The organism is Winogradskyella luteola (assembly GCF_019203985.1).
Lineage (GTDB): Bacteria > Bacteroidota > Bacteroidia > Flavobacteriales > Flavobacteriaceae > Winogradskyella > Winogradskyella luteola.
Window position 1 is genome coordinate 115,344 of the sequence record NZ_JAGSPD010000008.1, and the last position, 57,671, is coordinate 173,014.

Here is a 57,671-nt window from a genome sequence, read left to right on the forward strand (position 1 = left end):
GTGGGCAGTTTTTTTTAGTGAGTGCTACCAAATGGACTTTTAAGATTTATTATAAAAACCAGATTGAATCTGCTCATTTATTCCATTTTGAAACTTGGTAACACTAAATCGTTGATGTATAGAATAACTTCCAGTTTCTCCTTTTTTATTAACAGCTATATAACCAACCTGAAAGTCTTCATAGTTCTTTTTAGGTTTGTCTACAATTCTACCAATAGCCTCTTCGCAAGCCTCTTGAGGGGATTTGCCTTGTCGCATTAGCTCTACAATGAGAAAACTACCTACACTTTTAACGACTTCTTCACCCAAACCTGTTGCCGCCGCTGCACCAATTTCATTATCTACAAATAATCCCGCGCCAATAATTGGCGAGTCTCCAACGCGTCCCCCAATTTTATAGGCTAAACCACTCGTGGTACAAGCACCAGAAAGATCACCGTTTTTATCAATAGCCAACATGGCAATAGTATCATGATTTTCTATGTTGATAATGGGTTTGTATTTGGCTCCAATTTTCCATTCTTCCCAAGCTTTTTTCGAAGCATCTGTCAATAAATCTTCTGGCTCAAAACCTTTTGAAACAGCAAATTTTTTGGCACCTTTGCCTGCTAGCATTACATGTGGTGTGTCTTCCATAACTTTTCTCGCTACCGAAACGGCATGTGTTATATTTTGAAGATAGACTACCGAACCACAATTGCCGTGTTTATCCATAATGCAAGCATCAAGAGTAACATTGCCATCTCTGTCTGGTAAGCCGCCTTTACCAACGGATTGCCCTTTTTCGTCAGCTTCTTCAATATTACAGCCTTGCTCAACAGCATCTAAAACATTTCCGCCAGCTTGCAGTACTTCCATAGCTTTAGCCGTGGCTTCTTTGACATGCCATGTTGCAATAACTAAAGGTAAGGTGGTTTTAGGCTTATCTTTAGAGGGTAGTGTTCCTTCGGGTTCTTTAGAAGTTTTGTCAGTACAACCCATTAAGGAATTACCAAGAGTTATACCAGCTCCTGTTAGTGCTGTGTTTTTAATAAATTTTCTACGATTCATGTATTCTGAATTTATTTCAGGATATATTAAATGTCAACCCTAAAGGTTATTAGCATAGTTAATTTAATAGTCAACTCCCTGTTTGTCTAATACTGTTTTTGTTCTAAAGGCATAAAACAATAAATAGGAAAAACAAGCCACAGCCATCCAATAAGACGATTGGATTGTAAATACATCCGCCAATTTCCCTTGTACAGGTGGAATAATGGCACCGCCCAAAATCATCATAATTAAAAATGCAGAGCCTTGAGAGGTGTATTTGCCGAGTCCTGCAATACTCAATGTAAAAATACATGGCCACATGATAGAACAAAATAAACCTCCAGACAAAAATGCAAATAAGGCTAAATTACCTGTGGTAAATAAACCAATCAACATCGCTATAATACCGAAAAAACTAAATATTTTAAGTGTTTTAACAGGTCTGTCCTTGGCTAAAAAGAATCCGACTATTTGAACAGCGATACAAATGGCGAAGAATACTATCTCGTTTGTTGTGAAACTACTTTTAAAAGAGTTTGCAAGTATAATTACACCAAAAGCAATATAAGGAACAATGATAAGTAGAACTTTTTTTAAGCCTTTACTTGGGTTAAAAACTGTAACAGCTCCAACCCATCGGCCAATCATCAATCCTCCCCAATAAAGAGAAATGTATTTTCCAATTTCTGAATCGTTAAGTACAGGTAGTCCGATGGCATTTAAGTTAGTGTTACCGACAGCTTGTTTTAAAAGCTCGCCAAGATTACTGCCTATAGTAACTTCTACACCAACGTACATAAAGATCGCCAACATACCCAAAACGAGTTGTGGATACTTCATGGCTCCCCAACCCTCAGGTTTTTTTGAAGCACTAGAATTGGCAATAAAAACTGCAGCGACTACTGCAAAAAGTGCAACAAATAATACGATTAATCTTGTGTGCTCTAAATCTTCAGTTGCAGTTGTGTTTCTAGAATATGTATTGAAAATATAGCCAAAACAACCCACAATGATAAGGGTTAGAATAATTAATAAGTTACGCGCTTTGTTTGCAGGTTCAAAAGCAGTATCAGATTTTAAAGCAGGTAATTTTTTTGAAAAATGAAATAATGCAGCTGCCACTAAAAATAAAGCACCTACTCCAAGATAAAGTCCTTGTACAGTAACTAAAGTAATTTCGTTGTTAGAAATCATAGCAGCCAATTCGTCGGTACTCCAGGTTGCAGAGCCAAAAATGACCAGACTTACAACAATTGGGCCTATAGTAGTACCGAACGAGTTAATTCCTCCAGCCAAGTTTAAACGATGAGAACCCGTTTTGGGATCACCAAGTGCAATGGCAAATGGATTTGCTGCGGTTTGTTGCAAAGAGAACCCTAGCCCAACAATAAATAAGGCAATAAGTACAAAATAGAATACTCCTGTTTGTCCTTGTTCTGCGCCAGCAGTTGCCGGATACATGACGAACGCACCAATGGCAGACAATAACAACCCATAAACAATACCATTTTTGTAGCCCCAATTATTGAGTATATCTTTTTTAATAGAACCAGACAATATAAAAAGTAGCAAAGCTCCAATATAGTATGCTCCATAAAACGCAAAATCTACCAATTGAGATTGGAATTGATCGATATTGAAATAGGTTTTACAAAAAGGAATAAAGACACCATTGGATGCCGCGATAAATCCCCAAAAAAAGAACACTGTTACTAATGTTGCTAATGCTGATTTGTTGTTTTGGTTGCTCATATCTATTCTTGTTAGTTAATTTTTTATTTAATTGAAATTTCATCTGCAAAAATCCAGCTACGGCCATCCATGGGATAACCCAAATGCCATTCTGGAAGTTCCCCTAGTTTTTTGGCAATAATTTTCACGTATTTATATTCTGTCATTGGGATTTTAAATTCTACAGTTTTAATTTCTATGTCACTGTTTTTTTCTATAGCATTGATTTTTTGCGATGGCAATGCTTTATAAGTTTTATCATCTTTTGAAACCAAACATCGAACTTCGGTAGGATAAAAAATCCATGCCCCTTGGTCTCTCAGAAAATTTACCGAGATTGTATTAATTGCTTTTTGGCGACCCAAATCAACAGTGGCAATTAAGTCCGTATTCCAGTAGCCTTGCCAACTACCAGTTCTGTAATTTTTGGTACTTCTTATACCATCAATAAGCGCATCATTTCCTCCTGCAGAATACTGATTAGCATATTCACTTTGTAGAGTAATGTTGAGGTTTGGGTCAATTTTAAAGAAAGGTGTTGTTAGCACTGGACTTTTCAGATCTTCTTTTTCGGAATATAATTTCACTTTAGCATCCTCAGTGACAACGAATGGGTTTTCATACAATTGAAAATTGCTATCATCTAAAGCGTAGAAAATTTTCGCATGGTTTTCAGAAGTATTTAAAACCACTCTAGTAGAATCTCTAAAGGTAATATCCCCATTTTCAATATAAGGTGACGGCAAAATAATATGGTCTGTAATTTCTGTCATTGGTTCGTTACCTTTTCTACTTCCCCAAACCGCAGGATTATCAGTCATTGAGAATTCTAGAGTCCCGCCATTAATAACATCCTCGTGCTTTAAATATGTAACCTCTAAATCTTTTCCATTTAGCTTCACATATTCTACATAAATATTAGCCTCGCTCAAGTTGTTGGCAACAATAGTGAACTTCTTTCCGTTTTCTAGATGAATGGTAACTTTATCAAAAAGGGGTGCGCCTATAATATATTCATTGCTTCCAGGAGTAACCGAATAAAAGCCCATTGAACTTAACACATACCAAGCACTCATTTGTCCACAGTCTTCATTGCCAGAGATTCCGTCTGGTTCATTTTTATACAGTTCAGTTAAAATTTGATGAACTTTCTCCTGTGTTTTATGAGGCTTGTTTACAAAATTGTAGAGATAAGCCATGTGATGACTAGGCTCATTACCGTGTGCATATTGTCCAATTAAACCCGTAATATCCGATTGATTACGTCCAGATGTTTCAGATTTAGCGTTGAACAACTCATCGAGTTGTACCTCTAATTTATCTTTTCCGCCAAGTAGATTTATAAATCCCGAAATATCCTGAGGTACATAAAAGCTGTATTGCCAAGCATTTGCTTCGGTATAATTAAAGTTCACTTCATAAGGGTTGAAAGGTGCAAACCATGTATTTCTAAAACGACCTCGCATAAACTTGGTTTCTGGGTCGAATACATTTTTATAATACTGCGCACGTTGAATATAGGTCTTGTAATCCTCATCTTTGCCCATAGCTTTTGCCATTTGGGCAATCGTCCAATCATCGTAAGCATATTCTAAGGTTTTGGAAACAGATTCACTTTCTTCATCCACAGGAATAAATCCGTATTTTTTATAAGCTTTTAACCCAAATTTATTTAGTGTCGCGGAATGCTTCATGGCTTCAAAAGCCTTTTCGGTATCATAATCTTTAATACCTTTTAAGTAGGCATCAGCTATAACAGGAACAGCATGATAACCAATCATACAATCCGTGTAATTACCTGCTAGGTCCCACATTGGCATAATGCCACCTTCATCATATTTAGCTAAAAATGTGTTGATGAAATCATTGGTTTTTTCTTGCTCAATTATAGTGTATAATGGATGAGCTGCTCTGTAAGTATCCCAAAGTGAAAATACTGTGTAATAATCGAACTCTTGTGTTTGATGAATTTCTAAGTCCATGCCTCTATAACGACCGTCAACGTCTTGATAACGGTTAGGGGCAATCATAGTATGATATAATGCTGTGTAAAAATTGGTTTTCTTGTCTAAATCATCACTTTCAATGACAATTTTTTCAAGTTGTTTTTCCCAATAATTTTGAGCTTCTGTCTTAACTTCATTAAAAGTTTTGGTGCCAATCTCTGCCGTCATATTATCTTTTGCACCTTTTTCATCAACGGCTGAAATGCCTGTTTTCACTAAAAGGGGTTCATTATTGGGATTATTAAAAGTTACAATGGCTTTTTTACTTTCAAATTTATAATTCTTTGAAATTGCTGTGCCATCTCCATCGTCATAAACGATAGCTTTTATTGGGTGTGAAAACTTTATGTGGTAAAACAAACGTTGATCTTTTGCCCAAGCTTCAGAATATCTAAATCCATTTATTTCGTAGTCATTGAGTTTGTTTATTTTGCAATCGAGTAGTTTGTCTCGATGTTGCAGATCGATTACCAAGTATTGGTTTTCGGAGTTTGGGTATTGGTATTTATGTACGCCGCTACGTAAAGACACAGTTAATTCCACATCGATGTTTGTGGAATCTAAATGAACCTTATAATAACCTGGTTCTGCAACTTCATTTTCGTGGCTGAAATGTGCTCTATAGCCTTTTTTTCCATCTGCCCCGTTATTGAAAATCGGCGTATTGGTTGGCATCAATAGCACATCTCCATAATCGCTAATGCCAGTACCACTTAAGTGTGTATGCGAAAAGCCATAAATGTATTCGTCTAGATAGTGATAACCAGAACAACCATCCCAACCTTTTAAGCGTGTATCTGGGCTTAATTGCATCATTCCAAATGGCAAGGTTGCACCTGGATAAGTATGGCCATGACCACCAGTACCAATAAACGTATTGACGTAGTTTATTAACGGTTGATCTTTTTGAGCTTCAGGAATTGCTGGGGAATTATTACAGCTTAAAAATAAGCTTAGAATAATTATAGTAACGGTTGGTTTGAGCTTCATCAAAAAGATTACTGATTTTAAACGTCTAATATACTAAATCAATAATCATATCCGATAAACATTATTTCAATAGCATTAACAAATTAATAAGATACTTTTTATTATCGTTCACTAAATTTGTTTTTTAAACATTTTGCATGATGCGTTGGATTATTTTTATAATTGTTTATTTGCTGTTTACGATTTATAGTTTTCAAGCTATAAAAACAATAACTAAACAAAGCTGGGTACATTACCTATTTATAGCGATTGCTGTAGTTGTTATAGGTAACTTTATATTTCAGTTTACAACATCTTCCGAAGGTCGTGTTTTAAGCCCGGCAAAAAGCTATGCGTTTGGTTTTCTATTAGCTTTCATGTCCTTAGCTTTAGTTTTGGTGCCAATTCTTTTAGGTGAAGACATAATAAGAGGTGCGTTAGGATTGTATGATAAATTGGTCACTAAAGAAACGTTCTATTTACCATCTCGAAGAAAGTTTGTAAGCCAGATTGCACTTGGTCTAGCGGCTATTCCTTTTACATCATTACTCTATGGTATGTATAGAGGTAAATACAGATTTAGAGTATTAAACTACACATTGCATTTTGAAGATTTGCCAGATGCCTTTGACGGATACAGGCTAACCCAAATAAGTGATATTCATTCGGGAAGTTTCGACAATAAAGAGAAAATTGAATATGCTGTTGATTTAATAAACGAGCAACAATCTGATACAATATTATTTACAGGAGACATGGTAAATAATAAAGCTTCTGAGATGATTCCCTGGAAAGATACTTTTGGTCGACTTAAAGCCAAAGATGGTAAGTTTTCGGTTTTGGGAAATCATGATTATGGGGATTATGTAGATTGGCCAACAAAAGAAGAAAAATCAAAGAATTTAGAGGATTTAAAGACCATTCAAAAAGACATAGGCTTTGATTTGTTATTAAATGAGCATCGCTATCTAGAAAAGGATGGTCAAAGAATTGCTATTGTTGGTGTAGAAAATTGGGGGAAAGGTGGTTTTAAAAAAGCAGGTGACCTAAAAAAGGCATCATCTCAAATAGAGCCTAACGATTTTAAAATACTTATGAGCCACGATCCAAGTCATTGGGATGCTGAGGTTGTTAATGATGATTACCATTATCACTTAACCTTGAGTGGGCATACACATGGTATGCAATTCGGAATTGAAATTCCGGGTTGGATAAAGTGGAGTCCTGTAAAATGGCGTTACAAACAATGGGCAGGGATTTACGAAGCACTAGGTCAATACATCAATGTTAATAGGGGATTTGGATATTTAGGCTATCCTGGTCGTGTAGGTATCTGGCCAGAAATCACAGTGATAGAGCTTAAAAAAGGTAAAAAAGAAGCATAATTGCTAACAATTGTTTATTTTTATCTTGCTGATAACAAACAGACTAGATTTACTAACAAAAATTCATGTAGGTCTAAGAAATACATTTGACTAAAACTATTAACGTATGTCAAAATTTGGGGAATTAATAGATGTCGATATTCCGGTACTATTAGACTTCTATACAGAATGGAATGATCAGTCCACAGCCATGCATCCTGTGCTTAGAGATGTTGCTGCCGTACTTGGCGATAAAGCTAAGATCATAAAAATAGATGTGGATAAAAACAAGGAGTTAGCAGAAGCCCTTCGGGTTAAAGGATTACCAACCTTGATTATCTATAAAAATGGTGAAATGAAATGGCGTCATAGTGGTGAGCAAGATGCCAATACTTTAATAGGTGTTATCCAAGAGTATATTTAGTATAGAGCTTTAAATTGAAAACCTCTTTCACTGTAATAATCCAAAACCTTCGGAAGTACATATTTTAAATTTCGGGAGGCCTTAACACTGTCATGAAACACAACAATACTGCCTTCTTTTGAGGCTGAAATAACATTGTTATAGCTAGCTTCTTCAGACACAGATTTGTCCCAGTCGTAAGATAGCACATCCCACATTACTATTTTGTAGTCTTGTTTTTGAAGTTGTTTGGCTTGTTTTGTTTTAAACTTACCGTATGGGGGTCTGAAAATTTTTGGATTGCTAATTTCAGATTCAGACTTTAAAATTTTCCGCTCATATTTATTTATGTAAGTCTCAATCAATTCATTTGTGAATTCAATTTCGGTTATGTAAGCACTGCTTTTGGTTTTCCACCCTTTTGAATGCCAATATGTATGATTTCCAACTGAGTGGCCGTTTTTAAGAATTTCCCAAAAAACCCTAGGGTTTTCTTTAATGTTCTTACCAATACAAAAGAAGGTGGCTTTTGCTTTGTAAGATTTTAAGGTTTGAAGTACCCAATTTGTAATTTCGGGAGTTGGACCATCATCAAAAGTTAGATACAGTTCTTTATTATCGGTATCTATATTCCAGATAAAATTTGGAAATAGTGTCTTTACAAATCCAGGTGTTTTTGCTGGAATGATCTGCATGATTTTTTAGTCTTCTTCAGGTGCTATGGAATCTTGTAAGGAGTCGTTTAAAATAGCATTGATATCTAAATCTTCTGGTATTATGTCTTCCTCTTCCGAAGGTCCCATCAATTTATCTAATAAACTTAGGTAGCTATTAAATTTCTTGGTTTCTTCCAGAGCAAAATCTTTATCATTATAAACCACTAAAATATCCACTAAAGCTCTATAGCGTTGAATGTCTAAGTAGATGTCTTCTATTAAGCGCATCTGGTCATCCTCATCCAATCCACCAAAATACATAATATTTTCTTGGTATATTTTAGCTACATCTTTATAAAGTGCGCGTCCTTTTTCTTTATTGCCAATTTCATAATAAGCACTTATATAAGGTTCTAAAAGTGAATGGAAACCAAATTTATCAACTGGCATTTTCTCCATTGCTAAATCAGCAATTTCTTCAGCTTTCTCTAACTTTTCCTCATTGATGAGTGTTTCAATTAAGCGTGCTAAATTACCTCTGTAGGTAATACCGTTTCTTCGGGTTTCTATATCGTGGTATATATCTTCTCCACTACCTCCCCAATTCCATTCTTTTACCATATCGTACATTAAGTCCGCATCAACACGTCCCATATCGTATGGATTGGCTCTATCTACAGGTGTTTTTATTGGTACAAGTTTATAGCACATGCCATCTAGCTGTAGATAGTCTTTAAGCCAAATGTAATCGTCTGCTCCAAAGGCGCCACCAGTAAAATAAATTGGGCGTTCCCAATTGTTATTGGCTATAATATCTAGCATTAACAAGCGGTTTTTATAGATATAACTCCCCTCAATTTCTGCATAGAGCTTATCTTCAATCTTATCTGCATCCTTTGGTTTCACAATTCCGTTTTTTAATACAACATCTTTGTTAACAGGAATACTGATATGTCTAGTTGGAAAATAATTAGTGTTCAAGATATGACTTGGGTATTGTCTTGGGTCTTCTCCTTGCCGCTCTACTACATACTTAAACTTTGTACTTGGTTTATCACTAGAAACAAAGTCCATAAAGTCTTTTATTGGTAAAGTGTCTTTGGTTATTTCTCGCCTTATAATAACATCTCTGGTTCCGCCTCTGTATTGATTATGTGTTAATTGTGAAGGAATTGGATCACTTTCGTAAGCTTTACGTTTCATTTGGTCGATGTACCAATCTGTTTGAAACAAACTGGTATTGACTACACGAACATCTTTACGTACCCCCTCAATTTCCTGAAGATACCAAAGTGGGAACGAATCGTTATCTCCAATAGTAAATAGAATAGCGTTTGGATCACAAGATTCTAAATATTTACGTGCCATAGCATTGGCAGTATATTTTCCTGAGCGATCATGGTCGTCCCAATTATTTGCAGCCAAGATACCAGGAACAATTACAATACAGGTTAAAGTAATTACAGGGGCTAAAAATTTGGATTTCAGACTGGATTTCAACAAATCATAAATCGCATAAACACCAAAACCAATCCAAATGGCGAACACATAGAACGAGCCTACAACAGAGTAATCACGTTCTCGTGGTTCAAAAGGTCTTACATTAGTGTAAAATTGAATGGCAATCCCTGTTAGTAAAAAGAATACCAACAATACCCAAAAGCGCTTAGCGTCTGTATACATTAAGAAGAAAAATCCAACTAAACCTAGCAATAATGGGAGGAAATAATAAGTGTTTCTGGCTTTGTTTTCCAAAACTTCGGTTGGTAAATTGTCTTGCGATACTCCAAGATGTAATTCGTCAATAGGCTTAATTCCAGAAATCCAATTACCGTTAAAATCATCATACTTTCCTTGTATATCATTTTGTCGGCCTGTAAAATTCCACATAAAATAACGCCAATACATGTAACCAAACTGATACTGAAACATATAGGCAAGATTATCGATAAAAGATGGTTTTTCAATAGTTAAATATTGCTGGCCATAACGTCTTAAAAATTGGTCATAACCTTCATAATCGATTTCTCCATTGGCAACCCGCTGTCTAAAATCATTAACCACTTTATCGAATCGCCTTTTTTCCTGTACAGAATACTGACCTGCCTCTTCTTCCGAAAGACCATAACTCAAAGCTTCATTGTAGGCACGGGTTTGTAGGTTTGGATCGACTTTAAAATCAATCAAGCCCGTAAACATCATATAATTTTCGGCATGTTCACTGCTCCACATTCTAGGTAATATTGCAGCATGGTCATGATTGTAGTTTTGCTTACTGCCTTCCCAGTCATTAATAATAACGTATTCACCTAATTCTTCATCGCGTTCGTAATTCTTTTTATCGTCGACAAAAGGCTCATCTTTATCTGCACCAGAGTAAATTTCGGTAAATTGTGGGCCATAGAACAAATGCGTTTCAGGATATTGCTCTAGGTTGTAATATGCCAAAAGCTCTCGGGCATCAGAAGGATCATTTTCATTAATAATCACTTGTGCATTGGCACGTATGGGTAGCATCATCCAAGAGGAAAATCCTATGAAAATAAACATGAGACAAAGTACTAAGGTGTTTGCATGGATCATTTGTTTTTTTCTGGTGTAATTCAATCCAAAATAGAACAAAGCAATGACCATTAAACCTGTGATGATTGTACCTGAATTAAATGGTAGACCTATAGAATTGACAAAAAACACTTCGAGATTACCAAAAAGTTTTAAGGTAGTTGGCAATAATAATTTGAATATAAAAAGCAAGATTGCTGCAGAAGCCAAATTTGCAATAATGAAATTCTGTATTGTTATGGTTTTGTAATTTTTAAAGTAATAGATAAGACCAATTGCAGGAATGGTCAATAAACCCATAAAGTGGACACCAAAAGACAAACCAATAACAAAAGCGATAAGTATAAGCCAACGGTTACCTCTAGGTTTGTGCATGTCTTGTTCCCAACGTAACGCAAGATAAAACATCACAGCCATAATTAAGGTGGCCATGGCATATACCTCGGTTTCTACTGCATTAAACCAAAACGAATCCGTAAACGTAAAAGCTAAACTGCCAACTAAAGCACTGCCCAATATGGCTATGCCTTTATTTTTACTTGAGTCAGTTTTATATTTAACAAGCTTTACTAATAATATGCTGATAGTCCAAAACATAAAAAGTATAGTAAATGCACTGGCAACAGCACTCATCATATTTATTATCATCCCTATTTGGGAAGGCTCAAGAGCAAATATGGAGAAAAAAGCTCCTAACATTTGAAACAGTGGTGCTCCAGGTGGATGTCCAACCTGTAATTTTGATGAGGTTAAAATGTATTCGCCAGCATCCCAAAAGCTTACTGTAGGTTCTATGGTTAGAGCATATACTGCAAATGCTACGGCAAACACAAACCAAGCTAATATGTTATTCCACCTTTTAAAGTTAAAATCTGTCATGAAAATCACTTCTATTTAATGCAGGCGAATTTACTAATTATTATAGTAATGCCTACGTTTTTAAGTTAACGTTAAGTAATTTCAATTATTTTTTAGCATTTTTTTTGCCTAAGACAAACTTTGTCTTAAATTTGCATCCTCATTTTGAGAGATTGGCCTATGGTGTAACTGGCAACACGTCTGGTTTTGGTCCAGAAGAGTCTAGGTTCGAGCCCTAGTAGGCCAACAAAAAGCCCTAATCGAATTCGATTAGGGCTTTTTATATTTCATAAAGAATATTTTATATCTTAAAAGTAATCACAGGTCGTTTAGCATGATTGACTAAATCTTCACTAATGCTACTATTAAAGAAGTGTGCGATACCTTGCCTGCCGTGAGTACTAATACCAATTAGATCTGCATCAATCTCTTCAGAAAAGTTTAGTATACCTTCTTCTACACTTGTGTCATTATGTACGTTTATAGTATAATTTTTAAAGGTTTGTCCTGAGATAAAATCATTGATTCTGGCTCTAGAATTGTATGTGGTAATAAAATTATTAGCTGTATTTACTAAGAGTAAATGTATTTTGGCACCTAATAGTTCTGCAAGCTTAGCCGCTTGTTCGTATGTTTTTTTATTATCGTTTTTAAAGTCCGAAGCAAAAACAAAGTTTCTGATATTAAAACTTGCATGATGATTTTTAATAACCAAAACAGGCACATCAGATGTTCTAACAACTTTTTCTGCATTAGAGCCCACAAACATTTCCTTGAGACCAGAAGCCCCATGAGAGCCCATAACAATTAAATCAATATCTAATTCCTTACAAGATTTCTTTATTTCATTAAAAGTGATGTCTGCTTTCACGGTTTCATGGACAGTTATACCTTCTAAAAAATCACTTTCCATGAGATCTTCAAATTTCTTATGTGCTAACTTCATAAAGAACAGGGTCTCAGGAATGTCGCTACGTACGGAACCAGGATCGATTTGCTGCATGGGAATCTCCATCATGTGTAGCAAATAAATCTCTGCATTATGCTTTTTTGCTAGCATTGCAGCTACTTTTAATGCGTTTTCTGCTTGCTCTGAAAAATCTGTAGGGACTAGTATTCTATTCATTATATTTTTGATTTGTGTTAGTCTCATAAAATTATGAAAATAATTCCACTTTACGAAGCTTTGAAAAATCAATATAAATGTTGTATATTTGCAACGTTATTTACGGAAATGAATACGCGAGAGGACGAAAAGTCCTCTCTTTTTATATTTAAAAATGTTCAAGAAAACAGTAGAGGATTTATTGAAAAATGCATTAGATGAAAGACAAGACTTGTTCTTGATAGATTTTAATGTTTCTGGAGATAATGCCATTAAAGTTGTGATTGATGGTGATAATGGAGTGCTAGTTGAAGATTGTATGTATATCAGCAGAGCCATTGAACACAATATAGATAGAGACGAGCACGATTTTTCTTTAGAGGTTTTATCATCTGGTGCAACAACACCTTTGGTTTTGCCAAGACAGTATAAAAAGCATATTGGTAGAAACCTAGAAGTAAAAACTAATAGTGGCGAAAACCTTGAGGGTCAACTCGCTGCAACAGATGAAGAAGGGGTAGTTTTAAAATGGAAAGCTAGAGAGCCAAAACCAGTAGGAAAAGGAAAAGTAACAGTAACTAAAGAGGCCAATGTGGCCTTTAAAGATATTAAAGAAGCAAAAGTTAAAATAAAATTTTAATTCATATCAATTATGGAAAATGTAGCGTTAATTGAGTCATTTTCAGAATTTAAGGACGATAAGTTAATAGATAGAGTTACGCTGATGGCGATTCTTGAAGATGTATTGCGTAATGCGTTAAAGAAGAAATATGGTGACGATGATAATTTTGATATTATTATAAATCCAGATAAAGGGGATTTAGAAATCTGGAGAAACCGTATTGTGGTTGCAGATGGTGAAGTTGAAGAACCTAACCAGGAAATCGCATTATCAGAAGCGCAAAAAATAGAGCCAGATTTTGAAGTTGGTGAAGACGTTGCAGAAGAAGTCAAACTCGTCGATTTAGGAAGACGATCTATTTTAGCATTAAGACAGAACTTAATTTCTAAAATCCATGAGCACGATAACACAAATATATATAAGCATTTTAAGGAATTAGAAGGAGAAATATATACTGCAGAAGTACATCATATACGCCACAGAGCAATTATTTTATTAGATGATGATGGTAATGAGATCATTCTTCCAAAGGACAGACAAATTCCTTCAGACTTTTTTAGAAAAGGAGAAAATGTAAGAGGTATTATTGAAAGTGTAGAATTAAAAGGAAGCAAGCCAGCAATCATTATGTCTAGAACATCACCATTGTTTTTAGAGAAGTTGTTTGAGCAAGAAATTCCAGAGGTCTTTGACGGTTTAATTACAGTTAAAAAAGTGGTTCGCATTCCTGGTGAAAAAGCTAAAGTTGCTGTAGATTCTTATGATGATAGAATTGACCCAGTTGGGGCTTGTGTCGGTATGAAAGGATCTCGTATTCATGGTATTGTACGCGAATTGGGTAATGAAAATATCGATGTAATCAACTATACAAACAATGTACAGCTTTTTGTAACCAGAGCATTAAGTCCTGCACGTGTAACATCATTAAAATTAGATGAAGAAAACATGCGTGCTGAGGTATTGTTAAAACCAGAGGAAGTTTCAAAAGCCATTGGTAGAGGTGGCCATAACATCCGCTTAGCTGGTCAGTTAACGGGTTATGAAATAGACGTATTTAGAGAAGGTGCTGAAGAAGATGTAGAATTAAAAGAATTCTCTGATGAAATTGACGCATGGATTATTGACGAATTTAGCAAAGCAGGTTTAGATACCGCAAAAAGTATTTTAGAGCAAGACGTTAACGATTTAGTAAAACGTACAGATTTAGAAGAAGAAACAATATTAGAGGTCATTAGAATTCTAAAAGAAGAATTTGAAGACTAAATAGCAGTTTAACTTTAAAACTTTAAAATAATGAATTCATTTAAACGAGTTCAATAAAAAGTTAGATTGATATAAAACAGATTTAAGTATATTACAGGCAATTTATGGCTCAAATTAGAATTAATAAAGTATTAAGGGAATTAAATATCTCATTAGATCGTGCTGTAGACTTTTTAGAGTCAAAAGGTATCGAGATTGAGAAAAGCCCTAATACAAAAATTTCGCAAGAGGTTTATGACACGCTTTCTGATGAATTTCAGACGGATGCAACTAAGCGTGAAAAAGCCCAAGAAGTGAGTGAAGCAAAGCTCAAGGAAAAAGAAGAGCTTCGTGAAAAGCGCGAACGCGAAATTGAAGAAAAAGAAAAGAAAGAAGCCGCTAAAGAAGCTGTAGTTAAGGCTAAGGCAGAACTCGATGGGCCAAAGCAAGTTGGTAAAATAGATTTAGATAAAAAGCCAAAGGCTAAAGAAGAAGAGAAGAAGAAAGAAGAAGAAAAGCCAGAAGCTAAAAAGACGGTTGCCAAAACAGATAAACCAGTTGAAAAGCCAAAAGAGAAGCAAGAGAAGCCCAAAAAAGAAGTTAAGAAAGTTGTAGAGACCAGAAAAGAAAAACTCGAAAAAGAAGATGGGTCTGGTGCACCAGCAGAAGAAACTTTAAAAACGCAATACAAAAAACTTTCTGGACCTACGGCTACAGGGAAGAAGATAGACCTCTCAAAATTCGAGAAACCAAAAAAGAAAAAGGAAGAAAAATCAACTTCTAATGATGGTAATAAGCGCAAAAGACGCCGAATTAGTAAAGGAGGAAATGATCGTGGTGGTAAACCTAATTTCGACAATAGAAGAGGAGGAGGAAAAGGAAGAGGAAATTCGAGACCAAAAGCGGTTAAGGAAGAACCAAGCGAGGAAGAAGTACAAAAGCAAATTCGTGAGACTTTAGAAAAACTCCAAGGAAAATCCAGTAAAGGAAAAGGAGCCAAATACCGTAGAGAAAAAAGAGATCAGCACCGTCAGCAGACAGAAATTGATCAAGAAATAGCAGCAGCAGAAAGTAAAACCCTTAAGGTTACCGAATTTGTAACGGTAAGTGAAGTGGCTACAATGATGGATGTTGGTGTTACCGAAATCATTTCAGCATGTATGTCTTTGGGCATGATGGTAACCATGAACCAACGATTAGACGCAGAAACACTTTCTATTGTTGCGGAAGAATTTGGTTATTCAGTAGAATTTGTAACGGCAGATATTGAAGAATCCATTGAAGAGGTAGAGGATGATCCTAAAGATTTAAAACCTCGCGCACCAATTGTAACGGTAATGGGCCACGTTGACCATGGTAAGACATCGCTCTTGGATTACATTCGTGAAGAAAATGTAATTGCTGGGGAATCGGGTGGAATTACACAACATATCGGAGCTTATGGCGTACAGTTAGAAGGTGGACAAAAAATAGCATTTTTAGACACACCGGGTCACGAAGCTTTTACAGCGATGCGTGCTCGTGGTGCCCAAGTCACAGATATTGCGATTATTGTTGTAGCAGCAGATGATGCGATAATGCCACAAACCAAAGAAGCGATTTCGCATGCACAAGCTGCTGGAGTTCCTATTGTCTTCGCTATTAACAAAATTGATAAACCAGATGCTAATCCAGAAAAAGTAAAAGAAGGTTTGGCAGGCATGAATTTATTGGTTGAAGATTGGGGAGGAAAAATTCAGTCGCATGATATTTCGGCCAAATTCGGAACAGGAGTCAAAGAATTACTTGAAAAAGTTTTACTTGAAGCAGAACTGTTAGAATTAAAAGCAAATCCTTCAAAACCAGCTGTTGGAACTGTTGTTGAAGCTTACTTAGATAAAGGTAGAGGTTATGTATCTACAATCTTAGTACAAGCAGGTACTTTAAGAGTGGGAGACTATGTTTTAGCAGGAAAAAATAGTGGTAAGGTAAAAGCAATGCATGATGAGCGTGGTCATGATATTGAAGAAGCTGGCCCGTCAACACCAGTATCGATCTTAGGATTGGACGGTGCGCCACAAGCAGGTGATAAGTTTAATGTATTTGAAGACGAGCGTGAAGCAAAGCAAATTGCAGCAAAACGTACGCAATTGCAACGAGAGCAATCAGTAAGAACGCAAAAACGTTTAACCTACGAAGAAATTGGTCGTCGTATTGCGCTAGGTACATTTAAGGAATTAAACATTATCCTAAAAGGGGATGTTGATGGTTCGGTTGAAGCATTAACGGATTCATTCCAAAAATTATCTACTGAAGAGATTGAGGTAAATATTATACATAAGGGTGTTGGCGCGATTACTGAAAGTGATGTGTTATTAGCAACGGCCTCTGATGCAATTATTGTCGGATTTAATGTAAGGCCTGTCGGTAATGCCAGATCTATTGCAGATAAGGAAGAAATCGATATCCGTACATACTCAATTATCTACGCAGCCATTAATGATCTTAAGGATGCAATGGAAGGTATGTTGTCACCAGAAGTTAAGGAAGAAGTTACCGGTACTGCAGAAATAAGAGAAACTTTTAAGATTTCTAAAATAGGAACGATCGCTGGTTGTATGGTTACTAATGGTAAAATATTTAGAAACTCTGGTATTCGATTGATTAGAGATGGTGTGGTTATTCACACAGGTGAATTGGCATCGTTGAAACGATTTAAAGATGATGTTAAGGAAGTTTCTAAAGGTTACGATTGTGGTATACAAGTTAAGGGTTATAATGATATCAAAGAAGGAGACATTATAGAAGCATTCCAAGAGGTTGAGGTTAAAAAGAAACTTAAATAAAATTATATCAAACAAAAAAGCGACTGTAAAAAGTCGCTTTTTTTATGCAAATTATTTTAGTCGTATCTAACTTATTTTTTATCCGTTTTGGGCTGAAAAATAATAGCGTTCATATAATCCTTTTTAATTTTAGCTAAAGCTCTGTCGGCTTCTAAACGTGTGGCAAAGTTACCAACCCAAACCTTGTAGTTTGGTGTATTCCAAACGATTTCCACGGGCCATTCGCCATAAGCATTTAAAAAATTGATTTTCTCACGTTTGGCTCTATCGGGATCAACACTTTGGTACACCTGTATTCTATAGACCTTAGTGGTTTTAATATCTTTTTTATACTCTAATAGCTTGTCAATATCACTATCTTGTTCCACGTTCACTTTTCCTTGCTGTGCATTAATAGAAACGGTAAATGCAAGCAGTAGCGTTAAAAGGCTTAAATATTTGGTTTTAAATACCATAATTATTTTGTTTTGATGCAAAGGTATATTATTCAACGGTATTGTGATAAAAATTTTATTTAGAATAGGTATAAATTAGATATTAACACTTCTCTAAGATTTTCAAAATCGACTTTAAATGTTACTTTTGCAAGAGTTTTTACAAACATGTTTTTTCACTTTTTAATGAAAAAATCGTACCAAAGTTTAGAAGATAATTCAACCATTAATATGAAACAGGTGATCTACCGTAATTTAACCTCAAAGATTCTTCATTTAGGTTTTATTTTATTACTCACGTTTTCAACCTCACTTATAGCTCAAGATGGTGATCCAGCAAATGGAAAATCCTTGTTCAATACCAATTGTGCGGCTTGTCATAAATTAGATAAACCAATGACTGGGCCTGCGTTAAGAAACGTAGAGGCAAGATTGGCAGAGGAAGAAGGCTTAGACCGAGAATGGCTAAATGCTTGGATTCGTAACAGTGCTGCAATGATAAAGGCTGGCGATGCATACGCAGTTAAGATTTATAATGAATACAACCAAACGGCAATGACGGCTTTCCCAACATTGACCGATAAAGATATTTCGGATATCTTGGCTTACACGGCACAAGAAGTAGACCCTTGTATTGCTAATCCCCAGCCAGGTTGTCCAAATTATGTTGCAAATACTGGTGGCGGTGGCGGAGATCAAGGTGGAGTTTCAAACAATTTAATTCTCGGAGCTTTAGCGGTTTTATTCGGTTTATTAGCTATGGCACTTGTTTTGGTTAAGCGCACATTAAATCGCTTTGCTGAAGCTAAAGGGCTTGAGGCTGTAACTGAAACCAAAGGTACGCCACTATGGAAAGCTTTTGTGCAAAATCAGTTCTTGGTATTGGTTACTGCAATTTTCTTCTTGTTGGCAAGTGGTTATTTTGTATATGGTTACTTTATGCAGGTTGGTGTAGATCAAGGTTACGAGCCTGTTCAGCCAATTCATTATTCACATAGAATACATGCTGGTGATAATGGTATTGATTGTAAATATTGTCACTCTTCAGCTAGAGTGAGTAAGCATTCAGGTATTCCATCACTCAATATATGTATGAACTGTCATAAATCAATCAGTGAAGTGGCACCTGCAACTTTAGCGGAAGGAAAAGAATACGGTGTAGATTACAACGCTGAAATCCAAAAGCTATATGATGCTGTAGGATGGGACGGTACAGCTTATACAGGAGATTCTAAACCAGTGAAATGGATTAGAATTCATAACCTACCAGATTTTGCTTATTTTAATCACTCGCAGCACGTATCTGTTGCTGGGATTGAGTGTCAGACCTGTCACGGTCCTGTTGAAGAAATGGAAATAATGTACCAACACTCACCATTAACTATGGGTTGGTGTATTAACTGTCACAGAGAAACAAACGTAAAAGTTAAAGATAACGAGTACTATACAAAGATACACGAGCAATTATCTAAAAAGTATGGTGTTGAGCAGTTAACTGCGGCACAGATGGGCGGATTAGAATGTGGTAAGTGCCACTATTAAGAATTAAAGAATTACGATTGACGAATTATGAAAGTTGATACTAACATAATCGTAAATCAAAAATCATAAATAACAATATGTCATCAAACAAGAAATACTGGAAAAGTGTTGAAGAGCTAAACGAAAACAGCTCTATTGTTGAGACGCTACAACAAAATGAATTTGTGGAAGCAATTCCAACAGATGAATTTTTAGGAGATAAAGAATCTTTAGAGTCTTCATCTACATCGCGTCGTGATTTCTTAAAATACGTTGGGTTCAGTACAGCTGCCGCTTCATTAGCTGCTTGTGAGGGGCCAGTGATAAAGTCAATTCCTTACGTAGTACAACCAACGGAAATTATTCCAGGTGTTGCCAACTATTATGCGACAACAATTGCAAATGGATTTGATTTCGCTAGTGTTTTAGTGAAGACAAGAGAAGGGCGACCAATTAAAATCGAGAACAATACAGACGCTGCTACCAATGGTATAGCTAATGCAAGAGTCAATGCTTCGGTTTTAGGATTGTACGATAACTTAAGGGTAAAGACTCCGATGAAAGGAGATGCTAAAATCTCTTGGGATACCTTTATGTCCGAAACGACTTCAAAATTAAATGGACTAGCTGACGGAAAACAAATTGTTTTCTTAACAGCGACGATGCCAAGTCCATCAACAAATAAATTAATTTCAGAATTTGCATCAAAATATGGTAACGTAAAGCACGTGGCTTACGATGCGGTTTCAGAATCAGCAACTTTAGATGCTTACGAAGCCAAGTATGGTAAACGAGGAATGGCTAATTACGATTTCTCTAAAGCCAAGACCATAGTTTCTGTTGGTGCTGATTTCTTAGGTGATTGGCAAGGTGGTGGTTTTGAGTCGGCTTATGCTAAGAAACGTGTTCCAGACCATGGTAAAATGTCTCGTCATATTCAGTTTGAATCGAATATGTCTTTATCTGGTGCAAATGCAGATAAGCGCGTGCCTATGACACCGAGCCAACAGCGTTTAGCTCTAGCAAAATTATATAGCTATGTTACAGGAAATTCTGTAGGAGGTGGAAATCTTCCTGAAGGATTAGATGCTGCCATAAAAGCTGCTGCTAAAGAATTAAGTACAGCAGGTAGTAATGCTGTTGTAGTTACAGGCATTCAAGATGTTAATGCACAAACAACTGTTTTAGAAATCAATGCTCATTTACGAAGTAAAGCGTTTGACCCTAAAACAACAATATATACAAGACAGGGAAGCGATAAAGCCGTAATGCAATTAGTTGCGGATATGAAAGCTGGCAAGGTTGGAGCCATTATTATGAATGGTGTTAATCCAATGTATACATTGCAAAATGCATCAGACTTTGCTGAAGGTTTAGCGAAAACGGAATTATCAGTTGCGTTCTCAATGAAGCAAGATGAAACAGCTTCTAACTGCCAATATATTGCTGCAACTCCTCATAACTTAGAATCTTGGGGTGATTACGAATTAAAGTCTGGTCATTATTCAATGATGCAGCCAACGATCCGCCCGCTATTTGATACAAAGCAATTTCAAGAAGTGCTTCTAGCATGGAACGGGAATAGTACTTCTTATAGAGATTATATTAAATCCTACTGGACAAGTAATATCTTAGGTGGCGCTTCATTTAACAAGGCGATTCAAGATGGTGTGTTTGTGGTTGGTGGATCAGGAAATGGTTCTGGTAATGGTTCATCTACAGTTACAACAACGACAGAATTAAAAGATAAAAAAGATAGAACATTTGTTGGTGGTATTATTCACGATGTTGCCGTAGGTGTTGGTATAAAAGAAGAGGATAAGGACGAATATGTCACTACAACAACATCTACCACTGTAAATAATGGTGGTTCTGCTGGTTTAGGTTCAGTTTTATCTGGTGGGGATGCTGCTAGAGCTTTAGCGAGTTCTGCAAAATCTCAAGGAGGCATGGAACTTTCACTTTATACCAAAATAGGTATGGGAGACGGTCAGCAAGCTAATAATCCTTGGTTACAGGAATTTCCAGACCCAATTACAAGAACCACTTGGGATAACTATTTAACAGTTTCTCAAGCTGATGCTGATAAGTTAGAGTTGAAAAACTGGAATGTTGCCAATGGCGGACTAAACGGTAGTTATGCTAACGTTACCGTTAATGGAGTCACTGTTGAGAATGTACCGGTAATCATTCAACCAGGACAAGCCAAAGGCTCTGTTGGTTTAGCATTTGGATATGGAAGAACATCCGATGCGCTTAAAAAGGAAATGAAAACAGGTGTTAATGCCTATCCTTTATACCAAGACTTCAATACAGTACAAAACGTAACTATTGAGAAAGTTACTGGCGAGCACGAGTTTGCTTGTGTGCAGTTGCACAATACTTTAATGGGTCGTGGCGACATCATTAAAGAAACGACATTAGAAATTTTCAATACTAAGGATAAACATGTTTGGAATGAAGTTCCTGTGGTATCCTTAAACCATATAGAAACTCCTGTAACCTCTCCAGATGTAGATTTATGGGACGAATTTGACCGTTCTGTTGGTCACCACTTTAACTTATCTATAGACTTAAATGCTTGTACAGGTTGTGGAGCTTGTGTTATTGCATGTCATGCAGAAAACAATGTGCCTGTAGTTGGTAAAACTGAAATGAGACGAAGTAGAGATATGCACTGGTTGCGTATTGATAGATATTATTCATCTCAAGACTCATTTGAAGGGGATAATGAAAAGAAAGATAATATTTCCGGATTGAATAGTTCATTAAGTGAATTTGGTGAAATGGAAAGCCCTGCAGACAATCCACAAGTCGCATTCCAACCTGTAATGTGTCAGCACTGTAATCATGCTCCTTGTGAAACGGTTTGCCCCGTTGCAGCAACAGCACATGGTCGTCAAGGTCAAAACCACATGGCATACAACCGTTGTGTAGGTACAAGATATTGTGCTAACAACTGTCCATATAAAGTGCGTCGTTTCAACTGGTTCTTATACAATAAGAATGATGAGTTTGATTACTACATGAATGATGATTTAGGACGTATGGTATTAAATCCGGATGTTACTGTAAGATCTCGTGGAGTGATGGAAAAATGTTCTATGTGTATTCAGAAAACACAAAAAACAATTCTTGATGCTAAGCGTGAAGGCCGTCCTGTTAAGGATGGTGAATTCCAAACGGCTTGTTCTGCAGCTTGTGGAAATGGAGCTATGGTGTTTGGGGACATCAATGATAAAGACAGCAAAATAGCTGAATTAAAAGACGATAATAGAGCGTATCACTTACTAGAGCATGTTGGTGTAAAACCAAATGTGGTATATCAGACCAAAGTAAGAAATACAGCTAAAGCATAAATAAAAATTAAAGAAACACGTATATAATTATGGCGTCTCATTACGAAGCACCTATTAGAAGACCTTTAGTTACTGGAGAAAAATCGTATCACGATGTTACTGTAGATGTAGCAAGACCAGTAGAGGGCAAAGCCAACAGAGCATGGTGGATTGTTTTCAGCATTGCTTTGGTCGCATTCCTTTGGGGAATAGGTTGTATTATTTATACCATTTCAACAGGTATTGGAGTTTGGGGTCTTAATAAGACTGTAAATTGGGCTTGGGATATTACTAACTTCGTTTGGTGGGTTGGTATTGGTCACGCAGGAACACTGATTTCTGCCGTACTATTATTATTCCGTCAAAAATGGAGAATGGCGATTAACCGTTCTGCGGAAGCTATGACAATTTTCTCGGTAGTACAAGCAGGTCTGTTCCCAATAATTCACATGGGTCGTCCATGGTTAGCATATTGGGTATTACCAATTCCAAACCAATTCGGGTCGCTGTGGGTAAACTTTAACTCACCACTACTTTGGGATGTATTCGCAATTTCTACTTATTTATCAGTGTCTTTAGTATTTTGGTGGACAGGCTTATTGCCAGATTTTGCCATGATTAGAGATAGAGCTGTTAGACCTTTCCAAAAGAAAATATATTCACTATTAAGTTTTGGTTGGTCTGGTAGAGCTAAAGATTGGCAACGTTTTGAAGAAGTATCTTTGGTACTTGCAGGTTTAGCAACACCATTAGTACTTTCTGTACACACTATTGTATCGTTCGATTTCGCAACGTCTGTTATACCAGGTTGGCATACCACGATTTTCCCACCTTACTTCGTTGCAGGTGCGATTTTCTCAGGATTTGCCATGGTTAACACACTGCTTATTATTATGAGAAAAGTGTGTAACCTCGAAGATTATATTACAGTACAACACATCGAGTTGATGAACATCGTAATTATGATTACGGGTTCTATCGTTGGTGTGGCTTATATTACAGAGTTATTCATCGCATGGTACTCTGGTGTAGAGTACGAACAATATGCATTCTTAAACAGAGCAACTGGTCCTTACTGGTGGGCTTATTGGGCAATGATGACGTGCAATGTATTCTCCCCACAGTTTATGTGGTTTAAGAAATTGAGAACAAGTATTATGTTCTCGTTCTTTATCTCAATTGTTGTAAACATTGGTATGTGGTTTGAGCGTTTTGTGATTATCGTAACATCACTACATAGAGATTATTTACCATCATCTTGGACGATGTTCTCTCCGACTTTTGTGGATATAGGAATCTTTATCGGAACAATTGGCTTCTTCTTTGTGTTATTTTTATTATACTCACGTACATTCCCAGTTATAGCTCAAGCAGAGGTTAAGACCATTTTAAAGTCTTCAGGTGAGCGTTATAAAAGAATTAGAGAACGTGGAGATAGTTTAGTGGGTACAGGTGCAGATGCCAGAACATCAAATATTAGTAACAATATTACTGCATCTACTGAAAACCCATTGCCAGACACGAGTGATGAAAAAGTAAGCAGCCTTTTAGGTACTATTGGCTCTTTTGATGCCACTACCGAAACAGCAGATGATTTAAAGAGAATCAACGGTGTTGGGCCTAAAATGGAAGATGTGCTTAACAGTATAGGTATCTATACATTCTTACAGGTAAGTAAGATGACAAAAACAGAATATGACTTGTTGGATTCTATCACGGGTTCTTTCCCAGGAAGAGCAGAACGCGATGATTGGGCAGGGCAAGCTAAAAATTTATTAAATAACTAATATAGTTTATGGAAGCTTCAAAAGTAATTCATGCTATTTATACAGATGATGATGTATTAATGTCTGCCGTTAAAAAGGTAAAGGCAGAGAGGCATCACATTGAAGAAATATATACACCTTTTCCAGTTCATGGATTAGATAAGGCAATGGGCTTAGCACCAACACGTATTGCCATAACTTCGTTTATGTATGGTTGTGTTGGTTTAACGGTAGCCATTGTAATGATGAATTTTATAATGATTAAAGATTGGCCACAAGATATTGGAGGTAAACCCAGCTTTAGTTATTTAGAGAATATGCCAGCTTTTGTACCTATTATGTTTGAGCTTACGGTCTTTTTTGCAGCTCATCTAATGGTAATTACGTTTTATTTGAGAAGTAGAATGTGGCCATTTAAAAAGGCTGAGAACCCAGATCCAAGAACTACGGACGATCATTTCTTAATGGAAATTGCTGTTCATAATAATGAAAGTGAATTGACTTCATTATTAAAAGACACAGGAGCTGTAGAAATAAATATTGTAGATAAAGACGAAGATGCACATTAATATGAAGACATCATTAAAATATATCGTAGTACTAGTAATGGTAGTAGGGTTAGTCTCTTGCCAAAAGAACTCAAGGCCTAACTATCAATATATGCCTAACATGTATGAGTCTGTTGGGTACGAAGCTTACCAAGAATCTGATGCTTTTGCTAATGGCGTAGAAGCACAGTTACCAGCCGAAGGTACAATCCCAAGGGGAGACTTTATGCCTTACGAAATAGATAATACCAATGAAGGTTATGATTTGGCTAAAGCAACCTTAAAAAATCCGTTGGCAGATCCCATACCATTGGATGAAATGGATTCTACCAATATTGATCCAAATGTACCAAGAGTAGATTATGCTGTTGGAGGACCATTATACACTATTTATTGTGGTATTTGCCACGGAGCCAAAGGTGACGGTCAAGGTAAATTAGTAAAGCGTGAAAAGATTTTAGGTGTGCCTAGTTATGATGATGCAGGGAGAGCAATTACAGAAGGAAGTATTTATCATGTCATTTATTATGGTAAAAACACCATGGGTTCTTACGCTAACCAATTGAATGAAGAAGAGCGTTGGCAAGTTGTGGCTTATGTTGAAAAACTAAAAGCAGATTTAGAAAAATAAGATTTAGATAAAGATTATATAATGGAATATAAAATTTCAAATCGATTAAGAATAGGCGCTTTCATTTTAATGATTTTAGGTGCGATAGGAGTTGCTTCTGGATTTTATTCATCACATGAGGTTAATGAAGGTAATATAACTGAGTATCTTGCTAACGAACACCATGGTCACGGTGATGCTCATGCAACAGAATCTCATGGTGAGTCTCATGGCGAATCTGCATCACATGGAGAAGATAGTCATAGTAATGATGCTCATGGAGGAATGACAGAACATGAAGAGCACGCTTTGCACCAAATACACAATAGACCTTATTCAGCGTTATATGTTGCAGCATTCTTTTTCTTTATGATAGCATTGGGGGTATTGGCATTTTATGCGATTCAATATGCTGCACAAGCAGGTTGGTCACCAGTTCTATTTAGAATTATGGAAGGTATAACATCCTACGTTTTGCCTGGTGGTTTAATAGTTTTAGCGATAGCGTTTGTTGCTGATAGTCATTTATTTATTTGGTTAAAAGAAGGTATGACTGTTGAAGGTCATGAGAACTACGATAAGTTAGTTGCAGGAAAAGCAAGCTGGTTAAATAAACCTTGGTTCTTTATTAGAGGTTTAATTTTCTTAGGAGGATGGTCTTTATACCGTTATTTCTCTAGAAAATTCTCAATCGCTCAAGACAATGCTAATGATAACAGAAACTTTAAAAAGAACTTTAGAATTTCAGCTGCATTCTTAGTATTCTATATCTATACAGAATCTATGATGTCTTGGGATTGGATAATGAGTGTTGACCCTCACTGGTTCAGTACCTTATTTGGATGGTATGTGTTTGCAAGTATGTTTGTAAGTGGTATTACGGTTATTGCTATGGTAACCATCTACTTAAAATCTAAAGGCTTACTAGAGTTTGTAAATGATAGCCATATTCATGATTTGGCGAAATTTATGTTTGGTATTAGTATTTTCTGGACGTATCTGTGGTTCTCTCAATTTATGTTGATTTGGTATTCAAATATTCCAGAAGAGGTAACCTATTTTGTAACACGTATTGAAGATTATAAATTACCATTCTTCGGCATGTTAGCTATGAACTTTATATTCCCATTATTACTATTGATGAATAGTGATTACAAGCGTATCAATTGGTTTGTAATTATGACTGGTATAGTTATACTTTGCGGACACTATATTGATGTATTCAATATGATTATGCCTGCAACAGTTGGTGAGAGATGGTTTATTGGAGTTCCAGAAATAAGTTCAATATTATTATTTGGTGGTTTATTCTTATTTATAGTATTTACAGCATTAGGAAAAGCTCCACTTTTAGCGAAACGTAACCCATTTATGAAGGAAAGTGAACATTTCCATTATTAATAATTATTAAAAAAGAACAGAAACGATAATGACTGCTTTATTAACGATTATAATTGTACTCTTTGTAGCTATTGCCTTGTGGCAATTGGTAAAGATTTTTGACTTGGCTCAAGTTGGTAGTTCAAACTCACCAGTTGCTGATGATAAAGACAATAAGCTAAACGGCTATCTTATGATGGGCTTTTTGATATTCATCTATGTTATTACCATTCTAAGTTTTTGGTATTTAGGTGATTTGCCATTAATGTCAAATGCAGCTTCCGAACATGGACCAGGAATAGACAATTTAATGATCATCTCTATGGTAATCATTTTTATTGTTCAAACAGTAACACAATTCATTCTGCACTACTTTGCTTTTAAATATAGAGGCGAAAAAGGAAAAAAAGCATTGTTCTATGCCGATAATAATACCCTTGAGTTTATTTGGACAATTATTCCTGTAATCGTTTTGGCTGGTCTAATTATCTATGGATTATTCACATGGAATGACATTATGAATATTGACGAAGATGAAGATCCATTAATTGTTGAGTTATACGCTCAACAATTTAACTGGAAAGCTAGATATGGTGGTGAAGATAATGTATTAGGTAAAGCTAACGTAAGGTTGATTGATTTAGACAAAGCTAATATTTTAGGTCTTGCAGAAGATGATCCAAATGCACAAGACGATGTTATCGTAACTGAATTACATTTACCAGTAGGAAGACCAGTTTTATTTAAAATGCGTTCCCAAGATGTGTTGCACTCTGCTTACATGCCACATTTTAGAGCACAAATGAACTGTGTGCCAGGAATGGTAACCCAATTTGGTTTTACACCGACGATTACCACTGCAGAAATGCGTGAAAATCAGGATATAGTAGATAAAGTTCAAAATATAAACAATATCAGAGCAGAAAAGAGCAAGGATTTAACAGCAAATGGTGAGGAGGCTTTAGAACCTTATGAGTTTGATTATCTGTTATTATGTAATAAGATTTGTGGAAAATCGCACTACAATATGCAAATGAAGATAATTGTAGAAACTCAAGAAGAATATGACGCTTGGATGAAAGAGCAAAAAACATTTGCTAATTCATTAAACAAATAATAAAATCATTTTAAGCAATAGATAAAGAGATTATGTCAGCAACAGTAGATACACACGGTCACGACGATCACGACGTACATCATCACAAAGAAACTTTTGTAACTAAATATATATTTAGTCAAGATCATAAAATGATTGCAAAGCAGTACCTTATTACTGGTACTATAATGGGAGTTATTGGTGTTTTAATGTCAATAATGTTTCGTATGCAAATTGCTTGGCCAGAACAACCAAATGTGTTGTTTGAAGCTTTATTGGGCAAATGGGCACCAGAAGGTGTTATGGATGCCGATATTTATTTGGCATTGGTTACCATACATGGTACCATTATGGTATTCTTTGTATTAACGGCAGGTTTGAGTGGTACTTTTAGTAACCTCTTAATTCCGTTGCAGATTGGTGCACGAGATATGGCATCTGGCTTCCTTAATATGGTGTCTTATTGGTTGTTCTTCTTATCTAGTGTTATTATGGTAATTTCACTATTTGTAGAAGCAGGACCAGCCGCTGCAGGTTGGACAATTTATCCACCATTATCTGCATTGCCAATGGCCCAAGGAGGTTCTGGTATGGGTATGACGCTTTGGTTGGTGTCTATGGCAATATTTATTGCATCTTCTTTATTAGGATCATTAAATTATATTGTTACTGTAATCAACTTGCGTACAAAAGGAATGTCAATGACAAGATTGCCTTTAACCATTTGGGCATTCTTTATTACAGCTGTTATCGGTGTAATTTCATTCCCGGTATTACTATCAGCAGCATTACTTTTAATAATGGATAGAAGTTTTGGCACGTCCTTCTTCTTATCAGATATATTTATTCAAGGTGAAGTTTTACACTATCAAGGTGGTTCACCAGTATTATTTGAACATTTATTTTGGTTCTTAGGACATCCAGAGGTATATATCGTTATACTTCCTGCTATGGGTCTGGTTTCAGAAATTATGGCATCAAATTCACGTAAGCCTATTTTTGGTTACCGTGCAATGATTATGTCTATTTTGGCGATTGCATTCTTATCAACAATAGTTTGGGGTCACCATATGTTTATATCAGGGATGAACCCATTCTTGGGCTCTGTATTTACATTTACAACCTTACTGATTGCAATACCTTCAGCAGTTAAAGCCTTTAACTGGATAACCACAATATGGAAAGGAAATCTACAGATGAATCCCGCAATGCTATTCTCAATAGGTTTTGTATCTACATTTATAACAGGTGGTTTAACAGGAATTATTTTGGGTGATAGCGCACTAGATATTAATGTACACGATACGTACTTCGTAGTAGCGCATTTCCACTTAGTGATGGGTATTTCTGCTTTATACGGAATGTTTGCAGGTATTTACCATTGGTTCCCTAAAATGTTTGGTCGTATGCTAAATAAAAATTTAGGTTACTTGCATTTCTGGGTAACGGCAATTTGTGCTTATGGTGTATTTTTTCCAATGCACTTTATAGGAATGGCAGGATTACCAAGACGTTATTATACAAATTCTAATTTTCCTTTGTTTGATGATACGGCAAACGCCAATGTAATAATAACTATTTTTGCTATAGTTGGTGGTATTTTTCAACTGGTATATTTATGGAATTTCTTCTACTCAATATTCTACGGAAAGAAAACAGAGCAGAATCCTTGGAAATCGACCACATTGGAATGGACAGCACCAGTAAAGCATATCCATGGTAACTGGGAAGGAGAAATACCTCATGTTTACAGATGGCCTTATGACTACAGCAAGCCAGGTCATGATGTAGACTTTGTGCCTCAGAATGTACCATTGTACGATGGGGAGGAAGAGTTGCAACATTAGACAAAACATAACCCTGAGCTTAGTAAAAGTAAAAGGGGACATTATATTAAAAGGCCTTTCTGTTTTCAGAAAGGCCTTTTAATATAATGTCATAAATATCTATCTTTGTAACAAACAAATCTTAAACCTTAACCAATTATGAAAAAAATTACACAACTACTATTTGTTATTGCAACCTTAACCCTACCTTGCAAACTACTAGCTCAGGCAACTACTTTAGATTTCACGGGCGCATTTGTAAATATAACAGGCTTTGTTCCATCACCTGCCACGGGTAGTATTACTCTATCTGATTCAAATTCTTATTCAGTTTCTAGCGTAGGAGGCGGAAGTGGAATTGTGACTAGAAATGGATCAGGTCAGTTAGCTTTTACCATGAATAACGATCAGTCGTATTATAGCTTCTCAAGAACAGATGGCTCCGAGTTCAAATTCGAGACTATGAATATTGAATTTAATATTTCAACTACAACTTCGGCTACCTTATCAGGGCTAAAAGATGGAGAAACAGTGGTTGGTGCTTTTAGCGCAATTACTTTTACACAAAATTTAGCTCAAACCATAGATGTCTCTTCTAACCAAGCATTTAATGATATTGACGAAGTGAGAGTGTACTTTAACGAATCGGTTGACAATAATGGTACTACTCTAATAAACTCAATTCAATATTCTTCAGCAACTTCTTTTAATGATACACGAACAAAGATTAGTTTCGAACCAAATACTTGGCCAGTTGCTTCTTCGGGTCAAGCCACAATCACTGGCGGAGAATTTACAGATGGAGATATAAAGTTAACCTTAAGTAGTGGAGATATCTATGTCGTTGATAACGATGGTAATGCTGGTACTCAAGCCTTATTTCCATCAAACTTTGTAAATGGTGAAACACTGACAATCGAATCGGTTGCTGGTGATGAATTCGATTTTCAAGAGTTAATAATCAATACATTTGGCACATCGTTGGATGCAAATTTTGTTTCAGCTGAAGGTTTTAAGAATGGATCATCAACTGGAATACAAAACACTGGAACAGGTTTTTCGGTATATCCATCTGTTGGGCAATATAGAGTCACTTTTGATGGTCTTATATTTGGTGATGTTGACCGTGTAGTTATTACAAGTGGTAACAATTTTGGGTTTAGTTTAAATATAATTGATGATATTATTTTAAATTATAATACAGGGACTTTGAGTTTAGATCAAGACTTATCAAAAAATGCCATAAATATATATCCGAACCCAGTAAAGAATAAGCTTCAGATAAATACGAACAATGCAGCTATACAAGAGATTACTATTTACGATATACTAGGTAAAACCATTTTAAAGTCCCAATCAAGTATAAGAGTTTTTGATGTGTCTCAATTAAAGTCGGGAATGTACTTAATCAAGATAAAAACGGACTATGGAACTTCGACAAAGCGTATAATTAAAGAATGAATAAATAATTAATTGTTTATATGCACTAAGCCTTTCTAAAACAGAAAGGCTTTTTCGTTATATTTGTTTTAACTGCCCTGTCATTCAGAGTAAAGTAAAAAATCTAAGACTAAGAGATTACCATTTTCATGAGAAATGCTATGAACGAAAACCTAAATCCAAATAACGACAACTTCACACCAGAAGAACTTGATGTAGAAAAGAAATTAAGGCCACTTACTTTTGAAGATTTTACAGGTCAAGACCAAGTGTTGAAAAATTTGTTGGTGTTTGTTCAAGCAGCAAACCTTAGAGAAGAAGCTCTCGATCATACGCTATTTCACGGACCACCCGGATTGGGCAAAACGACTTTAGCACATATTTTAGCCAATGAATTAGATGTTGGTATAAAGGTTACTTCCGGTCCTGTGTTGGATAAACCCGGTGATTTGGCAGGTCTATTAACAAATCTGGAAGATAGGGATGTACTTTTTATTGATGAAATCCATCGCCTAAGCCCAATTGTGGAAGAATATCTATATTCTGCAATGGAAGATTATAAGATTGATATAATGATAGAGTCTGGTCCAAATGCCAGAACGGTTCAAATCAACTTGAACCCATTTACATTGGTTGGTGCAACCACGCGCTCAGGATTATTAACAGCACCAATGCGTGCCAGGTTTGGAATAAGTAGTCGCTTACAATATTATAAAACAGATTTACTAACAACGATTGTACAGCGAAGTGCTTCCATACTAAACATGCCAATTTCTATGGAGGCAGCTATAGAAATAGCGGGTAGAAGTAGAGGAACACCTCGAATTGCCAATGCGTTATTAAGGCGCGTCAGAGATTTTGCACAAATAAAAGGTAATGGCAAAATAGACATTAAGATTGCCAAGTTTGCTCTCCAAGCATTAAATGTCGATGCACATGGTTTAGATGAAATGGATAATAAAATTCTAACCACAATAATTGATAAATTCAAAGGTGGACCTGTTGGTATTACCACTTTGGCAACAGCCGTAAGTGAAAGTTCTGAAACCATAGAAGAAGTTTACGAACCCTTTTTAATACAGCAAGGTTTTATAATGCGAACACCACGTGGAAGAGAAGTTACAGAACAGGCTTACAAACACTTAGGGAAAATAAAAGGACCTACTCAGGGAGGGTTATTTTAGATGCCATTAATCCATAAATTCTGCACCTTACATAAATTCAACTATTATTTTGTGATTTTATCTAAAAGTAGTAAAAGCTTATTGGACTCAGTATATATTTGAATACCATATATATGCTTACAAATAATGAAAAACCTATCGATTAAGCCATTTATTTTATTGACGGCATTTATTGTAACGTCTTGTCATTCTGATAAGGATGATTACGAGAACGTGTCTAGTACTTTAGAATTAGAAAACAGGATCATAGAATTATATGGTTCTACTTCAGAGTTAATTCAACCTTTAGAAACGGACTATCTTTCAATTCCAAGTGATATTAATAACCCAATTACCGAAGCTAAAGTACAATTGGGGAAATTATTATATCATGAAACTATGATTGCCTTAAATCCAAATGCCGATGCTGGCATGTACACATATTCTTGCGCGAGTTGTCATCATGCCGATGCTGGTTTTCAAAGTGGATTAAAACAAGGCATAGGTGATGGAGGACTGGGTTTCGGTACTCATGGAGAGGGCCGAATCAAAAACCCTATGTATACAGATGCAGATTTAGACGTACAACCCATAAGAACACCAACAACGTTGAATGTAGCTTTTCAAAAAGTAATGCTTTGGAATGGGCAATTCGGAGCCCTTGGGCCAAATGAAGGCACAGGATCGCAATGGACAGCTGGTACGCCAAAAGAGACCAATAATTTAGGTTTCGAGGGTGTAGAAATTCAGGCTATAGCAGGTTTAGATGTTCATAGATTGCAGATTAATGCAGACGATATTATAAATTCTTCCTATAAAAACTTATTTGACACGGCTTTTTCGGAAATGGCTGAAAGTGAACGATACACTAAGCTAAACGCTGCATTAGCTATTGCAGCTTATGAGAGAACGCTATTGCCTAATCAATCCCCTTTTCAAAAATGGTTAAGAGGTGATGCTGACGCTATGGAACAAGAAGAAGTAGCAGGTGCCAAATTGTTTTTTGATAAGGCACAATGTTATACATGTCATTCGGGTCCTGGTTTAAATGGTATGGATTTCCATGCATTGGGAATGAATGATCTTGAAGGAGCAGATGTTTTTAATGCTGTTGATATGGCAACAAGAAAAGGACGTGGAGGATTCACAGGAAACCCAGAGGATGATTTTAAATTCAAAACACCACAACTTTATAACTTAAAGGATGTTCAGTTTTTTGGACATGGAGGGAGTTTTCAGACTATAAAAGACGTAATTGAATATAAAAATACAGCAGTAGCCGAAAATGGAATGGTGCCTCAAAATCAGTTGTCTTCACTTTTTGTAGAATTGAACTTAACGGAAACAGAGATAGACCAGTTAACCGTATTTCTTGAGAAGTCTTTATATGATAATAATTTGAGTCGTTATGTGCCAGAATCAATACCTTCTGGTAATTGTTTTCCTAATGCAGATTATATGTCATCTTCAGATTTAGGATGTGAATAAAATTTCACCTATTACGTCACATTGAGTACAATCGAAATGCATAATTAATGTGAGTTCGATATAATAATAGAACATCCAAGATGTAAAAGACTGATTGTCAGTTCGAGTGATTTCTGAGGAACGAAGAAATTGTATCGAGAATTATTAAAAAAAAGAACTTCTCGATACATTTTTCTCTTTTGGGTCAAAACACACTCGAAGAGATGATTTCAATTACTTAAATAACAGCATTTTAAATTATACGGTACTTGAATCTTATGTCGAACTCACGTTAATTAGAAAACATTATCGTAGTTTAGTTTTTTTTAAAACTAAGTTGAACAAAGAAAAGCATACACAGTTAATTAAAGCCGAAGCTAAGCGCCTTGGCTTTTTGTCTTGTGGTATCAGTAAAGCTGAGTTTTTAGAAGAAGAGGCACCAAGACTGGAAAAATGGCTCAACAATAATATGCACGGCGAAATGCGCTACATGGAAAATCATTTCGATAAGCGTCTTGATCCCACTTTGCTTGTTGAAGGTTCCAAAAGTGTGGTGTCATTGTTGCTCAACTATTATCCTTCAGAGTTTCAAAATAAAGATTCATTTAAGCTTTCCAAATACGCATACGGAACAGATTATCATTTCGTCATAAAGGATAAACTAAAGTCGTTATTGTCTTTTATTCAAGATGAAATTGGAAAAGTTTACGGCAGAGCCTTTGTAGACTCCGCACCAGTTTTAGACAAAGCCTGGGCAGCAAAATCAGGATTGGGTTGGATAGGAAAGCACTCCAACCTATTAACGCAACAGGTCGGTTCGTTTTATTTTATAGCTGAACTCATCATTGATTTAGAGTTGGACTACGACACCCCTGTAACAGATCATTGTGGTACATGTACGGCTTGTATAGATGCTTGCCCCACAGAAGCGATTACAGAACCTTATGTGGTGGATGGCAGTAAGTGCATTTCGTACTTTACGATTGAATTGAAGGACAATATTCCAAACGAATTTAAAGGTAAGTTTGATGATTGGATGTTTGGTTGTGATGTGTGCCAAGATGTTTGTCCTTGGAATCGGTTTTCTAAATCGCATAATGAGCCGTTGTTCAATCCGCATCCAGAATTATTATCCATGACCAAAAAAGATTGGGAAGAAATTACAGAAGACACATTTAAAAAGGTATTTAAAAAATCTGCTGTAAAACGGACCAAACTTTCCGGTTTAAAACGCAATATTGAGTTTTTGAGGGACTAATTGTTTTATATTACAATTTCATTAAGTAGTTTACAATTAGTCTAAGTTCAATACAATACAAATAGATTACCTATCGGTTAAAGATTTTTGAAAGTCATTATATAAGTAACGAGGAAAAATTCCAATCGAATTTTTTGTGTCGACATTGCAGAAATTATAAAGGCTTATTAATTCTAGACTCATTTCCAAGGACTCTGATTTTTTTGTTGAAAAATCAATAAGTTGATGATTTTCAGACCAACTATCATTGCGTATCTTTGCAGTTAATTCCTTTTAGATTATGAGTAAACAAAGTAAGCGTATAGAGGCATTGGTGTATCACGCCAAGCCTACTCCTGGTAAAATAAAAGTTGTTCCAACCAAAAAATACGCATCGCAACGCGACCTATCTTTAGCCTATTCTCCTGGTGTTGCAGAACCCTGTTTAGAAATTGAAAAAGAAGTTAATAATGTTTACAAGTACACGGCCAAAGGAAATTTGGTGGCTGTTATATCTAATGGAACTGCGGTTTTAGGCTTGGGAAATATTGGCCCTGAAGCATCAAAACCCGTCATGGAGGGCAAAGGATTGCTTTTTAAGATTTTTGCAGATATTGATGTTTTTGATATTGAAGTGGATACGGAAGATGTAGATGCTTTTATAGAAACCGTAAAAAATATAGCTCCTACTTTTGGAGGTATTAATCTTGAAGACATTAAGGCTCCTGAGGCCTTTGAGATCGAACGTCGATTAAAGGAAGAATTAGATATTCCTGTAATGCACGACGACCAACATGGAACAGCAATCATCTCTGCTGCTGCTTTACTCAACGCTCTCGAAATAGCCGAGAAAAATATTGAAGACGTAAAAATTGTGGTGAGCGGTGCAGGTGCAGCTGCCATATCTTGCACGCGTTTGTATCAAAGTTGTGGAGCCAAAGCAGAGCATATCGTAATGTTAGACAGTAAGGGCGTTATAAGAAAAGACAGAGAAAATCTAACACCACAGAAAACAGAATTTGCCACAGACAGAAAGATAGATACATTAGATGAAGCTATGAAAGAAGCAGATGTATTTATCGGATTATCCATGGCAGATATTGTAACCCCAGAGATGCTTAAATCTATGGCAAAAGACCCTATAGTTTTTGCTATGGCTAACCCAAATCCAGAAATAAGCTATCAGTTGGCTGTAGATACACGCGACGATATTATAATGGCAACTGGTCGCAGTGACCATCCTAACCAAGTAAACAATGTGTTAGGCTTTCCTTTCATCTTTAGAGGAGCCTTAGATGTTAGAGCCACAAAGATTAACGAAGCCATGAAGATGGCTGCTGTTAAAGCACTATCTCAATTGGCTAAAGAACCTGTGCCAGAACAAGTTAATTTGGCATATAATGAAACCCGTTTAACTTTTGGTAGAGATTATATTATTCCAAAACCATTTGACCCAAGATTGATTGCAGAAGTACCACCAGCCGTGGCAAAAGCAGCAATGGAAAGTGGTGTCGCAAAAGAGCCAATTGAAGATTGGGACCGTTATAAAAATTCATTACTCGAAAGATTGGGATCCGATAATAAATTAGTCCGTCAATTATTGGGCAGGGCACGTACAAACCCAAAGCGTGTTGTATTTGCAGAGGCAGACCAGTTAGATGTCCTCAAAGCGGCTCAGATAGTTTATGAAGAAGGTGTGGCTGAACCTATACTATTGGGAAGACGAGATGCTATTATCAGCTTAATGGAGGAATTGGAGTTCGATGCTGATGTACAGATCATAGATCCAAAATCTGATGAGGAAACAGAACGGAAAAACCGATATGCTCAAGCTTATTGGGAAAAACGTAAACGCCAAGGTGTAACCATATATTCGGCTGAAAAGAAAATGCGCGAGCGTAATTTTTATGCCGCAATGATGGTTAATGTTGGTGATGCAGATGCACTAATCACAGGCTACTCCCGTAGTTATCCGTCAGTCGTGAAACCAATGTTGGAATTAATAGGTATGGCTGAAGGAGTAGCTCGCGTAGCGACTACAAATGTTATGATGACCCAACGTGGCCCTATGTTCTTAAGTGATACCTCCATTAATATTAATCCTTCTGCAAAGGATTTAGCAAGGATTGCCCGTATGACATCACGAGTAGCAAAAATGTTTGGTACGGATCCTGTAACAGCAATGATATCGTATTCTAATTTTGGGTCATCAGAAAATCCTAGAGCTGAAAAAGTAAAAGAAGCTGTTGCATTTTTGCACAAAGCCTATCCAGAAATGGTTGTCGATGGGGAATTGCAAACCGATTTTGCGTTGAATTCTAAAATGCTACAGGATATTTTTCCATTTTCAAAATTAGCAGGTCATAAAGTAAATACGCTCATTTTTCCGAATTTAGATGCTGCAAACATAACCTATAAGCTGCTAAAAGAACTTAACAAAACAGAGTCTATAGGGCCTATAATGATGGGAATGGCAAAGCCAGTACACATTTTGCAATTGGGTGCTAGTGTAGACGAAATTGTAAACATGACGGCAATTGCTGTGATCGATGCGCAAGAGCGCGAAAAAAGACAACAAAGAGAGTTACTTCCTTAGTCTGTAACTTGCCCCTTGTAATGTAAATAATTTTATTACATTTGGGACGTTAACCTATGAATAGATTTATCAATCAATTATGGCTAAAGCACGATAGGCCATTTTCATGTATATGATAAGTTTCAATTAGCGTTAATCTAAGTAGATAGCTAGATTTTATGATTACGCACTTAGAGGGCAAACTTGTTGAAAAAAATCCTACAGATATTGTAATAGACTGCAATGGTGTGGGCTATTTTATTAATATATCACTTCATACATTTTCTCAAATCCCAGATAGAGAACATCTAAGATTATATACGTATTTACAAGTTAGAGAAGATTCTCATAGCCTTTATGGGTTTTCTTCTAAAGTTGAGCGCGAAATTTTCAAACTATTGATTTCTGTTAGTGGTATTGGTGCCAATACAGCACGTACGATGTTATCTTCATTAACTCCAGAGCAGGTAAAGGAAGGTATTGCAAGCGAAGATGTTACTCTAATACAGAGCGTGAAGGGGATCGGAGCGAAAACCGCACAACGTGTTATTATAGATTTAAAGGATAAAGTGTTAAAAGTCTATGGTATGGACGAACTTTCTTTAATACCAAACAATACGAATAAAGATGAAGCGTTATCTGCTTTAGATGTTTTAGGATTTAACAAAAAACAATCTGAAAAAGTTGTGGATAGAATTCTAAAAACTCAACCTGATGCCGAAGTAGAGCAAATTATAAAAGAAGCTCTAAAAAATTTATAATACAATTGAACAAAACTAACTATAATCATTTTAAATCAATCAGTCTTTACTTGTCGTTAGCCCTTATGATGCTAATGAACGTATCGGTTTTTGCACAAGAAACTGAGACCGAGCAAGATTCCACAAAGACAACATTTGCGTTTGGAAAGCTAAATATGCCAAATCCGAACAGTATTGTTTCAAAATATACATACGACCCTATTTTAGACCGTTATGTCTACACGGAAAAAATTGGAAGTTTCAATATCAATTACCCTTTAATCTTAACGCCGGCTGAATTTCAAAAGTTGGTATTAGAAGAAAAATTAAAGGAGTACTACAAACGCATGGCAGATGCTGCTGCTGGACAAAAAGAAGGCTCTGAGGAAGATCAAAAAAATCTATTGCCAGAATTTTATGTGAATTCAGGATTGTTTGAAACCATATTTGGCGGTAATACTATAAATGTTATTCCTAGTGGTTACGCAGAAGTAGATTTGGGGATATTATTTTCAAGACAAGATAATCCTGCGTTTTCGCCAAGAAACAGAACGAACTTTACCTTCGATTTCGACCAAAGGATTGGAATGAGTTTACTGGGAAAAGTAGGTACAAGACTTCAAGTGACTGCAAATTATGATACAGAAGCTACTTTCGATTTTCAACAACTCATAAAATTAGAGTATACACCGACCGAGGATGATATTGTAAGAAAGATTGAAGTTGGTAATGTAAATATGCCTTTAAACAGTTCGCTCATAACAGGTGCACAAAGTCTTTTTGGTGTTAAAACAGAATTGCAATTTGGAAAGACAAGAGTTACTGCGGTTTTTTCGGAGCAACAATCACAGTCTAGATCCGTTGTTGCTCAAGGTGGAGGAACTTTAGAAGAATTTGAGTTTTTTGCAAGAGATTATGACGAAAACAGACACTATTTCTTGGCACAGTACTTTAGAGACACTTATGATGATGCCTTGTTACAATACCCTTTTATTGATAATCAGGGGCTTCAAATTACAAGAGTTGAAGTTTGGGTAACCAATAGAAATAACCAAACCGATAATGTTAGAAATGTTTTAGCATTTCAGGATTTGGGAGAGTCAGAAGCACAAAATATAGGATTAAACCCTTTACCAGCAGGTTTTATAAACAGTCTTGGGGCATTACCAGATAATGGAAATAATGATTTTGACCCAACCAATATTGGAGGCGCAGGTTCTTTGCTGACAGAAGCCGTTAGAGATATTACAAATGTAGAATCTGGTGTGCAAGTAAATATAAATGAAGGTTTTGACTACGGAAAATTAGAAGCTGCCAGAAAACTTATAGAAGGGCGGGATTATGTTTTACATACAGAATTAGGATATATTTCTTTAAACCAGCGTTTGCTTAACGATGAAGTTTTGGCCGTAGCTTTTCAGTACACAAGAGGGGGAGAAGTATTTCAGGTTGGTGAGTTTGCTAATGATGGTGTCGATGCAACTGAAGTCAGCGATGGCAACAATGGCAACCAAGTGGTAAGTAACCAAAGTTTAGTCTTAAAAATGTTAAAGAGTGCTGTTACGGCAGTAGACCAACCAATTTGGGATTTAATGATGAAGAACATCTACGATACTGGTGCTTTTCAATTGAGTCAGGAAGATTTTAGATTAAACATTTTTTATACAGAAGCTTCACCTTTAAACTATATTACACCAGTTGAAGGTACCACATTTCCACCATTTGATAACAATACGCCTTTTACTGGCGATGATTCCGAAATTAACGAAACTCCTTTAATACGACTCTTTCATCTAGATCGACTTAATGTTAACAATGATCCTCAAGAAGGAGGTGATGGTTTTTTTGATTATGTATCAAATCCAATTATAACTGTTATACCGCAAAACGGTAAAATTGTATTTACAAAAGTAGAACCTTTTGGGCGTTACTTGTTCGATGTTTTAGATGATGACGGTAACCCCAATAATAATGATGCCGATTACGAACTAGATACATATCCAAACGAAAATCAAGAAAAGTACGTTTACGATTTACTGTATAAATCTACAAAAACACAGGCTTTAGACGAAGCAGAGAAAAATAAATTTGAAATTAAAGGACGCTTTAAAAGTAGTGGTGGTGATGGAGGTATTCCTATAGGTGCTTTTAATGTTCCTAGAGGTTCTGTAAGAGTTACAGCTGGCGGACGATTGCTGGTAGAAGGTATTGATTATACCGTAAACTATCAATTAGGGCGTGTTGAAATTTTGGACGAAGCCTTAAAAGCATCCAATACGCCAATCAATGTTTCTGTTGAGAACAATGCTGTTTTTGGGCAACAAACAAGACGATTTACGGGAGTTAATGTGGAGCATCAATTCAATGAAAATTTTGTTTTGGGCGCAACACTTTTAAACCTCAATGAACGACCAATTACACAAAAAGCCAATTTTAATTCCGAACCCATAAACAATACCATATTTGGTATCAATGGAAATTATTCTACTGAAGTACCATTCTTAACCCGTTTGGTAAATAAATTACCAAACGTAGATACTGATGTACCATCTAATGTCTCTCTTCGTGGTGAATTTGCATATTTGTTACCAGGAGCGCCAAATGGTACAGATTTTAATGGTGAAGCCACAGCATATATAGATGATTTTGAAGGTACCCAAGGATCTATCGATTTATTAAGTCCATTGTCTTGGTTTTTGTCAAGTAGACCACTTACAGTTAATGGAGTTGGTGAAAATCATCCTAGCAATGACAATGGTATTGAGAATGGTTATGATAGAGCTTTTCTAAACTGGTACACTATAGATCCAATTTTTTACAGTAATCAAAGACCAGGGGGAATTACTGATGATGATGTCTCAGATTTATATACCAGACGTGTCTTTATTGAAGAAATATTCCCAGAGGTAGATATTGTACAAGGACAGACTTCTGTAATTAACACTTTAGATTTAGCCTATTACCCAACGGAGCGTGGGCCTTATAATTTTGATCCAGCTGCAGCGAATAACCCATTGGATCCAACGCAGAGCTGGGCAGGTATTACAAGGCAAATTACGTCAACAGATTTTGAACAGGCTAATGTAGAATATATCGAGTTTTGGGTACAGGATCCGTTTTTAGATAATCCAGGGAGTACTGGCGGAAAATTGTTTGTTAACCTTGGTAATATTTCAGAAGACGTACTTAAGGATGGTAAAAAACAATACGAAAATGGATTGCCAGAAGATGGTAATATTGAATTTTTACAAACTAACGATCCATTATTGCCCAATAACCCTTATGTAGTACCGCAAAATCAATCTCTGATCTACACTTTTGCTACTACTGGACAGGAACGAGACAATCAAGATGTAGGTCTAGATGGTTACGATGATATTGAGGAGGTACAGTTGGTGCAAGATATTTATGCAGATGGTACCATCTTTGGCGAAGATCCTGCAAAAGATAACTATACCTATTATTTAAATACTGAAGGTAATATTTTTGAACGCTACAAGCAGTACAACGGACTGGAAGGGAACACACCAGATCTATTTACAGATACCAATAGAGGTTCTACAACACAACCAGATGTTGAGGATATTAACCGAGATAACACAATGAATACCATTGATAGTTATTTTGAGTATGAGGTAGAGATGAACCCTACGAACCTTAATATCAACAATCCTCAGATTAATGATGTTAAAACTAGAACGGTAACATTGCCAAACGGAACCCAAAGAGAAGTAAGATGGTATCAGTTTAGGTTGCCAATTAATGAAGAGACAAACAGAATAGGCGGTATTACTGATATTAGATCGGTGCGTTTTGCACGTTTGTACTTAGAAGATTTTACCGAAAATACAGTATTGCGTTTTGCCACTTTAGATTTAGTACGTAGCGATTGGAGACGTTACACATTGGATTTAGACAACGACACAAACAATAACAGTGCAAATGCAGAATTTAATGTAGCTATAGTTGGTGTTCAAGAAAATGATGGTGACTATGTAATTCCACCTGGTGTAAGACGAGAAGAGCTAAATAACAACAACAATATTATAAGACAGAACGAGCAATCTTTAGTGCTTCAGGCATGTGATTTAGAACCAACGGATTCTCGTGGGGTATTTAAGAACATTAATGTAGACATGCGTCAATATAAAAAATTGCGTATGTTTTTACATGCTGAAGCTCAAGAAGGTTCTACATTACAAGAAGGTGAAATAGTCGGTTTTATAAGAATGGGTAATGATTTTACGCAAAACTTCTATCAAATAGAAATACCGTTGTTGCCAACTGATTTGGTTGAAGGTGGTTCTCTTGAAGAACAAGTATGGCCAGAAGAAAATGAAATCAATATCCCACTTTCGTTTTTGCAAAAAATTAAAGCCTTAGGCATCGATAATGGTACGCTAGCCAATGTTGATCCAACCTATTACAATGTCATTGATGGTGACTTAAACGAAACCCCTTTAATTGATGGAAATGTTCCGTTTGATGATGTTATGACTGGAGGTGCAAAGCAGCAACGTATCGCTATAAAAGGTAATCCTAATTTTGGTGATATCAGAGTATTAATGGTTGGTGTAAAAAATTCTAATCCTGCAAATTCTGGATTAAACGTATGTGGGGAAGTTTGGTTTAATGAACTTCGTATGTCAGATCTAGAAAACGAAGGAGGTTGGGCTGCTGTGGTAAGTATGGATTCTAACATTGCAGACTTTATGGATGTTAGTGTTACAGGACGACGAAGTACTATTGGTTTTGGTAGTATAGATCAGGGGCCTAATGAGCGAAGCTTAGAAGATGTTAAACAATACGATTTTGTTACTAATATCCAACTTGGAAAATTGTTGCCTGAAAAATGGGGGGTTCAGATCCCGTTTAATTATGCACAGAGTGAAGAATTGATTACACCTAAATTCGATCAGTTTTATAATGACCTTACTTTAGAATCACGATTAGATGCTGCAGATAACAGTGCAGATGAAGATCGTATACGGAGACAATCTGAAGATTACACCAAAAGAAAAAGTATCAATTTTATCGGAGTGCGGAAGCAAAGAACTGGTGACAAGAAAAAACGATTCTATGATGTCGAGAATTTAACGTTCAATTACTCCTATAACAAAGTAGAGCATCGCGATTTCGAAATTGAGAATGCACTAGACCAAAACATAAGAGCTGGTGTTAACTATAATTATGCTTTTGAGCCTTTGCGAATAGAGCCTTTTAAAAAGAACGATTCGTTATTCACAGGAAAATATTGGAAGATTCTCAAGGACTTTAATTTTAACTTATTACCATCAAGTTTTTCGGTAAACACAGATATTAATAGACAGTTTAGTAAGCAAAAATTTAGGGAAGTAGAACTAGGAGGAGATAATATTGGTATTGAAGAATTGTTCAGAAGAAATTACACTTTCGATTTTCAGTATGCCATCAATTATAATCTAACAGATGCATTGAGCTTAAACTTTACAGCTGCCAATACCAATATTGTAAGAAACTATTTTATAGATGATCGCATCAACGGAAGACAAGACCCTAACTTAGATGTTTGGGATGGTTTCTTTGATTTTGGTGATCCCAACATACAGACACAACAGCTTCAGGTTAATTATGAGTTGCCGCTTTATAAAATACCAGCTTTAAGTTTCTTAAGAACAACATATGCCTATAATGGTACATTCCAGTGGCAAAAAGGTTCGGATCTCAATGAAGGTTTGCAATTAGAAGATCCTGATAACCCAGGTACTTTCAATTCATTTAACCTTGGACATTCCATTCAAAATTCCAATACCCATAATATTAATTCAACACTTAATATGGAAACCTTTTATAAGTCTGTAGGCTTAGTAAGAAAAGGAAAACAAAGAGGTAGAACAAGAAATTCGCAATCTAGATCCCGTAGAGCAACACCAGATGCATCATCAGAAAATAAAGATGAGCAGCAGCAGGCTAAAGACCCAAATAAATTGAGTACAGGTAAAAAGGCTTACAATACTATGGTAGATATTGTAACCATGATAAAGCGTATTCAGTTTGGTTATACCGAAAATAATGGTACATTTTTACCAGGCTACTTGCCAACACCAGGTTTTATTGGGACGTTACGACCAACTGTGGGCTATACATTTGGAAGTCAAAGAGATATTAGAGATGTTGTTGCTAGAGAAGGTTGGTTAACTACATTTCCGGAGTTTAATCAACAGTATACGGAAGTTACCAACAAAACATTGGATTATTCAATTAATTTAGAACCAATGCGAGATCTTAAAATAGACTTGATTGGTAACAGAACATATACAGAAAATATTACGCAAAACTTTAGAGGTTTAGACAATGACGGAGATGGATTTAGCGACGAGTATGAAGATTTAATTACCAATTCATTTGGTAACTTTAACATTTCTACGGCATTAATAAAAACAGCATTTAGTAAAAGTGATGAAAATCAATCTGTTGCTTTCGATGATTTTAGAGCAAATAGACTGGTTATAGCTAACCGTTTAGCAAGAGAATTTTATGGCAATACACCCTTTGGTACTGATTCAGAAGGCTATCCTGAAGGTTTTGGAAAAAACAGTCAACGTGTATTGTTACCAGCATTTTTAGCAGCTTATCAAGGTTCAGACCCAGAAAAGATAACCACTAGAGCCTTTAGAGATGTGCCAATTCCTAATTGGACGTTGAAGTACACAGGGCTAATGAAAATCCCTTGGTTTAAGAAAACATTCAGACGTTTTTCCATTCAACATGGGTATAGATCGAGATATACCATTAATCAGTTTAGAACCAATTTGGATTTTGAGCAATACGACACTGGTTTGGATTACGATGATCCACAGAATGCAGATGCGCTTGATCAAGCAGGTAATATAAAAGCAAGAACACTTTACAGCAATATAAATTTAGAAGAACAATTCAGCCCTTTAATCCGTTTAGAGTTTGAAATGAAAAATTCTATAAAGGTATTGGCAGAAATAGCTACCGACAGGTTGTTGTCACTAAGCTTTGACAATAATTTAATGACGGAAGTACAGGGAAGAGAGTATACCTTAGGCTTAGGATATCGTATTAAAGATTTAAGAATTCGTTCTGCATTGGCTGGTCCAAAACAAATTATTAAAAGTGATTTAAATATGAGAGCGGATGTTTCGGTGAGGGACAATAAAACAATCGTTAGATATTTAGACTTAGAAAATAATCAAATAACAGCTGGCCAGACAATTTGGGGATTAAAATATACAGCAGATTATGCATTTAGTAAAAATCTCACAGCCATTTTCTACTTTGACTATACATTTTCTGATTTTGCAATTTCTACATCTTTCCCACAAACATCTATAAGATCAGGTATCACTCTACGCTATAACTTCGGAAATTAATTTTAGTTGTTAATTTTGAAAAGAAGCGATTAAAAAATTACATTTGCTTTATTAATATTTATATAACTTCAAAATGAATATACCATCAGAATTAAAGTACACTAAAGATCACGAATGGATAAAAATTGATGGCGATGTTGCCAAAGTTGGTATTACAGATTTTGCCCAAGGCGAATTGGGGGATATTGTCTATGTAGAAGTAGATACTTTAGATGAAACGCTTGATATTGAAGAGGTTTTTGGTACTGTTGAGGCTGTTAAAACTGTTTCTGATTTGTTTTTGCCTTTGTCAGGAGAAATTATTGAATTCAACGAAAATCTAGAAGACGAACCAGAAAAAGTAAATACAGATCCTTATGGTGATGGATGGATGATAAAGCTGAAAATATCCGATGCTTCCCAAGTAGATGGTTTGTTGTCTGCTGAGGATTACAAAGCCCTTATTAGTGGTTAAAAAGTTGTTTTTAACAGCTTCAATAGTTTATACTATTGCGCTTGTTATTGCAAGCCTGGTCAATCTTAACAGTGTGCCGAGTTTGGGTTCATCTTTTGATGACAAAATTTACCATTGTATTGCTTATCTCGGACTTGCATTTTTATGGATGACATATTTTAAACCATCAACCCAAAAGCATATTAAAGTTATTGTATTTATAGGTGTAATTTTATTTGGTATTATTTTAGAACTGGTTCAGCATCTAATCAATCCAAACAGAACATACGATAATTACGATTTAATGGCCAACTGCATAGGAGTATTACTTGGCACATTAATTGCAGTGAGATTACAGATAATTACGTTAAAATAATATCAAGTGTTGCATTTTTAGTTATTATTTAGTTAAATTAGCCACACTCTATAAAGATAAACACTATGGAACATAAAAAGAATCCAAAATCCGATGTAAGTCGTAATAGCTCACTCTATTTTGCGGTTGGACTTGCCTTAATGTTGGCTATTTCATACATGGCAATTAATTACAAATCGTATGATAAGAAAGACGTTGTTGCAGATACCCTCAATTTAGATGACGAGTTAGAAGAGGAAATACCGATTACGCAACAATTGGTTACGCCACCACCTCCACCACCTCCACCACCAGCTCCACCAGAAATCATCGAAGTTGTGGAAGATGATGTAGAGGTAGAGGAAACAGTAGTTGAATCTACTGAAACTGAAATGGAAACAGAAATTGTAGAAGTAGAAGAGGTAGCTGTAGCAGAAGTAGAGGAAGTTCTCGAGGTGCCTTTTTCAGTCATTGAAAATGTTCCTGTCTTTCCTGGTTGTGAAAACGAAAAAGGCAACGAAGCTAAAAAAGCCTGTATGTCTGAGAAAGTAAAAAAGATGGTAAATAGAAAGTTTAACAAAGATCTTGCTGGCGATTTAGGATTACAGCCAGGTAAAAAGAAGATTTTTGTGTCTTTTAAAATAGATAAGAATGGAAATGTAGTACAAGTTGGTGCACGTGGTCCACATCCTGCTCTAGAAAAAGAAGCAAAACGTGTTATTAATCTTTTGCCTAAGATGAAACCAGGTAAACAAAGAGGTAAAGCCGTTATTGTACCATACTCATTACCAATTGTATTCCAAGTACAAGACTAAAAAATTTAAATACATTACATATAAAAATCCCGTTCAAAATTAATTGAACGGGATTTTCGTTTTGGTATGCTTATTGTGACTTTATCATAATATTAACATTTTAAATCACATGTATTATGAAAAATTCTAAAAAAACCTTCAGTGGTGTTGGTCAGAACACTACTGAAGTAAAGAAATCACAAAAGCATGATGCAAATTTACAAAAAAACTCAACCCTATATTTCCAAATAGGGTTGATTCTTTGTTTATTGGGCACTTATGCACTTTTTGAAATGCAGTTTCAAGACAGTAAAATTGTTGTTGATAGTTTAACGGTTGAAGAAGTTGCGACTATTGATGTCGCCCCAGATTACAGGGTTAAAGTTGAGCAAAAGAATGAACCGAAATCTAAAGTAGAGCGCAGTAATAAAATAATTGATAAGGTTAAAGAAGTATCAAATGAAACTAAAATAGTAGAAAAAGAACTTTTTACGCCAGATTCTTCAGATCAACCCTCAGAACCAGCAAACCCTGGGGACTTTTCAGAGAATAATGACCCTGTAGATGATGAAGTCTTTGTTCCTTTTCCATTAATAGAAAAAGTACCTGTTTATCCAGGTTGTGAAAAGTACGATTCTAATGAAGCACGCAAAGAATGCATGTCTAAAAAGATTACCAAATTAGTTGGGAGAAAATTCAATACAAGTGTCGGTGAGAGATATGGTATTACTGGCCTGCAAAAAATTCAAACGCAATTTACAGTAGATAAAAATGGAAATGTTACCGATGTTAAGGTAAGGGCTCCGCACCCAGCACTAGAAAAAGAAGCAAAACGAGTTATAGATAAGATACCACATATGAAGCCGGGTATTCAAAAAGATAAACCAGTAGGCGTAATTTATACACTTCCTATTACTTTTCAGGTAAATAATTAAAAATGTATACTTTTCAACATTCAAAACCGTTAGCAAAATGCTAACGGTTTTTTGTTTTAGGCATACTGAAAAAAATAAGTATCTTTCTGCCTTCAAAACAACGTCTTTTTTATGAAGCATATTTGGCTTGTAACGCTTTTACTGACCTCTTTTTTAAGTAGTGCCCAAACAATTTCAACATACGAAAAGCCACCTGTTTTCAGTGAATGCGATTCGCTTGCCGTCAACCAATTAAAATCATGCTTTAACTACTCGCTAAATAACTTCATCTATAAAAATTTTAACGTACCAAAAGTTGTTGTTGATGAAGATTATAAAGGCGACATACAGGTGCTATTTGAAGTTAATAAAGAAGGAGCGTTTAAAGTAGTCTATACCGATGCGCTTTATGACGAATTAAAAGATGAAGCCAAACGTGTCTTTGAGATGCTTCCTAAAATTAAACCTGCAACTTACAATGGCAGGGCAACCTTTATACAATATAGTATTAATATTGCAATTCCTCTGATCGAACCAATTAGGGAAGAAGATAAAATCAAACACGTTCAATTATCAAAAAGTGATAGTCTTAATGCCACTTTATCTGATGAATTTGATAAGGTCAATGCAGAGCTTAAACCATACGAAAAACTAGAATATAGTAGTCAATTAAATGTGCCATTTACCCATTCTTACTATGCACGATTTGATGACGAGATGAATGCTATAGGGACTAACAGCCACACAGCAGCTAAACCCTTTGTGTATAGTGATGTAGAGCGTTATTATGATATTAAGGCTGAAAAAGAAAGTTTGGCAAAAGATACAGATTCTTGGTTGGGTAGAAAATTATATAATGAGCACTTAGTAGAGGTACAAGGTAAAGACTATTGGTTTACGGTAGACCCTATTTTGGATTTGCAAGTTGGGTCAGATGCTGAAGCTGATTACAGTACATGGAATAACACCAGAGGTGTTTTTATACAAGCAGGGTTGGGGAAACGTTTCAATTTATCGGCTTCGGTTTACGAAAGTCAAGGCCGCTTTGCAGAATATTTTAATCGTTATGCAGAGAGCTTAAAAGCTTTTGGGCCAGATCCAGCCATTATACCTGGACGAGGTATCGCTAAACGTTTTAAGGAGAACTCCTATGATTACCCAGTTGCGGAAGCTTATTTATCATATACACCAGCTGATTTTTTAAATATTCAGTTTGGTCACGGAAAAAACTTTATAGGTGATGGTTATCGTTCCCTGTTTCAAAGCGATGTAGCCAGTCCTTATCCATTTTTAAAATTGAATGCTAGTTTCTGGAAAATAAAATACACAAGCACTTGGATGTGGTTAAAGGATGTACGTCCAGAAGTTTTGGAAGACGATGCTTTTTTAACTAAGTATATGGCAAACCATTATTTGAGTTGGAATGTGTCTAAACGTTTAAACATCGGGTTGTTTGAATCTGTAATGTGGGCAGATACTAACGGAAGGGGTTTTGATGTTAATTATCTCAACCCAATTATATTTTTTAGGGCTATTGAGTTCCAAACTGGACAAGGTGCTGGTAACGCAATTCTAGGGTTAAGCGGAAAATACAAATGGAACAATAAAGTGAATCTTTACGGACAATTTATTTTAGATGAATTTTCTTTAAGTGATGTTACAGCAGGAAATAAGAGTTGGAAAAACAAGTTCGGCTTTCAATTAGGGGCAAAATATTTCAATGCTTTTGGGGTTAATAATTTATTACTTCAGGCTGAATATAACCAAGTGCGTCCATACACCTATTCGCACAATACTGAAATTTTAAACTATGCGCATTTCAATCAGCCCATGGCACATCTTTGGGGAGCAAATTTCAGAGAGTTGGTATTAATAGGACGCTATAATTACAAGCGTTGGTTTGCTGATGCCAAATTCATTATTGGTCAACGTGGATTCGACTTTAATACAGATGAGGATAGCTTTGCTTATGGAGGCGATATCTATACCAATGAAAACAATCGTGTTGCTGACATAGGTATAACCATAGGGCAGGGAAATAAGACAAATAGTTTTATGACAGAACTACAAGCAGGTTACTTATTGAATCCAGAAACCAACTTAAAGCTCTTTACAAATATTATCTATAGAGATTTTAACCCTGAGGCCACAACACTTTCCACTATGGCATCAAACACACTTTGGTTCAGTATAGGTGTAAGAACAGACTTGTTTAACTGGTATAATGATTTTTAGTTTTTGGGGCTGCATATAAAACTATGACCTTACGTTGGTTAGAAGTAAATTTCAGACTATCTTTGCACTCGCTAAGAATAGAACAAAAAACACACGGCTTGAGCAGCACAAAATCTTCGGTTTCAACAGCTTCAGCGCTTACGGATTTTAAGGAAATCACAAAAATGGGATTGTCCATAAGTGTTGTATTTTCTGCAATTGCGGGTTATTTACTAGGTGTAGAGTCCATAAGTTTTACTACGTTGCTGTTATTGGCATTTGGAGGTTATTTTATGGTTGGTGCATCCAACGCTTATAACCAAATCATTGAGCGCGATTTAGATGCGCTAATGGATAGAACAAAAAACAGACCTATTCCCTCAGGTCGTATGTCTGTAAATACAGCATTTGTAATCGCAACATCTTTTACAGTTTTAGGATTGATTACCTTATATGTTATCAACCCCAAAACCGCGATGTATGGTGCAATATCCATATTTTTATATACCAGTGTTTACACACCTTTAAAGACAAAAACATCATTAGCTGTTTTTGTTGGTGCATTACCTGGAGCCATTCCTTTTATGTTGGGTTGGGTAGCAGCACGTAACGATTTTGGTATTGAACCGGGAACTTTATTTGCCATTCAATTCTTTTGGCAGTTTCCACATTTTTGGTCCATTGGTTGGTTTTTATACGAAGATTACAAAAAAGGGGGCTTTTTTATGTTGCCAACAGGAAAACCAGATAAAGGAACAGCAGTACAGATTATTATGTATAGTGTTTGGACGGTTATTGTATCTATAATACCGGTTTTTGGTTTTACAGGAGATTTGAAACTATCTATCGTTGGTGCGGCGTTGGTGTTTTTATTGGGTATGGTAATGTTGGTATATGCATTTAAATTATTTCAAAAGCGCTCAATTAAAGCCGCCAAACAACTAATGCTGTCTAGCGTATTTTATATTACCATGTTGCAGATTATATATGTTGCAGATAAATTTTTAAGATAAATGGATTTAACACAAGGTACACCAGAAGAGAAAAGAGCAAGATCTAAAAAGATGATGCTGTGGTTTGGAATAGGCTCATTGCTTATGTCTTTTGCTGGTCTAATCAGTGCATTTATAGTAAGTAGCAAACAACGTCTTAATAAAGATTGGCTAAGTGATTTTGAATTACCAGATGCTTTCTTAATCAGTTTAATATTGATTTTGGTGAGTAGTCTCACCTTTATTATGGCAAAGCGTTCTCTAAAACAGAACAATAGGCAAATGACTGCAATTTGGTTGTTGGTGACATTGGCTTTGGGAATTGCATTTGTTTTTAGTCAATTTGAAGGCTTCAGGCAAATCATTCAGACGGGTTATAATTTTACTGGGCCGACGAGCAATATTACCATGTCCTATATTTATTTAATAGCTGTTGTGCATATAGGTCACGTCATTGCTGGGTTGATATGTATAATTGTTGTAATTTATAATCATTTTAAACAAAAGTATAATGCCAACAATATGTTGGGTTTAGAACTTGCTGCAAATTTTTGGCATTTCGTAGATATACTTTGGCTTGTGCTCTTTTTGTTTTTATATTTTTTTAGATATATAATTTGATTATTTTTGTCCAACCTTAAAATTTAAACAAATTCTATGGATTCTACAGTAGCAAATGCTGGTACAGAAGAAAAAACTTGGGGAGGCGGAAACCAACCGCTAAAAGCAAGTTATGGAAAGATGATGATGTGGTTCTTCATTGTATCAGATGCATTAACATTTTCAGGTTTCTTAGCCGCTTATGGTTTTTCTAGGTTCAAGTTTATAAAAGAATGGCCAATTGCAGATGAAGTGTTTACTCACGTGCCATTTTTACATGGTCAAGAGTTACCGATGATTTATGTAGCGTTCATGACGTTTATTCTTATCATGTCTTCTGTAACTATGGTATTGGCCGTAGATGCAGGCCATCACATGAACAAAGCCAAGGTTACTTTATACATGTTTTTAACCATCATTGGTGGTGCTATATTCGTTGGGTCCCAAGCTTGGGAATGGGCTACATTTATTCAAGGAGATTATGGTGCTGTACAAACAAAAGGTGGTAATATTTTACAATTTGGTGAATATGTCAATGTAGATGGTGAAGAAAAATTTAAGCGCATATCAATAGATGAATTTGCGGTGCCAATAGCTGATGTACGTGTAGAGCACGAGAGAAAGAATGGCTTATGGTTTAGAGAAGAAGCAAGTTTGCCTCCATATACCGTAAATGAAATCTACACAGGTTTGGCTGCCAATGATAACATTTTGGTAAGAACGCAAATTATAAATGAAGAAGGAGAAAAAACTGTACTCTCTAGAGAAGAATCTCTAAGGCAAATTAAAGACAATGGAAAGCTGGTTGTAAAAGGAGCAAACCTTCACGTTAATGAATACGGAACAGCATTGTTTGCAGATTTCTTTTTCTTTATTACAGGATTTCACGGATTCCACGTATTTTCTGGTGTAGTAATAAACATTATCATATTCTTTAATGTTATTCTGGGAACTTACGAAAGACGAGGCAGCTACGAAATGGTAGAAAAAGTTGGACTGTATTGGCACTTTGTCGATTTGGTTTGGGTATTTGTATTTACATTCTTCTACTTAGTATAAAAGCAATTTAAGATTCAGTTATGGCACACGAACATAAATTAGAAATATTTAGAGGACTTTGGAAATTTAAGTCTAATACTCAAAAAATTTGGGGCGTTTTGGCCTTTTTAACTTTAGTTACTGCAGTTGAGGTTATACTTGGTATATATAAGCCAGAAGGTCTTATGGAGCCTTGGATGACGCCTTTTGAAGGTGGTTTCTTTGCAACGCTTATGAATATTATTTTTTCAGCGTTTATATATATGAAGCCTTTAAATTTAATCTTCATCATATTAACCATTGTTAAAGCGTACTATATTACTTGGGATTTTATGCACATGCGAGATGAAACCAAAGCATTGAGACGTATGGTAGTTTGGACAGGTGTTTTCCTTATCTGTTATTTAATTTTCATCCTTTTGCAAGAAGGAGGCTACGTTTTTGAGGTATACAATGCTGAAGATGCTATTATTAAAAGAGATTTTTAAATTCACAATAGAAGCTAGCACCGAGCTTGTCGAAGTGTTAAATAAGATATTAAAAGGTGGTTTTTCTAAACCACCTTTTTTATTTTTGCATTCCAAATATTTGTTATCTCATATAACATATGAAAGTTAATAAAACCAAACGTTACGTAGTTCTAAGTATCCTGTTTTTTTTGCCAGTAGCGTTTTTATTGATGCTATACCCGTCAACGCATAATTATGACCCATTAGAGGTCGTGAATAGAGATGTAAAAGAGATTTCAATTTCCGAAGATATAAAACTGCAAGACCATATTACAGTTTTGGCTTTTTTTGGAAAGAATCCAATGAACAATAGTACTTCGGCATTAAACCTTAAAGAATTGGTATATGATAAATTTAAGGGCTTTAAAAAATTTCAGATTGTTGTAGTAGCACCAATAGGATCTGAAGGTAATTATTCCGAATTAAAAAAAGAAGTTGCTCGGTACGAAGACCTTAGGTTTTGGCATTATATATTCCGTACAGAAGAAGATATCAAAACAATTTATAAAAGCTTAAAGGCTCACACAAATCTAGACGCAGATTTAGCAACGAATAATGTCTTTATTATAGACAAAGATAAAAACCAGCGTGGACGATTAGATGATAGAGAGGATAATGAAAAAGAGCAAAATAAACCAGTACGTCAGTTATATGCCTACAATTGTATTGAAGTTGCAGAAATAAAGAATAAAATGAGTGACGATATGCGCATTTTATTTACGGAATACCGTCAAAAACGTAAAGGTGAGTTCGACTCTAATAAAAGGCGCGAAAAAGAATTAAAAAATGAGTAAAAAAACTAACTATTCTTACGTAGGTATTGCATTTATCTTGTTGGTATTCGGAATTATTTTTATTCCAAAAATTATTGACAGAATTAATGCAGATGATTTTACAAGAGATGAAAGCCGAAGTGAAGAAGTATCTGCGTTAAATAAGGATGCTAAAAGTGATTTGGCCTACCTTGAAATTGATAAAAAGCCTAAAAAAGTACCAGTGTTTAGTTTTACTAATCAAGATGGGAAAACGATAACCAATGCCGATTATTTAGGAAAGGTTTATGTGGTAGAATTTTTCTTCACTACTTGCCCTACTATTTGTCCAATTATGAATCGTAATTTGGTTGAGGTACAAGATCATTTCAAAAATTTTGAAAATTTTGGAGTAGCATCGTTTACGATCAACCCAGAAATAGATACGCCAGAGGTGTTAAAAAGGTATGCCCAAAACTATGGTATTACAAACCCAAATTGGCACTTAATGACAGGAGATGAAACCGACATCTACAAATTAGCAAACGAAGGCTTTAATCTCTACACTTCAAAAGATGAAACCGTAGAAGGTGGCTTCGAGCATTCTGGTAATTTTGCCCTCATAGATAAGGAAGGCTTTATCCGTTCTCGTAAAGATGAATTTGGTAATCCAATTATATTTTATAACGGATTAATTGCCGAGGCAGATGGTGAAGACGAAGATGGTATTCCGCAGGAGATTACAATATTAAAAGAAGATATATCCAAACTATTAAAGGAGTAAATTTGTCACTCAAAATTTTGATGCTTATTGTAATTGAAACGAAGGTAAAGAATCAAAAAACATTATGAATTCAATAGATATAGAAAAAGAAAAAAAATATAATAAGTGGATTGTGGCACTGTCAATTATAATTCCATTGGCAGTGGCAGCATTGTTTAGTGTTAATTTAAAACGCTTAGGATTCGATATAGAGCCACTAAGTTTTTTACCACCGATTTATGCATCTGTAAATGCACTTACTGCAATAGTATTAGTAATCGCTGTTGTAATGATTAAAAAAGGAAATAGAAAATTGCACGAAAAACTCATGAAGTTTGCTATATGTCTTTCAGTGTCATTTCTAGTAATGTATGTCGCCTATCATATGACAAGTGATTCCACTAAGTTTGGTGGAGAAGGTATGGTAAAGTATATATACTATTTTATTCTAATCACGCATATTTTATTATCTATTGTCATTATTCCTTTTGTTTTAATTACGTATGTCAGGGCTATTACCAATAATATTGAGCGCCATAAAAAAATAGCAAAAATTACATTTCCACTATGGCTTTATGTCGCTGTAACAGGAGTTGTAGTTTATCTAATGATTTCACCATATTATACATAACATGAAAAAGAAAGTTGTCTTTTCTCTTTTTTCTTTTCTCTTTTTTCTTCAAACAAAAGCGCAATGTGCTATGTGCAGGGCAGTTTTAGAAAGTGGTGAAGATCAATCTGCTGCAGAGGGTATTAATGATGGTATTATGTTTCTAATGGCTGTACCATATATTTTGGTAGCGGTAATTGGCTATATTGTTTACAGAACTTACAATAATTCTCAAAAGTCTAAAAATATAGACAAAACACTGTAACATTTTCTTATTTAATCAGTCTTAATCATTAAGAGTTTACAATTAATTCTTAACAGTTTGTTGGCATAAAAGCCATACGGATTTGCTTAAAATTGTACTCTTTAACCACCCAGTCTATGATCCAGATTAAGAATTTACACAAATCTTATCACATGGGAAGCAATTCGCTTCATGTTCTTAAAGGCATTAATTTTGATGTTAAAGCAGGGGAACTGGTATCCATTATGGGCTCATCAGGCTCAGGTAAATCTACATTATTAAATATCTTGGGTATGTTGGATGAAGCGGATAAAGGAGAATACATTCTCGATAATGTGCCAATTAAAAACCTCAATGAAAAAATAGCGGCTAAGTATAGAAATGAGTTTCTTGGGTTTATCTTTCAATCTTTCAACCTTATCAACTACAAAAGTGCTTTAGACAACGTATCTATGCCATTGTACTACAAAGGCGTAAAGCGAAAAGAACGAACCGATAGAGCCATGCACTACTTAGAAAAAGTAGGTTTGGCTGAGTGGTCGCATCACCTACCTAGTGAATTATCTGGTGGGCAAAAGCAGCGTGTTGCCATTGCTAGAGCTTTGGCAAGTGATCCAAAAGTGTTATTGGCAGACGAACCAACAGGAGCTTTGGACACCAAAACATCTTATGAGGTTATGGAATTAATTCAAGGCATTAATGACGAAGGAAAAACGATTCTGGTTGTTACCCACGAGCACGACATTGCGCAAATGACCAAACGAATCGTTAACTTAAAGGATGGTGTTATTATCGATGATAGTAAAGTAGAACAAGTTAGAGCATCACAACATGTTTGATATAGAGCGTTGGCAAGAAATATTCGAAACTTTACGCAAAAACAAATTGCGAACCTTCCTTACGGGACTTTCTGTGTTTATTGGCATATTCATATTGGTTATGCTCTTAGGGTTTAGTACAGGTATCTCAAATGGTGTAAGATCTCAGTTCGAACAAGACGCTACTAATAGAATTTCTGTATGGACGGGAGTTACTACAAAAGGTTATAAAGGTTTAAATCCAGGACGTTATGTTCAATTAAAGAACTCTAGTTTTGAAGCTGTTCAAAATAAATACGATGACTTACTGGAATATCGCACTAAAGATTATATGATATGGGGCGGAACAGTAACCTATAAAAATGAAACAGGAAACTTTCGTATCCGTGGCACTTTGCCAGATAACCAGTTTATCGAAAACGCAGATATAGGATCTGGTCGTTTTGTGAGTCAATCTGATTTACAAAACAATAAAAAAGTTGCTGTGATTGGTAATAAAATGAAGAAAGACCTTTTTAAAGATGAAGATCCAATAGATAAGAACATTCAAATCTTTGGGATGAACTTTAAGGTTATTGGTGTTTTTTACGATCCTGGAGGGGATAGGGAGGAAAGCCAAGTTTATATTCCTGTTACTACTGCCCAACAAGTTTTTAATGCGGGCGATAACATTAGAAACATGGCATTTACCGTAAAAATGGCAAATAACTTTGATCAGGCTGTAGCTCAATCTACCGCAA

Annotated in this window: 42 protein-coding genes and 1 tRNA gene (1 of these 43 only partly in view); 36 read left to right on the forward strand and 7 right to left on the reverse strand. The window is 35.7% G+C overall.

Annotated features, from left to right (window positions below; all coding sequences use genetic code 11):
• Positions 1-39: 39 nt before the first annotated feature.
• The 3 genes from KCG49_RS11075 to KCG49_RS11085 all read right to left on the reverse strand — a co-directional run bounded on the left by KCG49_RS11075 (position 40) and on the right by KCG49_RS11085 (position 5,759).
• The gene (locus KCG49_RS11075) at positions 40-1,050 is read right to left on the reverse strand and encodes a glycosylasparaginase (RefSeq protein ID WP_218546540.1); all 1,011 of its coding nucleotides are present in this window, start codon (positions 1,048-1,050) and stop codon (positions 40-42) included.
• 63 nt (positions 1,051-1,113) lie between these two features.
• Positions 1,114-2,784, reverse strand: coding sequence for an MFS transporter (locus KCG49_RS11080; protein ID WP_218546541.1), 1,671 nt, complete (start codon positions 2,782-2,784; stop codon positions 1,114-1,116).
• A 23-nt stretch (positions 2,785-2,807) separates the two neighbouring features.
• Positions 2,808-5,759: a GH92 family glycosyl hydrolase gene (locus tag KCG49_RS11085; RefSeq protein WP_218546542.1), complete on the reverse strand. Its 2,952-nt coding sequence runs from the start codon at positions 5,757-5,759 to the stop codon at positions 2,808-2,810.
• Between the two features lie 137 nt (positions 5,760-5,896).
• Between KCG49_RS11085 and KCG49_RS11090 the strand changes: the two genes are divergently transcribed.
• Together KCG49_RS11090 and KCG49_RS11095 are read left to right on the forward strand one after the other, a co-directional pair.
• Positions 5,897-7,123, forward strand: coding sequence for a metallophosphoesterase (locus tag KCG49_RS11090; RefSeq protein WP_218546543.1), 1,227 nt, complete (start codon positions 5,897-5,899; stop codon positions 7,121-7,123).
• A 106-nt stretch (positions 7,124-7,229) separates the two neighbouring features.
• Positions 7,230-7,526, forward strand: a complete 297-nt coding sequence (locus KCG49_RS11095; RefSeq protein ID WP_218546544.1) for a thioredoxin family protein — start codon at positions 7,230-7,232, stop codon at positions 7,524-7,526.
• On the opposite strand, the gene KCG49_RS11100 is transcribed toward KCG49_RS11095, so the two are convergent.
• Entirely contained in the window at positions 7,523-8,200 is a 678-nt protein-coding gene (locus KCG49_RS11100) for a polysaccharide deacetylase family protein (RefSeq protein WP_218546545.1), read from the reverse strand. The two genes, KCG49_RS11095 and KCG49_RS11100, sit on opposite strands and share 4 nt — an antisense overlap.
• Before the next feature lie 6 nt (positions 8,201-8,206).
• On the reverse strand, positions 8,207-11,602 hold the full coding sequence (locus tag KCG49_RS11105) for a glycosyltransferase family 117 protein (RefSeq protein ID WP_218546546.1): 3,396 nt from the start codon (positions 11,600-11,602) through the stop codon (positions 8,207-8,209).
• Between the two features lie 153 nt (positions 11,603-11,755).
• Here KCG49_RS11105 and KCG49_RS11110 point away from each other — a divergent pair.
• Positions 11,756-11,828 (forward strand) — tRNA-Gln (locus KCG49_RS11110).
• 54 nt (positions 11,829-11,882) lie between these two features.
• Here the strand turns inward: KCG49_RS11110 and KCG49_RS11115 are convergent.
• Positions 11,883-12,707, reverse strand: a complete 825-nt coding sequence (locus KCG49_RS11115) for a universal stress protein (RefSeq protein WP_218546548.1) — start codon at positions 12,705-12,707, stop codon at positions 11,883-11,885.
• 154 nt (positions 12,708-12,861) lie between these two features.
• Here KCG49_RS11115 and rimP point away from each other — a divergent pair, with 154 nt between their 5' ends.
• The 3 genes from rimP to infB all read left to right on the forward strand — a co-directional run bounded on the left by rimP (position 12,862) and on the right by infB (position 17,375).
• Complete coding sequence (gene rimP / locus KCG49_RS11120) at positions 12,862-13,326, forward strand: ribosome assembly cofactor RimP (protein ID WP_218546550.1); 465 nt, start codon at positions 12,862-12,864, stop codon at positions 13,324-13,326.
• Positions 13,327-13,338: 12 nt separating this feature from the next.
• Positions 13,339-14,571 carry a transcription termination factor NusA gene (gene nusA, locus KCG49_RS11125; protein ID WP_218546552.1) on the forward strand — a complete coding sequence of 411 codons (1,233 nt, stop codon included), beginning with the start codon at positions 13,339-13,341 and terminating at the stop codon, positions 14,569-14,571.
• A 104-nt stretch (positions 14,572-14,675) separates the two neighbouring features.
• Positions 14,676-17,375: a translation initiation factor IF-2 gene (infB, locus tag KCG49_RS11130; protein ID WP_218546554.1), complete on the forward strand. Its 2,700-nt coding sequence runs from the start codon at positions 14,676-14,678 to the stop codon at positions 17,373-17,375.
• Positions 17,376-17,446: 71 nt separating this feature from the next.
• Here the strand turns inward: infB and KCG49_RS11135 are convergent, their stop codons facing one another.
• On the reverse strand, positions 17,447-17,830 hold the full coding sequence (locus tag KCG49_RS11135) for an SPOR domain-containing protein (protein WP_218546556.1): 384 nt from the start codon (positions 17,828-17,830) through the stop codon (positions 17,447-17,449).
• Positions 17,831-18,040: 210 nt separating this feature from the next.
• On the opposite strand from KCG49_RS11135, the gene KCG49_RS11140 reads away from it, so the two are divergent.
• The 30 genes from KCG49_RS11140 to KCG49_RS11285 form a co-directional block, all read left to right on the forward strand.
• Positions 18,041-19,351, forward strand: coding sequence for a c-type cytochrome (locus KCG49_RS11140; protein ID WP_218546609.1), 1,311 nt, complete (start codon positions 18,041-18,043; stop codon positions 19,349-19,351).
• A 77-nt stretch (positions 19,352-19,428) separates the two neighbouring features.
• Positions 19,429-22,689 (forward strand): TAT-variant-translocated molybdopterin oxidoreductase, encoded by a 3,261-nt coding sequence (locus tag KCG49_RS11145; protein ID WP_218546557.1) that lies wholly within the window; start codon positions 19,429-19,431, stop codon positions 22,687-22,689.
• A gap of 29 nt (positions 22,690-22,718) precedes the next feature.
• Positions 22,719-24,455: a helix-hairpin-helix domain-containing protein gene (locus KCG49_RS11150; RefSeq protein ID WP_218546559.1), complete on the forward strand. Its 1,737-nt coding sequence runs from the start codon at positions 22,719-22,721 to the stop codon at positions 24,453-24,455.
• 8 nt (positions 24,456-24,463) lie between these two features.
• Positions 24,464-25,003, forward strand: coding sequence for a DUF3341 domain-containing protein (locus KCG49_RS11155; RefSeq protein ID WP_218546560.1), 540 nt, complete (start codon positions 24,464-24,466; stop codon positions 25,001-25,003).
• Position 25,004: 1 nt separating this feature from the next.
• Positions 25,005-25,613 carry a c-type cytochrome gene (locus tag KCG49_RS11160; RefSeq protein ID WP_218546561.1) on the forward strand — a complete coding sequence of 203 codons (609 nt, stop codon included), beginning with the start codon at positions 25,005-25,007 and terminating at the stop codon, positions 25,611-25,613.
• A 21-nt stretch (positions 25,614-25,634) separates the two neighbouring features.
• On the forward strand, positions 25,635-26,993 hold the full coding sequence (locus KCG49_RS11165; protein ID WP_218546562.1) for a quinol:cytochrome C oxidoreductase: 1,359 nt from the start codon (positions 25,635-25,637) through the stop codon (positions 26,991-26,993).
• 28 nt (positions 26,994-27,021) lie between these two features.
• Positions 27,022-28,089 (forward strand): cytochrome c oxidase subunit II, encoded by a 1,068-nt coding sequence (locus tag KCG49_RS11170; RefSeq protein ID WP_218546563.1) that lies wholly within the window; start codon positions 27,022-27,024, stop codon positions 28,087-28,089.
• 32 nt (positions 28,090-28,121) lie between these two features.
• Positions 28,122-29,915, forward strand: coding sequence for a cytochrome c oxidase subunit I (locus KCG49_RS11175; RefSeq protein ID WP_218546564.1), 1,794 nt, complete (start codon positions 28,122-28,124; stop codon positions 29,913-29,915).
• 138 nt (positions 29,916-30,053) lie between these two features.
• A complete protein-coding gene (locus KCG49_RS11180; protein ID WP_218546565.1) occupies positions 30,054-31,355 on the forward strand; it encodes a T9SS type A sorting domain-containing protein in 1,302 nt (433 codons plus the stop codon).
• A gap of 140 nt (positions 31,356-31,495) precedes the next feature.
• The gene (gene ruvB / locus KCG49_RS11185) at positions 31,496-32,518 is read left to right on the forward strand and encodes a Holliday junction branch migration DNA helicase RuvB (protein WP_218546566.1); all 1,023 of its coding nucleotides are present in this window, start codon (positions 31,496-31,498) and stop codon (positions 32,516-32,518) included.
• Between the two features lie 126 nt (positions 32,519-32,644).
• Positions 32,645-33,985, forward strand: a complete 1,341-nt coding sequence (locus tag KCG49_RS11190) for a cytochrome-c peroxidase (protein WP_218546567.1) — start codon at positions 32,645-32,647, stop codon at positions 33,983-33,985.
• A gap of 316 nt (positions 33,986-34,301) precedes the next feature.
• Positions 34,302-35,222, forward strand: coding sequence for a tRNA epoxyqueuosine(34) reductase QueG (gene queG / locus KCG49_RS11195; RefSeq protein WP_218546568.1), 921 nt, complete (start codon positions 34,302-34,304; stop codon positions 35,220-35,222).
• A 280-nt stretch (positions 35,223-35,502) separates the two neighbouring features.
• Positions 35,503-37,797: an NADP-dependent malic enzyme gene (locus tag KCG49_RS11200; protein ID WP_218546569.1), complete on the forward strand. Its 2,295-nt coding sequence runs from the start codon at positions 35,503-35,505 to the stop codon at positions 37,795-37,797.
• 158 nt (positions 37,798-37,955) lie between these two features.
• Positions 37,956-38,537: a Holliday junction branch migration protein RuvA gene (gene ruvA / locus KCG49_RS11205; protein ID WP_218546570.1), complete on the forward strand. Its 582-nt coding sequence runs from the start codon at positions 37,956-37,958 to the stop codon at positions 38,535-38,537.
• Between the two features lie 5 nt (positions 38,538-38,542).
• Entirely contained in the window at positions 38,543-45,895 is a 7,353-nt protein-coding gene (gene sov / locus KCG49_RS11210; RefSeq protein ID WP_501037673.1) for a T9SS outer membrane translocon Sov/SprA, read from the forward strand.
• Positions 45,896-45,968: 73 nt separating this feature from the next.
• Positions 45,969-46,349: a glycine cleavage system protein GcvH gene (gcvH, locus tag KCG49_RS11215; protein ID WP_218546572.1), complete on the forward strand. Its 381-nt coding sequence runs from the start codon at positions 45,969-45,971 to the stop codon at positions 46,347-46,349.
• The gene (locus KCG49_RS11220) at positions 46,342-46,704 is read left to right on the forward strand and encodes a VanZ family protein (protein WP_218546573.1); all 363 of its coding nucleotides are present in this window, start codon (positions 46,342-46,344) and stop codon (positions 46,702-46,704) included. Before gcvH ends, KCG49_RS11220 begins: the two co-directional genes overlap by 8 nt.
• A 65-nt stretch (positions 46,705-46,769) precedes the next feature.
• Positions 46,770-47,498, forward strand: a complete 729-nt coding sequence (locus KCG49_RS11225; protein WP_218546575.1) for an energy transducer TonB — start codon at positions 46,770-46,772, stop codon at positions 47,496-47,498.
• Positions 47,499-47,614: 116 nt separating this feature from the next.
• Complete coding sequence (locus KCG49_RS11230; RefSeq protein WP_218546577.1) at positions 47,615-48,412, forward strand: energy transducer TonB; 798 nt, start codon at positions 47,615-47,617, stop codon at positions 48,410-48,412.
• Positions 48,413-48,523: 111 nt separating this feature from the next.
• Positions 48,524-50,626, forward strand: a complete 2,103-nt coding sequence (remB, locus tag KCG49_RS11235; protein WP_218546579.1) for a gliding motility outer membrane protein RemB — start codon at positions 48,524-48,526, stop codon at positions 50,624-50,626.
• Positions 50,627-50,724: 98 nt separating this feature from the next.
• A complete protein-coding gene (cyoE, locus tag KCG49_RS11240) occupies positions 50,725-51,618 on the forward strand; it encodes a heme o synthase (RefSeq protein WP_218546581.1) in 894 nt (297 codons plus the stop codon).
• The gene (locus tag KCG49_RS11245; RefSeq protein ID WP_218546583.1) at positions 51,619-52,218 is read left to right on the forward strand and encodes a cytochrome c oxidase subunit 3; all 600 of its coding nucleotides are present in this window, start codon (positions 51,619-51,621) and stop codon (positions 52,216-52,218) included.
• Between the two features lie 36 nt (positions 52,219-52,254).
• Positions 52,255-53,256, forward strand: coding sequence for a cytochrome c oxidase subunit 3 (locus KCG49_RS11250; protein ID WP_218546584.1), 1,002 nt, complete (start codon positions 52,255-52,257; stop codon positions 53,254-53,256).
• 20 nt (positions 53,257-53,276) lie between these two features.
• Positions 53,277-53,723 (forward strand): cytochrome C oxidase subunit IV family protein, encoded by a 447-nt coding sequence (locus tag KCG49_RS11255; protein ID WP_218546586.1) that lies wholly within the window; start codon positions 53,277-53,279, stop codon positions 53,721-53,723.
• 119 nt (positions 53,724-53,842) lie between these two features.
• Complete coding sequence (locus KCG49_RS11260) at positions 53,843-54,538, forward strand: hypothetical protein (RefSeq protein WP_218546587.1); 696 nt, start codon at positions 53,843-53,845, stop codon at positions 54,536-54,538.
• Positions 54,531-55,280: an SCO family protein gene (locus KCG49_RS11265; RefSeq protein ID WP_218546588.1), complete on the forward strand. Its 750-nt coding sequence runs from the start codon at positions 54,531-54,533 to the stop codon at positions 55,278-55,280. Before KCG49_RS11260 ends, KCG49_RS11265 begins: the two co-directional genes overlap by 8 nt.
• A gap of 64 nt (positions 55,281-55,344) precedes the next feature.
• Positions 55,345-55,890 carry a DUF420 domain-containing protein gene (locus KCG49_RS11270; protein ID WP_218546589.1) on the forward strand — a complete coding sequence of 182 codons (546 nt, stop codon included), beginning with the start codon at positions 55,345-55,347 and terminating at the stop codon, positions 55,888-55,890.
• Between the two features lies 1 nt (position 55,891).
• Positions 55,892-56,134 carry a hypothetical protein gene (locus KCG49_RS11275; protein WP_218546590.1) on the forward strand — a complete coding sequence of 81 codons (243 nt, stop codon included), beginning with the start codon at positions 55,892-55,894 and terminating at the stop codon, positions 56,132-56,134.
• Between the two features lie 116 nt (positions 56,135-56,250).
• Complete coding sequence (locus KCG49_RS11280) at positions 56,251-56,952, forward strand: ABC transporter ATP-binding protein (RefSeq protein ID WP_218546591.1); 702 nt, start codon at positions 56,251-56,253, stop codon at positions 56,950-56,952.
• Positions 56,945-57,671: the 5' portion of an ABC transporter permease gene (locus tag KCG49_RS11285; RefSeq protein ID WP_218546592.1), read on the forward strand. The gene runs 518 nt beyond the window's last position; only the first 727 of its 1,245 coding nucleotides appear in the window; its start codon is at positions 56,945-56,947; the stop codon falls past the right edge of the window. The genes KCG49_RS11280 and KCG49_RS11285 overlap by 8 nt, the downstream gene beginning before the upstream one ends.

Excerpts from the sequence above, each read along its gene's own strand:
- KCG49_RS11135 (WP_218546556.1), bottom strand. The coding sequence starts at position 17,830 with ATGGTATTTAAAACCAAATATTTAAGCCTTTTAACGCTACTGCTTGCA.
- KCG49_RS11225 (WP_218546575.1), top strand. The coding sequence starts at position 46,770 with ATGGAACATAAAAAGAATCCAAAATCCGATGTAAGTCGTAATAGCTCA.
- KCG49_RS11090 (WP_218546543.1), top strand. The coding sequence starts at position 5,897 with ATGATGCGTTGGATTATTTTTATAATTGTTTATTTGCTGTTTACGATT.
- KCG49_RS11180 (WP_218546565.1), top strand. The coding sequence starts at position 30,054 with ATGAAAAAAATTACACAACTACTATTTGTTATTGCAACCTTAACCCTA.
- KCG49_RS11100 (WP_218546545.1), bottom strand. The coding sequence starts at position 8,200 with ATGCAGATCATTCCAGCAAAAACACCTGGATTTGTAAAGACACTATTT.
- KCG49_RS11075 (WP_218546540.1), bottom strand. The coding sequence starts at position 1,050 with ATGAATCGTAGAAAATTTATTAAAAACACAGCACTAACAGGAGCTGGT.
- KCG49_RS11140 (WP_218546609.1), top strand. The coding sequence starts at position 18,041 with ATGAAACAGGTGATCTACCGTAATTTAACCTCAAAGATTCTTCATTTA.
- KCG49_RS11105 (WP_218546546.1), bottom strand. The coding sequence starts at position 11,602 with ATGACAGATTTTAACTTTAAAAGGTGGAATAACATATTAGCTTGGTTT.
- KCG49_RS11265 (WP_218546588.1), top strand. The coding sequence starts at position 54,531 with ATGAGTAAAAAAACTAACTATTCTTACGTAGGTATTGCATTTATCTTG.
- KCG49_RS11245 (WP_218546583.1), top strand. The coding sequence starts at position 51,619 with ATGGATTTAACACAAGGTACACCAGAAGAGAAAAGAGCAAGATCTAAA.
- KCG49_RS11145 (WP_218546557.1), top strand. The coding sequence starts at position 19,429 with ATGTCATCAAACAAGAAATACTGGAAAAGTGTTGAAGAGCTAAACGAA.
- KCG49_RS11085 (WP_218546542.1), bottom strand. The coding sequence starts at position 5,759 with ATGAAGCTCAAACCAACCGTTACTATAATTATTCTAAGCTTATTTTTA.
- ruvA (WP_218546570.1), top strand. The coding sequence starts at position 37,956 with ATGATTACGCACTTAGAGGGCAAACTTGTTGAAAAAAATCCTACAGAT.
- nusA (WP_218546552.1), top strand. The coding sequence starts at position 13,339 with ATGGAAAATGTAGCGTTAATTGAGTCATTTTCAGAATTTAAGGACGAT.
- remB (WP_218546579.1), top strand. The coding sequence starts at position 48,524 with ATGAAGCATATTTGGCTTGTAACGCTTTTACTGACCTCTTTTTTAAGT.
- KCG49_RS11160 (WP_218546561.1), top strand. The coding sequence starts at position 25,005 with ATGAAGACATCATTAAAATATATCGTAGTACTAGTAATGGTAGTAGGG.
- KCG49_RS11230 (WP_218546577.1), top strand. The coding sequence starts at position 47,615 with ATGAAAAATTCTAAAAAAACCTTCAGTGGTGTTGGTCAGAACACTACT.
- KCG49_RS11155 (WP_218546560.1), top strand. The coding sequence starts at position 24,464 with ATGGAAGCTTCAAAAGTAATTCATGCTATTTATACAGATGATGATGTA.
- KCG49_RS11165 (WP_218546562.1), top strand. The coding sequence starts at position 25,635 with ATGGAATATAAAATTTCAAATCGATTAAGAATAGGCGCTTTCATTTTA.
- KCG49_RS11150 (WP_218546559.1), top strand. The coding sequence starts at position 22,719 with ATGGCGTCTCATTACGAAGCACCTATTAGAAGACCTTTAGTTACTGGA.
- KCG49_RS11170 (WP_218546563.1), top strand. The coding sequence starts at position 27,022 with ATGACTGCTTTATTAACGATTATAATTGTACTCTTTGTAGCTATTGCC.
- KCG49_RS11280 (WP_218546591.1), top strand. The coding sequence starts at position 56,251 with ATGATCCAGATTAAGAATTTACACAAATCTTATCACATGGGAAGCAAT.
- KCG49_RS11175 (WP_218546564.1), top strand. The coding sequence starts at position 28,122 with ATGTCAGCAACAGTAGATACACACGGTCACGACGATCACGACGTACAT.
- KCG49_RS11270 (WP_218546589.1), top strand. The coding sequence starts at position 55,345 with ATGAATTCAATAGATATAGAAAAAGAAAAAAAATATAATAAGTGGATT.
- rimP (WP_218546550.1), top strand. The coding sequence starts at position 12,862 with ATGTTCAAGAAAACAGTAGAGGATTTATTGAAAAATGCATTAGATGAA.
- KCG49_RS11080 (WP_218546541.1), bottom strand. The coding sequence starts at position 2,784 with ATGAGCAACCAAAACAACAAATCAGCATTAGCAACATTAGTAACAGTG.
- gcvH (WP_218546572.1), top strand. The coding sequence starts at position 45,969 with ATGAATATACCATCAGAATTAAAGTACACTAAAGATCACGAATGGATA.
- KCG49_RS11115 (WP_218546548.1), bottom strand. The coding sequence starts at position 12,707 with ATGAATAGAATACTAGTCCCTACAGATTTTTCAGAGCAAGCAGAAAAC.
- KCG49_RS11095 (WP_218546544.1), top strand. The coding sequence starts at position 7,230 with ATGTCAAAATTTGGGGAATTAATAGATGTCGATATTCCGGTACTATTA.
- KCG49_RS11250 (WP_218546584.1), top strand. The coding sequence starts at position 52,255 with ATGGATTCTACAGTAGCAAATGCTGGTACAGAAGAAAAAACTTGGGGA.
- KCG49_RS11200 (WP_218546569.1), top strand. The coding sequence starts at position 35,503 with ATGAGTAAACAAAGTAAGCGTATAGAGGCATTGGTGTATCACGCCAAG.
- KCG49_RS11255 (WP_218546586.1), top strand. The coding sequence starts at position 53,277 with ATGGCACACGAACATAAATTAGAAATATTTAGAGGACTTTGGAAATTT.
- infB (WP_218546554.1), top strand. The coding sequence starts at position 14,676 with ATGGCTCAAATTAGAATTAATAAAGTATTAAGGGAATTAAATATCTCA.
- ruvB (WP_218546566.1), top strand. The coding sequence starts at position 31,496 with ATGAACGAAAACCTAAATCCAAATAACGACAACTTCACACCAGAAGAA.
- KCG49_RS11275 (WP_218546590.1), top strand. The coding sequence starts at position 55,892 with ATGAAAAAGAAAGTTGTCTTTTCTCTTTTTTCTTTTCTCTTTTTTCTT.
- KCG49_RS11260 (WP_218546587.1), top strand. The coding sequence starts at position 53,843 with ATGAAAGTTAATAAAACCAAACGTTACGTAGTTCTAAGTATCCTGTTT.
- KCG49_RS11190 (WP_218546567.1), top strand. The coding sequence starts at position 32,645 with ATGAAAAACCTATCGATTAAGCCATTTATTTTATTGACGGCATTTATT.